Annotated in this window: 55 protein-coding genes (2 of these 55 cut by a window edge); 24 read left to right on the top strand and 31 right to left on the bottom strand. The window is 45.6% G+C overall.

Annotated elements, in window-relative coordinates; all coding sequences use genetic code 11:
* The 3 genes in view from H8K32_RS08225 to H8K32_RS08235 are tightly spaced (at most 22 nt apart) and all read right to left on the bottom strand, a layout consistent with a single transcriptional unit that may run on beyond the window.
* On the bottom strand, positions 1-559 hold the 5' portion of the coding sequence (locus tag H8K32_RS08225) for a GMC family oxidoreductase (RefSeq protein ID WP_186911997.1). It extends 1,067 nt beyond the left edge of the window; only the first 559 of its 1,626 coding nucleotides appear in the window; its start codon is at positions 557-559; its stop codon lies off the left edge, out of view.
* A 21-nt stretch (positions 560-580) separates the two neighbouring features.
* Positions 581-1,636, bottom strand: coding sequence for an NAD(P)H-dependent flavin oxidoreductase (locus tag H8K32_RS08230; protein WP_186911998.1), 1,056 nt, complete (start codon positions 1,634-1,636; stop codon positions 581-583).
* Positions 1,637-1,658: 22 nt separating this feature from the next.
* Positions 1,659-3,155 carry a CoA-acylating methylmalonate-semialdehyde dehydrogenase gene (locus tag H8K32_RS08235; RefSeq protein ID WP_186911999.1) on the bottom strand — a complete coding sequence of 499 codons (1,497 nt, stop codon included), beginning with the start codon at positions 3,153-3,155 and terminating at the stop codon, positions 1,659-1,661.
* A 140-nt stretch (positions 3,156-3,295) separates the two neighbouring features.
* Between H8K32_RS08235 and H8K32_RS08240 the strand changes: the two genes are divergently transcribed.
* The 4 genes from H8K32_RS08240 to H8K32_RS08255 all read left to right on the top strand — a co-directional run bounded on the left by H8K32_RS08240 (position 3,296) and on the right by H8K32_RS08255 (position 5,763).
* The gene (locus tag H8K32_RS08240; RefSeq protein WP_186912000.1) at positions 3,296-4,189 is read left to right on the top strand and encodes a LysR family transcriptional regulator; all 894 of its coding nucleotides are present in this window, start codon (positions 3,296-3,298) and stop codon (positions 4,187-4,189) included.
* 78 nt (positions 4,190-4,267) lie between these two features.
* A complete protein-coding gene (locus H8K32_RS08245; protein WP_186912001.1) occupies positions 4,268-5,011 on the top strand; it encodes a transporter substrate-binding domain-containing protein in 744 nt (247 codons plus the stop codon).
* Positions 5,011-5,283, top strand: a complete 273-nt coding sequence (locus tag H8K32_RS08250; RefSeq protein ID WP_186912002.1) for a hypothetical protein — start codon at positions 5,011-5,013, stop codon at positions 5,281-5,283. Before H8K32_RS08245 ends, H8K32_RS08250 begins: the two co-directional genes overlap by 1 nt.
* A 39-nt stretch (positions 5,284-5,322) precedes the next feature.
* Complete coding sequence (locus H8K32_RS08255) at positions 5,323-5,763, top strand: FKBP-type peptidyl-prolyl cis-trans isomerase (RefSeq protein ID WP_186912003.1); 441 nt, start codon at positions 5,323-5,325, stop codon at positions 5,761-5,763.
* A 66-nt stretch (positions 5,764-5,829) separates the two neighbouring features.
* Here the strand turns inward: H8K32_RS08255 and H8K32_RS08260 are convergent, their stop codons facing one another.
* Positions 5,830-6,297: a GNAT family N-acetyltransferase gene (locus H8K32_RS08260; RefSeq protein ID WP_186912004.1), complete on the bottom strand. Its 468-nt coding sequence runs from the start codon at positions 6,295-6,297 to the stop codon at positions 5,830-5,832.
* A complete protein-coding gene (locus tag H8K32_RS08265; protein ID WP_186912005.1) occupies positions 6,294-6,767 on the bottom strand; it encodes a carboxymuconolactone decarboxylase family protein in 474 nt (157 codons plus the stop codon). The genes H8K32_RS08260 and H8K32_RS08265 overlap by 4 nt, the downstream gene beginning before the upstream one ends.
* Before the next feature lie 81 nt (positions 6,768-6,848).
* Between H8K32_RS08265 and H8K32_RS08270 the strand changes: the two genes are divergently transcribed.
* Positions 6,849-7,310 carry a MarR family winged helix-turn-helix transcriptional regulator gene (locus H8K32_RS08270; protein ID WP_186912006.1) on the top strand — a complete coding sequence of 154 codons (462 nt, stop codon included), beginning with the start codon at positions 6,849-6,851 and terminating at the stop codon, positions 7,308-7,310.
* A gap of 39 nt (positions 7,311-7,349) precedes the next feature.
* Here the strand turns inward: H8K32_RS08270 and H8K32_RS08275 are convergent, their stop codons facing one another.
* Complete coding sequence (locus tag H8K32_RS08275) at positions 7,350-7,613, bottom strand: hypothetical protein (RefSeq protein ID WP_186912007.1); 264 nt, start codon at positions 7,611-7,613, stop codon at positions 7,350-7,352.
* Positions 7,614-7,973: 360 nt separating this feature from the next.
* On the opposite strand from H8K32_RS08275, the gene H8K32_RS08280 reads away from it, so the two are divergent.
* From H8K32_RS08280 to H8K32_RS08295, 4 genes are all read left to right on the top strand, one after another.
* A complete protein-coding gene (locus tag H8K32_RS08280; RefSeq protein WP_186912008.1) occupies positions 7,974-8,348 on the top strand; it encodes a hypothetical protein in 375 nt (124 codons plus the stop codon).
* 216 nt (positions 8,349-8,564) lie between these two features.
* Positions 8,565-9,779: a BtaA family protein gene (locus tag H8K32_RS08285; protein WP_186912009.1), complete on the top strand. Its 1,215-nt coding sequence runs from the start codon at positions 8,565-8,567 to the stop codon at positions 9,777-9,779.
* A gap of 29 nt (positions 9,780-9,808) precedes the next feature.
* Positions 9,809-10,933, top strand: coding sequence for a GNAT family N-acetyltransferase (locus H8K32_RS08290; RefSeq protein ID WP_186912010.1), 1,125 nt, complete (start codon positions 9,809-9,811; stop codon positions 10,931-10,933).
* Between the two features lie 1,643 nt (positions 10,934-12,576).
* Positions 12,577-13,035 carry a hypothetical protein gene (locus tag H8K32_RS08295; protein ID WP_222613048.1) on the top strand — a complete coding sequence of 153 codons (459 nt, stop codon included), beginning with the start codon at positions 12,577-12,579 and terminating at the stop codon, positions 13,033-13,035.
* A gap of 21 nt (positions 13,036-13,056) precedes the next feature.
* Here the strand turns inward: H8K32_RS08295 and H8K32_RS08300 are convergent, their stop codons facing one another.
* The 7 genes from H8K32_RS08300 to putA form a co-directional block, all read right to left on the bottom strand.
* On the bottom strand, positions 13,057-13,650 hold the full coding sequence (locus H8K32_RS08300; RefSeq protein ID WP_222613049.1) for a DUF4166 domain-containing protein: 594 nt from the start codon (positions 13,648-13,650) through the stop codon (positions 13,057-13,059).
* On the bottom strand, positions 13,647-14,123 hold the full coding sequence (locus H8K32_RS08305; RefSeq protein ID WP_186912013.1) for a DUF2269 family protein: 477 nt from the start codon (positions 14,121-14,123) through the stop codon (positions 13,647-13,649). Before H8K32_RS08305 ends, H8K32_RS08300 begins: the two co-directional genes overlap by 4 nt.
* Positions 14,120-14,986 carry a complex I NDUFA9 subunit family protein gene (locus tag H8K32_RS08310; RefSeq protein WP_186912014.1) on the bottom strand — a complete coding sequence of 289 codons (867 nt, stop codon included), beginning with the start codon at positions 14,984-14,986 and terminating at the stop codon, positions 14,120-14,122. The genes H8K32_RS08305 and H8K32_RS08310 overlap by 4 nt, the downstream gene beginning before the upstream one ends.
* Before the next feature lie 288 nt (positions 14,987-15,274).
* Positions 15,275-16,303, bottom strand: a complete 1,029-nt coding sequence (locus tag H8K32_RS08315; RefSeq protein WP_222613050.1) for a helix-turn-helix domain-containing protein — start codon at positions 16,301-16,303, stop codon at positions 15,275-15,277.
* A 185-nt stretch (positions 16,304-16,488) separates the two neighbouring features.
* Complete coding sequence (locus H8K32_RS08320; RefSeq protein ID WP_186912016.1) at positions 16,489-17,163, bottom strand: OmpW/AlkL family protein; 675 nt, start codon at positions 17,161-17,163, stop codon at positions 16,489-16,491.
* A 15-nt stretch (positions 17,164-17,178) separates the two neighbouring features.
* Entirely contained in the window at positions 17,179-18,756 is a 1,578-nt protein-coding gene (locus tag H8K32_RS08325) for an alpha/beta hydrolase family protein (RefSeq protein WP_186912017.1), read from the bottom strand.
* A gap of 372 nt (positions 18,757-19,128) precedes the next feature.
* Positions 19,129-22,788 (bottom strand): trifunctional transcriptional regulator/proline dehydrogenase/L-glutamate gamma-semialdehyde dehydrogenase, encoded by a 3,660-nt coding sequence (gene putA, locus H8K32_RS08330; protein WP_186912018.1) that lies wholly within the window; start codon positions 22,786-22,788, stop codon positions 19,129-19,131.
* Between the two features lie 150 nt (positions 22,789-22,938).
* On the opposite strand from putA, the gene H8K32_RS08335 reads away from it, so the two are divergent.
* Entirely contained in the window at positions 22,939-23,397 is a 459-nt protein-coding gene (locus tag H8K32_RS08335; RefSeq protein ID WP_110254407.1) for an Lrp/AsnC ligand binding domain-containing protein, read from the top strand.
* A gap of 88 nt (positions 23,398-23,485) precedes the next feature.
* Positions 23,486-25,459: a GAF domain-containing sensor histidine kinase gene (locus tag H8K32_RS08340; RefSeq protein ID WP_186912019.1), complete on the top strand. Its 1,974-nt coding sequence runs from the start codon at positions 23,486-23,488 to the stop codon at positions 25,457-25,459.
* 15 nt (positions 25,460-25,474) lie between these two features.
* Here the strand turns inward: H8K32_RS08340 and H8K32_RS08345 are convergent, their stop codons facing one another.
* Positions 25,475-26,986 (bottom strand): DUF3369 domain-containing protein, encoded by a 1,512-nt coding sequence (locus H8K32_RS08345; RefSeq protein ID WP_186912020.1) that lies wholly within the window; start codon positions 26,984-26,986, stop codon positions 25,475-25,477.
* A gap of 229 nt (positions 26,987-27,215) precedes the next feature.
* Between H8K32_RS08345 and H8K32_RS08350 the strand changes: the two genes are divergently transcribed.
* A complete protein-coding gene (locus tag H8K32_RS08350; protein WP_186912021.1) occupies positions 27,216-27,602 on the top strand; it encodes a carboxymuconolactone decarboxylase family protein in 387 nt (128 codons plus the stop codon).
* 105 nt (positions 27,603-27,707) lie between these two features.
* Here H8K32_RS08350 and H8K32_RS08355 read toward each other — a convergent pair whose 3' ends face one another.
* The 4 genes from H8K32_RS08355 to H8K32_RS08370 form a co-directional block, all read right to left on the bottom strand.
* On the bottom strand, positions 27,708-28,034 hold the full coding sequence (locus tag H8K32_RS08355) for a hypothetical protein (RefSeq protein ID WP_222613051.1): 327 nt from the start codon (positions 28,032-28,034) through the stop codon (positions 27,708-27,710).
* 206 nt (positions 28,035-28,240) lie between these two features.
* A complete protein-coding gene (locus H8K32_RS08360) occupies positions 28,241-28,951 on the bottom strand; it encodes a riboflavin synthase subunit alpha (protein ID WP_186912023.1) in 711 nt (236 codons plus the stop codon).
* A gap of 93 nt (positions 28,952-29,044) precedes the next feature.
* Positions 29,045-31,018, bottom strand: coding sequence for a sensor histidine kinase (locus tag H8K32_RS08365; protein ID WP_186912024.1), 1,974 nt, complete (start codon positions 31,016-31,018; stop codon positions 29,045-29,047).
* Positions 31,019-31,351: 333 nt separating this feature from the next.
* Complete coding sequence (locus tag H8K32_RS08370; RefSeq protein WP_186912025.1) at positions 31,352-32,326, bottom strand: LysR family transcriptional regulator; 975 nt, start codon at positions 32,324-32,326, stop codon at positions 31,352-31,354.
* A gap of 136 nt (positions 32,327-32,462) precedes the next feature.
* Between H8K32_RS08370 and H8K32_RS08375 the strand changes: the two genes are divergently transcribed.
* Both H8K32_RS08375 and H8K32_RS08380 read left to right on the top strand, forming a co-directional pair.
* On the top strand, positions 32,463-32,780 hold the full coding sequence (locus H8K32_RS08375) for a hypothetical protein (protein WP_186912026.1): 318 nt from the start codon (positions 32,463-32,465) through the stop codon (positions 32,778-32,780).
* A 71-nt stretch (positions 32,781-32,851) separates the two neighbouring features.
* Positions 32,852-33,241 (top strand): DUF2798 domain-containing protein, encoded by a 390-nt coding sequence (locus tag H8K32_RS08380; RefSeq protein WP_186912027.1) that lies wholly within the window; start codon positions 32,852-32,854, stop codon positions 33,239-33,241.
* Positions 33,242-33,350: 109 nt separating this feature from the next.
* Here the strand turns inward: H8K32_RS08380 and H8K32_RS08385 are convergent, their stop codons facing one another.
* The gene (locus H8K32_RS08385; RefSeq protein WP_186912028.1) at positions 33,351-34,016 is read right to left on the bottom strand and encodes a substrate-binding periplasmic protein; all 666 of its coding nucleotides are present in this window, start codon (positions 34,014-34,016) and stop codon (positions 33,351-33,353) included.
* 287 nt (positions 34,017-34,303) lie between these two features.
* Positions 34,304-36,154 (bottom strand): phosphoenolpyruvate carboxykinase (GTP), encoded by a 1,851-nt coding sequence (locus tag H8K32_RS08390; RefSeq protein WP_186912029.1) that lies wholly within the window; start codon positions 36,152-36,154, stop codon positions 34,304-34,306.
* 343 nt (positions 36,155-36,497) lie between these two features.
* Here H8K32_RS08390 and H8K32_RS08395 point away from each other — a divergent pair, with 343 nt between their 5' ends.
* Positions 36,498-37,472, top strand: a complete 975-nt coding sequence (locus tag H8K32_RS08395; protein ID WP_186912030.1) for a D-2-hydroxyacid dehydrogenase family protein — start codon at positions 36,498-36,500, stop codon at positions 37,470-37,472.
* An 82-nt stretch (positions 37,473-37,554) separates the two neighbouring features.
* Here the strand turns inward: H8K32_RS08395 and H8K32_RS08400 are convergent, their stop codons facing one another.
* The 3 genes from H8K32_RS08400 to H8K32_RS08410 are packed head-to-tail and all read right to left on the bottom strand — an operon-like array spanning position 37,555 to position 39,826.
* On the bottom strand, positions 37,555-38,166 hold the full coding sequence (locus H8K32_RS08400; protein WP_186912031.1) for an ABC transporter ATP-binding protein: 612 nt from the start codon (positions 38,164-38,166) through the stop codon (positions 37,555-37,557).
* Entirely contained in the window at positions 38,157-39,263 is a 1,107-nt protein-coding gene (locus H8K32_RS08405; protein WP_186912032.1) for a hypothetical protein, read from the bottom strand. The genes H8K32_RS08400 and H8K32_RS08405 overlap by 10 nt, the downstream gene beginning before the upstream one ends.
* A 5-nt stretch (positions 39,264-39,268) precedes the next feature.
* A complete protein-coding gene (locus tag H8K32_RS08410; RefSeq protein WP_186912033.1) occupies positions 39,269-39,826 on the bottom strand; it encodes a GNAT family N-acetyltransferase in 558 nt (185 codons plus the stop codon).
* 240 nt (positions 39,827-40,066) lie between these two features.
* Between H8K32_RS08410 and H8K32_RS08415 the strand changes: the two genes are divergently transcribed.
* Positions 40,067-40,639 carry a peroxiredoxin family protein gene (locus H8K32_RS08415; RefSeq protein ID WP_186912034.1) on the top strand — a complete coding sequence of 191 codons (573 nt, stop codon included), beginning with the start codon at positions 40,067-40,069 and terminating at the stop codon, positions 40,637-40,639.
* Between the two features lie 95 nt (positions 40,640-40,734).
* Here H8K32_RS08415 and H8K32_RS08420 read toward each other — a convergent pair whose 3' ends face one another.
* A complete protein-coding gene (locus H8K32_RS08420) occupies positions 40,735-41,511 on the bottom strand; it encodes an L-asparaginase (RefSeq protein ID WP_246447219.1) in 777 nt (258 codons plus the stop codon).
* Between the two features lie 134 nt (positions 41,512-41,645).
* Between H8K32_RS08420 and H8K32_RS08425 the strand changes: the two genes are divergently transcribed.
* The 3 genes from H8K32_RS08425 to H8K32_RS08435 all read left to right on the top strand — a co-directional run bounded on the left by H8K32_RS08425 (position 41,646) and on the right by H8K32_RS08435 (position 43,684).
* Positions 41,646-42,131 (top strand): asparaginase domain-containing protein, encoded by a 486-nt coding sequence (locus H8K32_RS08425; protein WP_186912035.1) that lies wholly within the window; start codon positions 41,646-41,648, stop codon positions 42,129-42,131.
* An 11-nt stretch (positions 42,132-42,142) separates the two neighbouring features.
* Entirely contained in the window at positions 42,143-42,637 is a 495-nt protein-coding gene (locus H8K32_RS08430) for a hypothetical protein (RefSeq protein WP_186912036.1), read from the top strand.
* Between the two features lie 198 nt (positions 42,638-42,835).
* Positions 42,836-43,684 (top strand): substrate-binding periplasmic protein, encoded by an 849-nt coding sequence (locus tag H8K32_RS08435; protein WP_222613052.1) that lies wholly within the window; start codon positions 42,836-42,838, stop codon positions 43,682-43,684.
* Positions 43,685-43,744: 60 nt separating this feature from the next.
* Here the strand turns inward: H8K32_RS08435 and alaC are convergent, their stop codons facing one another.
* A complete protein-coding gene (alaC, locus tag H8K32_RS08440) occupies positions 43,745-44,998 on the bottom strand; it encodes an alanine transaminase (RefSeq protein WP_246447221.1) in 1,254 nt (417 codons plus the stop codon).
* 272 nt (positions 44,999-45,270) lie between these two features.
* Between alaC and H8K32_RS08445 the strand changes: the two genes are divergently transcribed.
* Positions 45,271-47,421, top strand: coding sequence for a TonB-dependent receptor family protein (locus H8K32_RS08445; protein ID WP_343067954.1), 2,151 nt, complete (start codon positions 45,271-45,273; stop codon positions 47,419-47,421).
* A 170-nt stretch (positions 47,422-47,591) separates the two neighbouring features.
* A complete protein-coding gene (locus H8K32_RS08450; RefSeq protein WP_186912037.1) occupies positions 47,592-48,464 on the top strand; it encodes a Dyp-type peroxidase in 873 nt (290 codons plus the stop codon).
* A gap of 10 nt (positions 48,465-48,474) precedes the next feature.
* Here H8K32_RS08450 and H8K32_RS08455 read toward each other — a convergent pair whose 3' ends face one another.
* From H8K32_RS08455 to H8K32_RS08465, 3 genes are all read right to left on the bottom strand, one after another.
* Positions 48,475-49,632 (bottom strand): PepSY-associated TM helix domain-containing protein, encoded by a 1,158-nt coding sequence (locus H8K32_RS08455; protein ID WP_186912038.1) that lies wholly within the window; start codon positions 49,630-49,632, stop codon positions 48,475-48,477.
* Positions 49,633-49,723: 91 nt separating this feature from the next.
* Positions 49,724-50,947 carry an MFS transporter gene (locus H8K32_RS08460; RefSeq protein ID WP_281388474.1) on the bottom strand — a complete coding sequence of 408 codons (1,224 nt, stop codon included), beginning with the start codon at positions 50,945-50,947 and terminating at the stop codon, positions 49,724-49,726.
* 2 nt (positions 50,948-50,949) lie between these two features.
* On the bottom strand, positions 50,950-52,833 hold the full coding sequence (locus H8K32_RS08465) for an IucA/IucC family protein (RefSeq protein WP_186912040.1): 1,884 nt from the start codon (positions 52,831-52,833) through the stop codon (positions 50,950-50,952).
* 418 nt (positions 52,834-53,251) lie between these two features.
* On the opposite strand from H8K32_RS08465, the gene H8K32_RS08470 reads away from it, so the two are divergent.
* On the top strand, positions 53,252-53,566 hold the full coding sequence (locus H8K32_RS08470) for a metal-sensitive transcriptional regulator (RefSeq protein WP_186912041.1): 315 nt from the start codon (positions 53,252-53,254) through the stop codon (positions 53,564-53,566).
* Positions 53,567-53,594: 28 nt separating this feature from the next.
* A complete protein-coding gene (locus H8K32_RS08475; protein ID WP_222613055.1) occupies positions 53,595-54,464 on the top strand; it encodes a substrate-binding periplasmic protein in 870 nt (289 codons plus the stop codon).
* 11 nt (positions 54,465-54,475) lie between these two features.
* Here the strand turns inward: H8K32_RS08475 and H8K32_RS08480 are convergent, their stop codons facing one another.
* Together H8K32_RS08480 and H8K32_RS08485 are read right to left on the bottom strand one after the other, a co-directional pair.
* Positions 54,476-56,002, bottom strand: coding sequence for a B12-binding domain-containing radical SAM protein (locus H8K32_RS08480; protein ID WP_186912043.1), 1,527 nt, complete (start codon positions 56,000-56,002; stop codon positions 54,476-54,478).
* 198 nt (positions 56,003-56,200) lie between these two features.
* Positions 56,201-56,689: a chemotaxis protein CheW gene (locus H8K32_RS08485; protein ID WP_246447228.1), complete on the bottom strand. Its 489-nt coding sequence runs from the start codon at positions 56,687-56,689 to the stop codon at positions 56,201-56,203.
* Positions 56,690-57,108: 419 nt separating this feature from the next.
* Here H8K32_RS08485 and H8K32_RS08490 point away from each other — a divergent pair, with 419 nt between their 5' ends.
* Positions 57,109-57,420, top strand: coding sequence for a hypothetical protein (locus tag H8K32_RS08490; protein ID WP_186912045.1), 312 nt, complete (start codon positions 57,109-57,111; stop codon positions 57,418-57,420).
* Positions 57,421-57,587: 167 nt separating this feature from the next.
* Here H8K32_RS08490 and H8K32_RS08495 read toward each other — a convergent pair whose 3' ends face one another.
* On the bottom strand, positions 57,588-57,671 hold the final stretch of the coding sequence (locus tag H8K32_RS08495; RefSeq protein WP_186912046.1) for an HDOD domain-containing protein. Its footprint extends 936 nt past the window's final position; 84 of the gene's 1,020 nt are visible here — the last part of the coding sequence; the start codon falls outside the window, past its right edge — the gene reads right to left on this strand; the stop codon is at positions 57,588-57,590.

Here is a 57,671-nt window from a genome sequence, read left to right on the forward strand (position 1 = left end):
AGCCACAACCTTCGTTATCACCGCGATTAAAATCATCAGTTTTTGGAATGCCAACTTGTTCCGCCGCGTCACGAAATGCATCTAAGATTTCCCATGACAAACGCTGTTTTTCAACGCGCCATTCACCGCCTTGTGCATGAAATTGTTCATCTTTGCTGTAATGATCTTCGCTCTTTTTAAATAGGGGTAAGACCTGATCCCAACGCCAGCTATCATCGCCAGTCAGCGATGCCCACTCATTGTAATCGCGCTCCTGTCCACGCATGTAAATCATGCCATTGATCGATGAGCAACCGCCGAGCACTTTGCCTCTTGGATAGATCAGACTACGCCCATTTAAACCAGCCTCAGCCTCGGTGCGAAACATCCAATCAGTACGTGGATTATTGATGCAATACAAGTAGCCGACAGGGATATGAATCCACACATAGTCATCTTTACCACCCGCTTCAATCAACAGAACTTTATTTTCAGGGGCTGCTGATAAACGATTCGCTAAAACGCAACCAGCACTACCGCCACCGACGATGATGTAGTCATATTGTCCCGCTGCTTCCATGGAGGTTTTCCTTTTTTCTTTTTAGTTTTTTAAGGATTTATCTAAGGTCAGATGTTTGACTAAATCACGCATCAATTCGGTGGCACTCATCGCTTTTGCGCGGGCGATGCCCTGGCCGCACCACATGGACATCCACTCGGGATTATTGCTCTTTCCCGCCGCTGCTCTGATGGCCGCAGTCAACGCATTCTGTACCGGATATGCTGGCACCTGATCAGCCACTGTCGCCATGACTTGCATAAATTGATTATCTAATCCACGTGCAAAACGACCGGTAATTGCACGCGTTTGTCGGGTGGTATCGGCGGTGGCAGCTAATAGTTTTTCCTTGTAAGCAGGATGAATTCCAGACTCATGCGTAACCAAAAAAGCCGTCCCCATTTGCACGGCTTGCGCACCCTTAGCCAAAGCCGCGGTCACGTCTTCACCAGTAACAATATTGCCGGCAGCAATTACCGGTATGCGTAGCTGTGGAACTACCTGCGCCAGCAATTCCATGGTCGATAACTTCGCGTCTTCTTGTCGTCCAATAAATGTGCCTCGATGCCCACCAGCTTCGATGCCAGAGACGCACACAGCATCCGCACCTAACTCTTGCCAGGCCTGAGCTTCAGCCAGATGCGTAGCCGTACCAATGACCGACATACCGGCTTCATGCAAACGCTGTAATTGTTCGCGCTTCAAAATACCAAATGTAAAACTTGCCACGGCGGGCGCGGCACTGAGTAAAGCCTCAAATTGCTCGTCAAAATTTTCACACCACTTGCTTGGAACAGGCAATTGATCCCAGCCCAATGATGACCAGACTGGTTGCAATAAATCACATGCGTGTTGTACTTCCTCCGCCGATGGTGACGGCGTTTGTTGTACAAATAAATTCATTGCAAACGGTTTGTCCGTTGCCTGTCGGATCTGCCATGCCTGGTCCAGCATTGCCTCGGGAGACAACATCCCACACGCCAAAGAACCCAGCCCCCCTGCATTCGATACCGCCGCCACCAAAGCCGGTGTCGAAGCACCGCCAGCCATTGGTCCCTGAATAATTGGATGTGGAAATAAATCGCGCAAAGTCAGCATTGTTATTCCTTGAGATGGAAAGTTATTTCGCAACCGGCATCGTGAACTCTGCGCCTTTGCCTATGCTATCTGGCCAGCGCTGCATAATCGATTTGTAGCGTGTATAAAAACGGATACCTTCTTCGCCATACGCATGCATATCGCCAAACAAAGAGCGCTTCCAGCCACCAAAAGAATGCCATGCCATTGGCACAGGGATAGGCACATTAATACCCACCATACCGACTTGAATGCGACGTGAAAACTCACGTGCGGTATTTCCGTCCGACGTAAATAAAGAAACGCCATTACCAAATTCATGGCGATTAATCAGCTCAACAGCAGAAGCAAAATCAGGTACACGAACAATGCACAACACTGGCCCGAAAATTTCTTCGCGATGAATCTTCATGCCTTCTTTAACATGATCAAATAAAGTGCCGCCAAGGAAAAAACCACCCTCATGTCCGGCTACTTTCAATCCGCGCCCATCGACTAGCAACGTCGCTCCTTCGGCAACACCGTCAGCGATATAGCTTTCGATTTTTGCTTTGTGCATGGCAGTCACCACCGGGCCCATTTCGGCGTCGCTTTCCATACCATTTTTAATCGTCAATGCTTTCACGCGCGGCACTAATGTACTCACCAATTGATCGGCGATATCACCGACCGCTACCGCCACAGAAATCGCCATGCAACGTTCGCCTGCAGATCCATAAGCCGCACCCATTAATGCATCAACAGCTTGTTCCAGATTCGCATCCGGCATCACGACCAAATGATTTTTTGCACCGCCCAAAGCTTGCACACGCTTTCCTAAACGCGTGCCTTCGCTGTAAATGTATTCTGCGATAGGAGTTGAACCAACAAAAGAAATCGCCGCCACATCCGGATGCTGCAATAAAGCATCGACCGCTGTTTTGTCGCCTTGCACCACATTAAACACGCCATCCGGCAAACCCGCCTGACGGAATAAGTCTGCAATCATTAATGCACATGATGGATCGCGCTCCGACGGTTTCAATATAAACGTGTTCCCCGTCGCAATCGCCAGTGGTGCCATCCACATCGGTACCATGAAAGGAAAATTAAATGGGGTAATACCGGCAGTCACGCCCAATGGCTGACGCAGATTGTAGTTATCGATACCGCCACCGATGTTGTCCGAAAACTGTGATTTCAACAATTGCGGCATTCCACAGGCGAATTCAACTATTTCAATACCGCGGGTGACTTCTCCCATCGCATCGGACAAGACCTTGCCATGCTCGCGCGTGATCAACGCTGCTAACTCCTGGTGGTGCTGATCCAGCAATTCTTTGAACTTGAACATTACCCGCGCACGCTTGAGCGGCGCCGTTTCTGCCCACGCTGGCGCTGCCGCCCTGGCAGCAGCAACAACCGTATTGACTTCCTCCACGCTCGCCAAAACAACCTGGGAAATGACCTGACCCGTTGCAGGATTAAATACGTCTTGCTGACGACCACTGGCAGAAGGAAAAATCTGACCATTCATATAGTGCTGGAGTACCGATGTCATAAGAAAACCTTAATCAGAAAAAGATATTTGGCATGAGATTAATTCACTCGTCATGGCAAATCCAATGAGTTATTATCAACAGCAATATAAGGATTGCTTATAATAATCTGGTCGATTTTCTCCACATCGGAAAAAAACTGATGGACTTTACGCAACTACGCGCCTTTGTGACCATCGCCCGCGAAGGCAACCTGACGCGGGCCGCAGAACGTTTGCATGTAACGCAACCAGCGGTCAGCCTACAAATGAAAGCCCTGCAAGAACAACTTGGCTTACAGTTGTTCAACCGCAGCAGCAATGGCATGGTTCTGACCAATGACGGTGCCAAGCTTTTGCCGTATGCAGAGCGGGTATTAGCGAGTGGCGGTGACTTTATGCAAGCAGCCAATGCGCTTCATTCGACTTTATCCGGCGAACTGGCGATAGGCACCATTCTTGACCCGGAATTTACCCGCCTCGGCGTATTTTTGAAGCGCCTGGTCGAAACTTATCCACAGATCGCGACCCGCCTGCAACACGGCATGTCCGGCTGGGTTTTACAGCAAATTCGCGCAGGGCAGCTCGATATTGGCTTTTACCTGGGCGACTTGCCCAATGATGGCAAAACCCCATGCCACCGTCTGGTACTCACCGATTTTACCTATCGGGTTCTGGCACCAAGTGGCTGGAATAGCCGGGTACAAGGACAAAGTTGGGAAAAGCTGGCGCAGTTACCCTGGATATGGACACCGCCAGAATCAGCACATCATCGCTTGTTGAGTAAGATTTTTGCCCAACATGGAATTACACCCAACAAAGTAGCGCTGGTGGATCAAGAACAATCTATGCTTGATCTGGTGAAATCTGGTGTAGGACTCAGCTTAATTCGCGATGCGATTGCTATGCGTGAGGCCCATGCTCACGGATTGGTGATTGCCGACGCGGTAAGCATTACAACGCAGCTCAGCCTGATTTGTCAGGAAAAGCGAAAAAATGAAGCAATGATTGCGGAGAGTTTTCAACTAGTTAGCCAATCCTGGAAGTTAATCATCTAAAATCCCAAGTCTGATTAAATAACCTCTTTTGCCCGTTTTTTATAAAGCGGACAATGTTCGGATACCAGAAAGTAACAAGTGTTCAAAGTACGTGCGATTCAGCAGTCCCTGGTGACTTCTCTCGGTTTTTTTCTTATTCCGGCCTTGGCACAGGCGGAAAGTATTAAGCTGGTCATTCAAGAATTTGCTCCATTTACTTACACCGACCCAAAAACTGCTGAAATTAAAGGCTTTTTAGTCGACAAAGTAATTGAAATCATGAAGCGTGCGGGTGAAACGCCGAGTGTGACCAGTACCTCATTAGCGCGCGGACTCAACGCGACGATGAACGAAGAAAACACCTGCCTGTTTGGTTTTAGGCGCACTCCTGAACGCGAAAGTTTCTATAAGTGGGTCGGTCCTCTGACGACCGATAACTGGGTTCTCTATACGCGTAAAGATGACACCCGGGTGCTGAAACATGTCGAAGATGCCAAGCCATACGCCATCGGCTCTTACCGCAACGCAGCGACCGGCGTCCAATTAACAGAACAGGGATATCACATCGTTTTCGCTGGTGAAGATGAAGAAAACCCACGTCTCTTAATCAATAAACGTATCGATTATTGGATAGTGTCCGAATTACATGGCATGTACATCGCCGCGCAACAAGGTTTTGCCAAGGACATCGTGCCTGCCATTAAATACAAAAACATTGAACTCAATATGCTATGCAATGTTCATATGGATAAACAGAGAATTGAGCTATTTAATAAAATTAACAAAAACATAGACAACGATGGCACTATGGACAAAATTTTACGTAAGAACGGAATCAAATAATGGCGCGTACCACCAAAGCCAGTAATGCAGTTCAACGACTCAAGGACCGTACCAAACAAGGGGTATATTCCATGGTTACCATGGCTGATGGTCGTTTTTACCTGACACTCAGCGTCGCGGGTGCTGCTCCGGTCGCTGTTCACGAGCCAATGGAAATTGATGCATTTGTCAGTCTGGTCAATAGCCTCGAAAAACAAGCACCAAAAAAAGCGAGTAAATTAGATATCGCTTTTGAAAAAAAATTACACCATTCCAGAAATCAAGACCATTAATATAATTATCACTCCTTTCGTCACCAGGATCTCACCTTTATGAAATCACGTTTATTTGCCGCGTTGTTAGGGTTATTCACTATGTTATCCACAGGATTGAGCTCAGCGCAAACCCAGTCCGAAGCAACGACTTTCGGTGAAAATTTACAAAAAATTGACGTCAAAGTAGGCAATGGACGTGAAGCTAAATTAGGTGATGTTGCTGTCGTTCAATATACAGGCTGGATATACGATCCCCTAGAAAGCAAAGAACATGGCGCAAAGTTTGACTCATCCGTCGGTGGTGCGCCGTTCAGCTTTCCGATAGGCATAGGAAAAGTGATTAAGGGTTGGGACAAAGGTGTGGTTGGTATGAAAGTCGGCGGCAAACGAACCTTGATTATCCCTCCTGCTCTGGCCTATGGTTCACGCGGTGCGGGGAATGTCATCCCAGCCAATGCAACTCTGATTTTTGATGTTGAGTTAATCGACGTCAAATAATAGGTTCAGCTTCAAAAAGGAAAGCAGACCGGCGCACCAACAGCACCAGTCTGCTTTTTTATTTTTTTAAGTCGACAATACCTGATTAAATCGTAACGAACTGGCAAGCAGTCCCTGACGGTAATAAAACCGATGTGCAAGCGCATTGTTGAGTCCAGTGTCGAGAACAATCTTTCCACAGCCTTGTTCCAAGGCTTCCTGTTTCAACATTTCCATCATTATTTGTCCATAGCCAACGCCGCGCTCTGCCTGATCTGTAACGAGGTCTTCCACATACAAATAGTGCCCGTGAACCAGATTCTCAGCGATCCGGTAACTAGCCAGAGCAACGAACTGATCGGCTTTTTTCAAACTCCATAAGCGATATCCTGCTTGACTAGCGCGTTTCCAATACGCAATCCAACTGCTAACATCAGTTAAATGAGGCCGCAATTGCTGCATCAAGTTTAACACGGGCGGCAACTGGGTTTCTTCACAAACCCTTATCAATAATAGATCTTGCGGTAAGCAAGTGCTGGCTTCAATCGTATTCATACAGCCACCTGGCCGAGTCCTGGTGGATTGAAGCACAAAGCAACACCAATACGATTCCATTGATTGATGCTCGCGATAGCGACACTCAAAAATACTAATTCAGACTGAGTAAAGTGTTCTGACATCGCGGCATAAAGTGCATCATCTGGTATGCCATCCGATACGGAGGTCAGTGCTTCTGTCCAAGCAAGTGCCGCTTTTTCCCTGGCAGAGAAAATACCTGCTTCTTGCCATACTGCAACGAGGTCGATTTTTTCCGATGAAATTCCGAGTTTGCGGGCAATCTGGATATGGAATTGCAAACAGAAGGCGCAATGATTGATTTGAGACGCGCGAATTTTGATTAATTCAGTCAACTTCTTTTCCAGACCAGATGCATCAACCGCTTTGCCTAAGGACAATAAACTGGCATAAACATCCGGCGCGGTTTGGGTAAATTCTTCATAACTAAGAATAGGTATCGAGGACATCTTTTTCTCCGTAAATAAAAAACAATGAGATAATATCAGAACTCGAACATATTATCAGAACTCTGACATTATTCAAAAAACATGGCTAACAAAAAAATTCCGGGACCAGGAGAAGGCAAACGTGGAGAACAAGGTTATTTCGGCTACTTGTTGCGGCAGGCAACCACGGCATACCGCGCGCGTATGGAAAAAGCACTGGCAAAGTTAGAAATCACACCTCCGCAGTTTTCCGTTTTGACGATGATTGCCGCTTATGAAGGTGTCTCCAACGCAGATTTAGCAAGACTATCTTTGCTCACGCCACAAACTGTCAGCGTCATTGTGAATAACTTAGAGAAATCTGGCGCCATTACGCGGCGCGCCCACGCCGTTCATGGGCGAATCCAGCAATTGCAAATCACCACATTGGGCCTGGAAACCCTCGCGCAATGTAAAAGTTACGTAAAAGAGGTAGAGCAGGAACTCAGTATGTCATTGACTGAAGAAGAGGCCTGCATCGTCAAACGCTGGCTAGTCAGCATCGCAGTCAACGCGGAAAGCTAACTGTACGATTCACAAACTAATATTATTTTCAGGATTGTCCTAATCAAAATCTTCGTGTGGAATAAACTCAAACGTATAGACAGCATAAAAAAAACAGCAAATCGCCATCACCAATGCAAACGTACCAAAAAAGAAGAGTGGCTGTATTCCGGCGGGAAAAATATATTCGTACCAACCGACAAAACTAGATAACACTAAAGTCGCAAAAGCAAAATTCATTAACTTGCGCGAGTGTCGCAAGGTAGCAGCAGCAATTAATAGCATGACTAAAAGAGATAACGCGAAATTTACTATTCCAGACATTTCTCCTCCTTCATTTTTTAAAATAATAAATAACAAATTAGCATAAAAACACTTATATTTCATAGCTTTTTTACAATTTAACGCTTTTTTAATATATCTTACAAAGAAACATCCTTAGCGCAGCCAGAATAAAATGACAACATCTGTACATAGGAGCACAAACTACTTCCCTCAATAATCCAGTTATTTCAATCAATGTTCGATAAAATAGACGCGATGAGCAGCACACATTTGTTTTTGTGCGCACTCCGACACATACTGCCAATTCCTGTGATTTTCACTCTCCGCGAGTAAGCAAACTAGCTTCATACAAAGAATATTTCAGTTAATTTACTACTACCACAATCAAGATTCGACATAATGAAAATCAAGCTTGCCCTGATACTCGCATTGCAACTCATCGTATTTCCTACGTTCGCAGCAGATCAACTCCCACCTCCAGCAACAATCAATGTGCAAACGACGCAGTCGGTGATCGTGGTCAGCCCAGGCGACGATGCAACAAAAAGTCAGGGCGTGCAAATTGACCTGCCAAAAATGCCTGAAGAAAAGAAAAACCCTCACGCAAATGATCCCATTCGCACCTGGTCAGGCGATGTACCGGTAAAAGGAGTGATTTATATTTTGATTGCCTCTATGCCAGTGCTGGCTTCGCTGTATTTTGCTTATCAGTTATTTTTGTTCATTCAGGCACGTCGCCGTCGGTTGAGCATCCGACATCAAAGAGAAAACTAAAATCTGTGATCTTAAAAATGAAATCTGGTATTAAGGTTGTATCAGATTATGCATTTTTCATTAAATATTCATCTGCCTGTCACTTGCTTGTCACCTGCTCCTCCTAAAGTAATCTCCACAGATAACCTAAGAACATTTTTCAACTATCTAAGTTCGTCAAATTCATCATGCGACTAATGATAGTGAGAAAGTTCAAAACCATCGTCGGAGACCAGTATGTCAAGCAAAGCATTAATAGACAGCGCTGTATTTAATTCCACCACTTCAGGCCGCAAAGGTTTAGCGGACAAACTGTTCGCCCATTGGTTTAGCCGTCTCGTTTACGCGCAAATCTGGGAAGATCCGAAATCTGATCTGGATGCTTTGCAACTGCGTCCCGGGGCAAATATTCTGACTATCTCATCAGGAGGTTGTAACGCGCTGGCCTACTTGTCTGCTCAACCAGCCGCGGTGCACGCAGTTGACTTAAACGCAGCACACCTCGCCATGCTGAACATGAAACAACAGGCAATCAAGCACTTGCCAGATTACGAAGCGGTGCTCGCTTATCTCGGCGATGCAAACCACAACGATAATATCAAGCGCTATAAGCGCCATATCCGCCAACATTTGTCAGATGACGCTAATAATTTTTGGGAAAGCAGATCCATTTCTGGTCAGCCGCGTTATCACTATTTTGCTAAGCAAGCTTATCAACACGGTTTATTGGGGAATTTCATAGGCTTTGCACACACTTTCGTCAAAATGATGGGTGGCGACCTGAGCAAAGTATTAGAAGCAAAAAATCTCGCAGAACAAACTGAGCTATTCAATCGATACGTCGCGCCAGCATTTGAGAGCCACCTGTTTAAACTTATGGCCAAACAACCGATGGCTTTATATAGCCTCGGCATCCCACCATCCCAGTTTGAAGCGCTCAAACACGATGCGAAAGATGGCTTGCACTCTTTGTTTAAAGAAAGAATGCGTCATCTTTGCTGTGACTTTCCTTTAGATGAAAATTGCTTCGCACAACAAGCACTCGGTCGCCGCTACGACACAAAGAAACAAGCCGCCTTACCTATGTATCTGCAACAACAGCATTTTGATACCTTACGCAGCAACATTGATCGCCTGCATTCACATCACACCACTTTGACCAGCTTCTTGCAGCAACAACCGCGTGCCTCGATGGATGCCTACTTGTTCCTTGATGCACAGGATTGGATGGATCAACAGCAGTTGACTGAATTGTGGGAAGAAGTAACGAGAACTGCTGCGCCTAACGCCAAAGTTGTGTTCCGGACAGGCGGAGAAACATCACCGCTTGAACAAAAACTACCTGAGTCGATTTTGTCCGTCTGGCGTACCGATGCAGAAAAGAATCGCGCATTGTATGCAACCGACCGATCTGCCATTTACGGTGGCATGCATCTGTATACCAAAATTTGACCGAACTTTGACTTAAATTAAGATATCACTTGAATACTCCATTACCACCACGCATGGTGGCCGATGCCTTATGGTTACTCACAGCACGATCACGCGGTGGTAACCATTGGGTAAGCAACGTCCATTCAGAAATACAATCTGTCGACATTGCCGGTCATAGTTACCCGGTTACCTTACTCAATGACAGCGACTGGCAGGAAAGCTACGTCGCCAGCCCCCGCTCGACCTGGCTAAGATACGCACGCCAGGAAGCGATACGGCAAGTCGCACCTGGCCTTAGCAGTTTGCTCAAAGCAGCCTCATGTCTCATTTTTGGTCCCTTATCAGCCTTGATGCATGCGAGCAAAATCGACCAGGCGGCAATTATCGGCAATTATCTGATTTCGACCAATTTATATCCCAAATTAAGCACACAAGATATTGCAAGTTTAACCGAAGATATGCGTCAAAAGCACCCAGATCGTCCATTAATGATTCGCAACATCTGCCCTGAAGTTACGCCGGAATTAATGGAGAATCTGATTGCCCAAGGCTGGAAGATGCTTCCGTCACGCATGATTTACCTGTGCGACCCGCAACAAAAATCGGTCTGGAAACATAATCACGTCAAACAAGATGCCAAACTGCTTATTGATGGACAAGTAGAAATTGTCCACCAGGAACATCTTAAATTAAGCGACTTAGATGATTTAAGGAACATTTTTCGCCAGCTATTCATCGACAAGCACTCTCACCTCAATCCGGATTTCAGCCCTGCCTTTTTTGAATTATGTCTGGAAACCGGCTTTCTTGAATTAATTGGGTTGCGTTGGCAAGGACGTTGGGTTGGCATACTAGGCTTGTATGTACATCCAGAAAGTGGCTGGATCACCACGCCACTCATAGGCTACGACACGTCCTTGCCGCAAGAATTAGGTTTATACCGGCGTCTCATGGCTTTACTGTTACAGCAAGCCAAAGAACGTGAATGTCGCCTCCACTACAGCTCTGGGGCGAGTCAATTTAAAAGGTCACGTGGCGGTATTCCAGCACTGGAATTTACGGCAATTTACGATGAACACTTGCCCAAATCAAACAAAAAATATTCCAGCTTATTTATCAAACTCTTTCAACAATGCGCTCCAAGCATGTTGAAACGCGCTGACAAACTATAAAAATTTCTCCAGTTCTAATAAGGGGCAACAATAAAAGCGACTTATTGTTGCCCCTTTCTTCTGCAAAAATTATCCTTTTACACTTAAAACGCCTGTGGATAAGGCTGCTCATATCCCCAACACAAATTGGGGAAAACCCTCTTTATCTTTTCTTCACCAATTCTTATCCCAAAACTATCCGCAAAACATACAGAGCTTATCCGCGTACATATACAGAGCATAAGTCCTTGTTTCTGTGAATAATTAAAGACTTATCCACAAAAAAACGCGACGTTAACCATTACTACTATGTATATATAAACTAAGTTATATAAGTAAACCTGTTTTCGAAAAAATGCGGAAATCTGAACCAAAACAACAAACAACCCAAAAAGACCTTATGTTCTTTTTTAAAAGCAATGGATACGAATTTTTAGAATGTAGAACAAGCTTTGAATTTGGATGGCGATACTGATTTCAAAAAAGCCTGTGTATAAATCAACAAATGATCTCGTTCACTTTTGTAACCTCTTATCTTTTAAAAAATAATCAGCAAAATAAGATTTCATTCAGGCTTAAAAAATATTTTTTCGCGTGTTTAAATAAAGTTTCATTAGCAAAAAGCTTCGACATACTGCTCATCAATCGTAAAAATTCCACTTTTGCAGGTGATTTTTAAAGTTTTTTCTAAATTTTTCCATAAAAAACGACAAATTTAAAAATATTTCTGTGGATAAGTAGACTGATATCCACTGTATGCATTGTGGGTAAGCACAAGTTAACGAAAATAAAGTTTTTTTATACAGATTTTGTCCTGTGGATATACATGCTTTTTTCACTGGGTTATAAATCCTGTAAACAATTGATTCTGTGGATGTATACCGAGTTATCCACAGACAACCCCCACCGTTAACAATAACTACTATTTATATATAAAGTTATTAAACTAAGTGCTATCAACAGGCCAAATTTCAGATTCCCCCCTTATTGAAAAAATCCTTTAGAATCCATCACTTACAGAAATTCCTCCGTTAAAAAAAGGAACGGGGAATTAGGTTTGCCACATTTTTAGGCGATTTTTTCAGGGGTAACTACGGCATGCAAATATCTGCGTTCAGAGGGAAAAAACGGCTTTCTGTTGAAAATAGACATCTCAGAAAAAAGCGTTGATTTGAACATCGATATTGCACTGATTGGACAAGCGATAAACGGAGTTGAAAGTGTCTAACTGTCTGCTTGTAAAACATGCACTTTAAAAATGAGTAGGAAATACCAAATTCAAAAAATATGAACGGCAATATGAATTTTTATACGTTGAAGATCTTGATAACCGCGCTGTAGTCTGGATAAATCAGTATCCAAAAGCGAATATATTTTTTTAACTTTTTTATTGTATTATTTAAAAATAAACATGATGCGAAGAAAAAATACATCCCGTATTTTTCTTGTTCAAAAAAATAAGGTATAAAAATAGAACCTAATTAGTAAATTAATGGCAGAAGATGGAAGATTTTAAATAAAATTAAGAAAGAAAAGGATTAATCATTCATCTGCAACGCAAATCAAACCTGGTGATCGCTCTTAGCATTACGATTGCACTTCATGCATTTTTTTGGTTCGCGTTGAACGTTAAATTACCTTTTCATCACGATCAACAGCGAGTTTTGTCTACGCTGGTCATGGTAAATACGGCGAAACTTCCAGCATCCCCGCGACTGCAAACGTCGGTGTATAACAGTTCAAAGCCTTCGTATCACTCAAGACCTAATCCTGAGTTAAACAAGCATGTTGTTCACAGCGAGTCAGGCAACAATACGGAAAATAATATTTCTGTACAAGCAGACAACATAGAAAGCCAATCTAGTCCTCAGCAAAACGCACTGACACAGCAAGCACACGCAAATGCCGGCAAAATTTTTCTGGAGTTAAGTCAAAAAGAACGTCGCTCCCTGTATCAACTAAAACCGACTACATTTGAAGAAAAGTTGGCCAAAGACATACAAAAATCCGCAATGAAAGACTGCCAAAAAGACTATGCTGACAACCGTAGTACAGCGGTTATTATTTCCTTAACAGCCCTGGTCATCTATGACACGGTGACGAATAAATGCAAGTGGAGATAACACCCGCGCAATTAAACGCGTTTAATTTACAGGCAAATTACCATTATCGACTTTGAAAACACCGGAATACCGGAACAATTGCCCGAATAAAGGATGAACAAGTCGAAAATCCATCATGAAATGGTACTCATCAATAGCCCGCTCTTCTATGCTGGTATGACCGAGCACCAGCGATTCTGGAACAGGCAGCAGCCATTTGCCGATCTTAATTACATAACGTATACCAACATAGCGAATCGTGTCATCTGTGGCATAAACTGCCATTTGCAAACCCAAGAAAGAATTTACAAATTCGATCAATTGATTTCCGCCTGCTGACACCAGCATGCTCTGAAATCGAATAATTCTTTCATCAGGAAAGACAAAAGTTCTGTTCCAGTACTGCTGTTGATGAATGACGTACTTATCCACAGTCACTGGAATTTTCTTGCCACGACGGTTCAATAACGCTCCAAACAAGCGCAGCACATTCAGATAGACCTGCATCTGCCATGGATATTCGATGTCCATGTGTCCCGTCTCGTGTAATTCACCCCTACCGTAATGCGCCTTTAAAGCGACCGGTAATTTGTTCCAATCGTCGCCTAATGCATTTTCTACGAGGCTTTTCATCATGCCACCCCTGGTAAATGTTTGAATACCATTAAAGCGACAACCATCACCATAGAGGCAAAAGCAGGAACGCCTAACCAGAACCACATTTTCGCCAAATGCCAGTAGTCAGGGCTTAAATTTGTTGATTCTTTTAGTGCAAGTTCAGAGATTTTTCGCATACGAATTTGCAAGTAAACAACGGGTAACCAACAAAGACCAGCTAAGGTATATAGGCTCAGACTAGTGATAATCCACGGCCCTGTGATTGACCAGCCAGCGATATGCACCATCAACAAACCACTCACAGGTTGAAAAATCACACAAGGCGTCGTGAAGATCCAATCAGCTAACACCACATGTTTATTGGTGACAGCAATATGGGCAATGACGCGGCTACGATCAGCCATCCATTTGTAAAACGCGCTTCCTAAACCCGTGCCGAATAAAAGCACCATACTTAAAATATGCAAAGTTTTGATCAGGCTGTAGCTCATGATGTTTCTCCATTCATCAGTTTTTCTCTAAAAAATAGTTCAGTTGCAACAGGCGTTAGTGAACGGCCGAGTAGCTTTAATGTTGGAGCAACATCTGCGACATAACTCGCTTCTAACATCCGAAAATTGTCGGGATGAAGTAAAGGGTGCAGAAATCGCCCCAAAAATAAGCTAGCCATAGCGAAGTTGCGTGGAATAGGAATCAAACGGGCTGGTTTCAGATTTTGTGCTCTACGCATCATCTGTAAAAGCTCAGTAAAACCAATTGCTTGTGGTCCGACGATATCAATCGATTGCTTAATTTCACAATTTAGCAAGGCATTGACAACGACGGACGCGAGATCAGCGATGTAAATAGGTTGAAGAAGTTGATGTCCACGATTTATAACCGGAATTACATTTGAGCTCGCTAGTCGCATCAATAGTGAAGTGCTGCTTCCTCCATTGCCACAAACCAGTCCGGGCCGCAAAATCAGCCAGTCAAGATCCAGACTACGCAAAAATTGATCAGCTTTTAGCTTACTGCGATGATATTGCGAAAACGCACCCACCTCAGTTCCTATTGCTGAAATCTGGATTACACGTCGTATTCCTGCTTCCTGACAGGCTTTGAATAAAGCAGTGGGCGCGAGCGCATGAATCGCCTCAAAACGCTGCGTACGGGTCTCTCCAATGATTCCTACCGCATTGATAACGGCATCGATGCCATCCAAATGCCTGAACCAATCGCTCGGTACCAACATGTCACAAAAATTGCTACCGGTGCGGCGTGAAATAGGTTTGACGGTGTGTCCAGCAGAAAATAGTTCATCACAAATGTGACTTCCCAGAAAACCGCTGGCACCAGTGAGCAATATATTCATCTGGATGTCTCCAGAGAATAAACATTTTGGGCAATGTGTTTGGATGGTGAGCTATTTAATAAGCTATCTGCAGCTGTATTGATGAATGATTTAACGAAAGTAAAATTCGTAGCCAGATACGTATTCATTAAGGGCTCCAATATTGCAAGAAGAGCCTATAGTTTTATGGAATGCGCAGGATCAGACTTCCGGAAGGATAAAAATGGAATAGCTTTTGGTTCCAGAATGATCAGACAGGAACCAAAATAGCTTAAAAACGAACTTTTAGCTCTTCTTTTAGCTCTTCTTTTAGCTAGTTGAGGATGAAGAAATTAGCTTGCGGTATTGCCCTGGAGGCATACCTTCGATTTCCCTGAATGCTTCGTAAAATCCTGATTGCGAAGAGAATCCAACATTTAAACCTACCGAGAGTACTGATGCTGAGACTTCATTTTTCAACATGACTTTAGCTGCATTGATACGTTGCTCACGTAAATAACGCGAGAAGTTTTTGCCTAATTTCACGTTTATTAATTCGGAAGTTTGATGTGTACTGAGTTCAAGTTGGTGAGCTAATTCCGCCAGGCCAAGTTCAGGGTTGGTATAGATTTTGTTCATCTGCATCAGTTTATCTAGCTTTGATAATGCCGATGCACAATCGATGTTGTTTAAGGTTGACGAGGCATAACTGGCGCTTTCACGTACTTCAAGCGATAAATCAGGTCTGATACCGAGCGCAATTTGTACCAGAAAAAAAGCCAGACCTATCGCTATTGAATATAAATTAAAAAATAATTTATCTGGCAATGACGTGCGTAATAGCCCGAGAACCGCGACCGCAATGGCAATGATAAAAACGCCACCGAGTAACAGAATTTCATGTTTAAAATTTTCCTTCTCGCTGTGTAGTTGCAATACACTATTTGCCAACCAGGCCAGGTAAGTCGCTCCCAACAGAAATGCAATAGGAAGCGCTAACCATGAAGCCAATAACGGTGAGACGGCAATTGGTAGCAAATGTATTACATCGATCAGTTTAGGGTTTTGTCGAGTATTTTTGAGTAAAATTGGTTTGCTAAATAGAAAAAACGCTGGGGCAATAATAAACAGCAGAACGTTGTAGCCCTTCTCCGATACCCAATTCAGATCTGCATAAAGCCAGAAAAAATGCGTGACTTGCAAACCGCACAGGCCAGCAAGTAAAACCAATCCTATATAGCGCGAAAACACTAAATCCTGATAGTGCTTTTTATTAAAATGCGTGATGGCTAACAGCACAGAGCTACAAAGAGAAAAGCCGATCAACAAAATTGCAATTGCAGTAACTAGCGATATCAACTGAAGGTCCTTATTATGTTCATACTGCTCATAAAACATGGGCGCGTCGTTTCTTATACCCACGTGCCGCAAACCATAGTGCAGTTTACAAACTGGCATAACAATCATAAATCAAATGCATAAAAAAAAACGAGGTTCGAAGAACCCCGTTTTTTTTTGTTCAATACCGCTAATAATGCACGTTATCAGAAGCTATAAGCAATGCCTGCTGAATACAAAATAGGATTCAGCTTAACGTGTGTAGTACGTTGAATACTACCAGTCGTCGCGACCATATCAGTGCTAACGTCCGCAGCAGCGATATTGGCATTGATGTACCAATGGTCGGCGATTTTATAGTTCATACCAATAGTTGCCGCCAAGCCTGTATATGAAGAAAGCGTTACGCTAGTTGGGCCACCAGAAGCAAGATTTCCTGCTGGTTGAGACGTAATGTCATAAAACTTCGTATAGTTAATACCCAGGCCAACGAATGGACGGAACTTTGAACCGCTTTCATTGAAATGGTAATTAGCAAATACCGTTGGCGCAAACTGTTTTACAGTTGTAATCACACCAAATGGCGCTAAGTTGCCACGACCAAAAATATCGTGCTTTGGTGGGATTCCGCCAGCAAGCGCAACGGCCCAATGGTCACTGACCATGTGGGAAAAACCAAACAACAAGGTCGATGCGCTACCAACTGTCAAACCCGCTGGTTGTGGCGTCAAAAATGCCGGGCCGTTCGATGCAAAGTCTGGTGAACTGGAATTAACCGCAATATAACCAAAACCTGCAGCAACCAGATTTTTGTCTTCAGCTACTGCCGACAAAGAACTTAAACCCAAAATAGCACACAATGCGATATGTATTTTTTTCATGATTGCGTCTCCTAATTACTTCGCAAATTGTTGGAAGAAACCTGCAGCCGCAGCATTGCAGAACGGTGGAACCAATGCGCCGTGGTATTGGCTAAGCACTGTTGCTTGAACTTGTGCTGGTGTCTGACCGGCAGCAGTAGCAGCAGCAGCTACTTTAGCTTTGGCAGTTGCAAATCCGACTTTAGCCGCCGCAAATGGATCTGCAGCGCTGGTAGGAGATGAATCAACGTCAAGTACACTTAAGTAAGGAGCACCAAAACCATTCCCTGCCAAGAAAGCTTGTTCAGCTTGAGTACTTGCGAAGAATACTGTTGGATCATTCTTACCACCGCACAGCAGAACAGGAACGGTTGGTACTGGCAGGGTACGCAAATCATTTGCGATCGCTGCTTGTCTGACTGTATTTGCAGGTTTGCAGTTCAACGGAGTTGCTGGCGTTGTCATCGTTGTACAAGGATTAGCTTTGATATCTTGCAAAAATCCAAGAGCAAACGTGTCTGAAACCAAATTACCTGAACCATAGAATGGTGCTAACTGCGCTGGTAATTGGCCACCGTAAGTAACTTGACCAATAACTCCACCATAAGTAGACGAAAACATTGCTGTCGCAGGTAAAGCACCTGACGTATACAAATCAGTGATGCTTGCGTAGTTACCAGGAATCAAAGATTGTATTGTTGCCGCGTATGGTGCTGCATAGATATTGGAAGCATCGCCACCAGCGCCATAGATATTGCCATAGTGTGCTTGCCATGCATTGGTAATCAACGGCAAGAAAGCAGTTCCACCTAAGTTTGGCTGTTGAGCAAAAATTGCGTCAGCCAGTGCAGATGTCGCGTATGGACCAGAACCACCTGCCAACGCTGTTACTTTAAATTCGCTTGAATAGTTATTTTGCATCGATTGTTGCGTCGCCAAAGCAACGTAACCACCTTGGGAATAACCAGTCAGGAACAATTTACCAGAATCTTGAGCACCAATATTTGGGAAAGCCTGGCGTGCAGCGCGCAAACTATCGATGACGTCATTGGATTGCTGTGAGGCATCCAAATAACCAGTATATGGCAAGGAAGACAAATCGTAGCCGGCATAGTTTGGTGCAACAACGATGTAACCTTGCGCAGCAAAAGTAGCAGCAACCAGAACGGCTTCTTGATTTGATTGCAAGTTAGCCATATTGAATGATTTAGTTACTGTTGTTCCATGTGCGTAAACTACCACTGGGCGTGGACCTGCGCATTGTGCGGCAGAGCCAGAAGGAACAAAAATAGCACCAGTAGCTGTAGCTGGTTCGCCTTTGCTACCAACGGTGTTGTACTTCATGTAATACGTAGAAATGGAGCAAACTGGTGTACCCGTAATTTGAGTCAGACCAGGTTGTGCTGCATTTAACATCGCTGCAAATGTAACTGGATCCAGTTGTGGAACGGCTGTGCCATTTGCTTGTGGAATTGGTACCAGATTTGGTGGGTTTGCGACCAGCACACCGCGTGCTGTGCTGGTACTAACTGTTGGGCCGGCAGATCCACCGCCGCCACAGGCGCTCAACAGGGCGGCTGTGAGCAAGCCCAGGGTCAAATTGATTTGACGCATTTTTTTGTCTCCTTAGTAGAATTATTTGCAAGTAATGGAACGGTCGTCCTAAAACTCGTTAATTAGTATCTCACCCGACAATAGGAGTGAATAGCCAATAGAGCAATTCTAGAGGAAATCCTCTCAAAAAAAACAACGCCTCTTGAGCTTTTTGTCGTAGGGCGCAAAAAAAGAGATGATTATTTTTAAATTTTTATTAAAAAGAAAACTTTTTAATAAAAAATTGTATTTTTAATAAATAAAATCAATGAACCTTCTTTTTGCCGCTACATTGGTTCGTGACACAAAAAAGCCCGACAAAAATAACTTTGCCGGGCTTTTTGTTTGATTCCGCATCGTTACGAGCAACACAGAATCAGCATAGGAAGAAGTTTAACTTGCCATACTCATCAAACTCGCATTGCCACCAGCTGCGGTTGTATTGACGCATAAAGCGCGCTCAGCGACCAGGCGCCACAATGGTATCTCGACGTTGTCGTGGGTTTCGATCACGGAAACGATAGCGCCATCACGTTCTGCAAACATCGATTTATACGCATTGAGCAATGCGCCTTCAACCAGCGCGATTTGCGCATCACACTCTTTTGCTTCGGCAGTGTGAATCTGGCTACGTAACTCCGCCGGGAAATTCGCCGGCAGCAAAGCTGCTGATTGCAAAGTCATCACAGCCGTGTTGCCAGTCGCCAGTGTTGCAGCTAATTGATTTAACAAACAAGCTAAGCTAGTAGCAGCACAGAAAACCTGACCGCGCGGCGCAAAAGACAAAGTATTTCTTTCACCGGTAGGCCCTGGTAAAACCTGGGTTACCTTGTATGGACTGTGATGAATATATTGTTCGCCTAACACGGCAAGGTTGTTCAAGCCATTCGCTTTCGCCCATACCAACATTGCATCTAGTGGCGTTGGCGCCTGACGTTCATATACGGTATGTCCACCCAGGCCAATGTGTGGTGTACGTTGCAAACGTTTCAGGTACAGCGGACCACCAGCTTTAGGACCAGTACCGGATTTGCCTTCGCCACCAAATGGTTGCACCCCAACCACCGCACCAACGATATTGCGGTTCACATAGATATTGCCTACATGGGCGAGGCTAGTGATGAAGTTGATGGTTTCATCAATACGAGAATGAATGCCTAAAGTCAGACCAAAACCCGTGCCATTGATCTGATCAATCAGATTTGGCAACTGATCACGTTTGAAACGCAGGATGTGCAACACCGGACCGAAGACTTCTTTTTTCAACTCAGCCAGATTCGCGATCTCCATGACAGTTGGTGCCACAAACGTACCCTGGCGGCAAGATGCTGCTAAGTCCAAGGAGTAGAAGGCTTTTGCTTTGTCACGCATGTAGTCGATGTGCTTTTGCAAATTGCTTTGTGCTTCAGCATCAATCACCGGGCCGATATCAGTAACCAGACGGTCGGGCTGGCCCACGCGCAATTCTTGCATTGCGCCGTGCAACATTTCTATAGTCTTGTCGGCGATGTCTTCTTGCAGACACAAAATACGCAAAGCAGAACAACGCTGACCAGCACTATCAAATGCTGAAGATAAGACGTCATTGACAACTTGTTCTGGTAACGCGCTACTATCAACAATCATTGCGTTCTGACCGCCAGTTTCGGCGATCAATGGAATATCAATGCCTTCAGCGATCGCACGTTTTGTCAAAGTCCGATTGATGATCTGAGCAACTTCCGTAGAACCCGTAAAAATAACGCCCTTGACACGTGCATCAGCCACCAGCTGTGCGCCAACGACCTCACCTGTGCCAGGCAAAAACTGGACAGCAGCACGCGGTACGCCCCCTAGATGCAATAACTGTATCGCCTTGAATGCGATCAATGGCGTTTGTTCAGCAGGTTTGGCCAGTACCACATTACCTGCAGCCAAAGCGGCACTCACTTCACCAATAAAAATCGCCAGCGGGAAATTCCATGGGCTGATACACACGACAGGACCCAATGCCTGGATATTCACCTGTGCTTCTACTTGCGCGGCGTAATAGCGCAAAAAGTCGACCGCTTCTCTGACTTCCGCTAGCGCATTTGGTAAGGATTTTCCTGCCTCACGGATAGCCAGAGCCATGAAATCCATGGTTTGTGATTCCAGTAAATCGGCCGCTTTTTTCAGATAAGACGCACGAGTTACAGGTGCGGTTGCTTGCCACTCTAATGCAAAATGTTGTGCCGAATGAAGCGCATTTTGAACGTCCTGCGTATTAGCTTCCATTACTTCGCCAACTACATCGGATTGATTTGCTGGATTTAATACAGGGTGGCTCGCGCCGATACTAATCTCACCTGCTAACAATGAAGTTGCGGTAATTTTTTGCTGTGCAGATTGGGCGAAATGGGTAGAAATTTCTTGTAAAGTGATTTCATTGGAAAAATCCAGACCGGCAGAATTTTTACGTTCTTTCCCAAATAAATCTGCTGGCGCAGAAATACCAGCATGTGGTTTGCCGCCGAGTTCACGTGCCACTTTGATCGGATCAGCGATCAGGGTATCAATCGATACGCTTTCATCGACAATTTGATTGACGAAGGATGAGTTTGCACCGTTCTCTAATAAGCGACGAACCAGATAGGCAAGCAAAGTCTGATGAGAGCCCACGGGTGCATAAATACGGCAAGGCTTATTCAACTTGTCTTTTCCTACCACCTGATCGTATAAAGTTTCGCCCATACCATGCAGGCATTGGAATTCATAGTCGGTCACACCTGCTTGTTTAGCCCAGGTATAAATGGTCGACAAGGTCAGTGCATTATGGGTAGCGAACTGTGGATAAATCACATCGGTGGCGCCCAATAATTTTTGTGCACAGGTCAGATAGGACAAGTCGGTGTATACCTTGCGGGTATAGACGGGAAAATCACTCATGCCATCGACTTGAGCACGTTTGATTTCTGCATCCCAATAAGCACCTTTCACCAGACGCACCATAAACTTGCTACCGCTACGACGTGCCAGATCAATCAGATAATCGATTACGAATGGGCAACGCTTTTGATAGCCCTGCACCACAAAGCCCAGACCTTCAAAACCTTTCAGATCAGGATCAAATGCGAGTGCTTCCATCAGATCGAGCGAAAGTTCCAGACGGTCGGTTTCTTCTGCATCGATATTGAGACCGATATTGTATTGCTTGGCAAGTACCAGTAATTTTTTCAATAAAGGCAGTAACTCCGTCATTGTGCGGTCACGTTGTGCACGCGAATAACGCGGATGCAAAGCCGACAGTTTGACGGAAATACCTGGACCATCTTTAATGCCACGACCATTTGACGCCTTGCCGATAGCATGGATCGCGGTTTCATACGAGTTGTAATAAAACGCTGCATCTTTGGCGGTCAGTGCCGCCTCACCCAACATATCGTAAGAATAACGATAGCCGCGCTTTTCATTGTCCTGACTATTTTTGATTGCTTCTTCAATCGTTTGGCCGGTCACGAATTGATTGCCAAGCATACGCATCGCCAAATCCACGCCTTTACGGATCAGTGGTTCGCCACCTTTGGCTATCAGGCGGGTCAAGGCGGCACCAAGCCCGGTTTCGCTATTGGTGCTGACTAATTTACCCGTCACCAATAAGCCCCAGGTGGCAGCATTCACAAATAAAGACGGAGATTCTCCCAGATGCTTGGCCCAATCGCCCTTACTAATTTTATCGGCGATTAAACGATCAGCTGTTTGATGATCCGGAATGCGCAGCAAGGCTTCTGCCAGACACATTAACGCGACACCTTCTTCTGAAGAAAGCGAAAACTCGTGCATTAAGGCATCCACGCCGGAGGCGCGAGTACGCTGCTCACGTACCGCACTGACTAATTGGTGTGCGAGTTGTGCAACATCTTTCTGTAAATTGTCATGCGGGTCGACTTGCGAAAGTAACCATTGCACTGCGTCAACTTCATTTCGGCGGTAAACTTGCGTAATAGCTGCTCTCAATGGGCTCGCAGGTGGTAAAAGCTCAGATTGGAGCGCGGAAAATGGGATGGAAGTAGTAGGCACAGTGGTCGCAATCATATAAAAATAATCAAAACAAATATGATTTCATTGTATAGATGCTCTTTGAGGATTAATTCTGGTATTGAGAACATATATCGAAATTTTCTTTTTTGTGAGAAAATAATACCGAATATTATTAACCCCTCACTTGACGATTTTTGACTTCTTATGCTCGACAAAATCAGTAAAAGAATTCTGGCCGAATTACAAAATGATGGCCGTATCAGCAATGTAGAACTGGCGACCCGCGTTAACTTGTCGCCAGCCGCCTGTCTCGAACGCGTGCGTAAGCTGCAAGAGTCAGGTTACATTCTTGGTTATACAGCGCAACTTAATCCACATTTGCTTGATGTGGCTTTGTTAGTGTTTATCGAAGTAGTTTTAGATCGCACCACGCCAGACGTTTTCGATGCGTTCCGCCGCGGAGTGCAAGCCATTCCCGAGGTTCTGGAATGCCATATGGTTGCTGGTGGCTTTGATTATCTGGTCAAAGCACGTGTCAAAGACATGAATGCTTATCGCGATTTCTTGGGTAAGTCTTTATTGCAGCTTAATGGTGTGCGTGAAACACACACTTATGCTGTAATGGAAGAAGTCAAAAATACTAGTTGCCTGCCTATTAAGTAAAAAAATAGGCTAAAGTACACAAACATAGCATTAAATCGAGAACACGTAGAGCAGAAAATTTGTCAGCAAATTCAGATAGGAATCTCCTATGGAACGCCTGAAGAGATTAGAAGCTGTGCAAGATGTTGTGTTAGAAATCAGCCGGATATCTGCGTCCTGCAACGACATCGGTGATTTTCTGCAATCTGTTCATCAATCAATTAGCCGCCTCATGTATGCGGCTAATTTTTATGTTGCAATCTACGATGAGGCGCAAAACAGTTTGCGTTTTGTATATCGTGTTGACGAAGTTGACACCTTTCCTGACGCCTCGCAAAGCTTCACTTTAGCCAGTCCTGAAGAATCTCCTACTGCCTGGGTCATTTTAAATCGTCAGCCACAGTTTATGACCGCTGCTGACGATGAAGCCCGTGAACGAGAAAACCGGGAATGGGGAAATGGCACGCGCGCTCAATATTGGATGGGTCATCCCTTATTGGATCAACAGCGCAGGGCACTTGGCGCCATGGCGATTCAAATTTATGATAAACATCATATCTATACTGAAGAAGATCAGGATCTGTTTGGATTGATTGCCGGACACGTATCCACCGCTCTGCAAAACCTAATGAGTGTTGATCGCTTAGAGCAAGCGGTGAAGCAACGTACGGCTATGTTAGAGCATCAGGTTGAGGAACGTCGTAAAGCAGAATCTTTGCAAAGAGCACTGTATCAAATTGCTGAATTATCGGTCTTTGCTTCCGCTGAAGACAGAAAATTTTCGCGCCTACACCAAATTCTCCAGGAGCTGATGGCGGTTCCCAATTTCGTCGTCGCTCTTTTTCATGAAGATACGCAGGAATTTAGTGTTGAATATTTTGTCGATGAAATTGATGATGATGCGACAGGTAGCCGTTTTCCACTTGGTGCTGGAATGACCTCTTATGTCGTTCGTAAGAAACAAGCGCAGCTCATTAATCAAACTACGCTGAGTGAGTTAATTCAACGTGGCGAAATTCAAGTTTTAGGAAATGTATCAACCTACAGCTGGATCGGCGCCCCCCTGTTTGCTGATGACCGTTTATATGGTGTGATCATTATTCAAAGTTATCAACCTACTTTAACTTATACACAGGCTGATCTGGAGTTGATTGCCTTTGTTGCTAATCACGTTGCTGCCGCTTTTGCGCGTATTACGGCAGATGAAGAAGTGCGCCAGGCTAAATTAGAACTGGAACAAAAAAACAATAAACTTAATTTGGCGCTAGAGAACCTCAAAACCGCGCAAGCAGAATTAATTGGTCAGGAAAAACTAGCGTCGTTAGGACGTCTTGTCGCAGGGGTTGCGCATGAAATTAATACTCCTTTAGGTATATGTGTTACCGCCACTAGTCACATGGTGGAAGAATTGAGTTGCATCAAAAAAGATTTTGCGGAGGGTAATTTAAAGAAAGATGGACTGACCGACTTTTTAAGTGTTCTCGATCAGGCTTTACGTATCACCACCACCAACATTCAGCGTGGTGCGGATTTGGTGAAAAGTTTTAAGCAAGTCGCCGTAGATCAGTCTTCGGAAAGCATACGCGAGTTCGATATGCATCAATATCTGGAGGAAGTCTTATTTTCTCTTCAACCAAAATTAAAGGGGAAAAAATTCGAAGTCAGTTTGGAATGCCCGAAGGGCATCAAAATGAAAACCTATCCCGGTGCTATTTCTCAAATCGTCACCAATCTGATCACCAATTCTTTATTACATGGTTTTGAGGGCGCAGATAAAGGGAAAATGCAAATTCATGTTGAGCTCGACGACGAGAGTCAAGGACACGTCGTGTTGCATTATCGCGACGATGGAAAAGGGATGACGAGTGCTGAACTGGAAAAGCTTTTTGAGCCTTTTTATACGACCAAGCGGGGCAATGGGGGAAGTGGCTTAGGCGCACATATTGTTTATAATCTCGTAACCGGGCCACTTGCTGGTCAGGTCAAAGTAAAGAGTGAGCCAGGTCAAGGATTGCAGTATCACATGAAGTTTCCGCTACATCGAATTATTCACCCTAATATCGCTGCTATAAATTCTGACTGAATTGACACACGGTGTTTAACCTGGGTAACGTTCGTTAAAAATCAGTGCCTGATCAACATTGTTAATCAGCGTGTCGACAAACCTCGGATCCAGATGCGTTCCAGCGATTTGCCGCAAATGTGCCAGTACCTCCTCGACCGGCCATGCAGGTTTGTAGCAACGTTTTTGTATGAGCGCATCGAAGACATCTGCCACGGCGACGATCCGTGCAAACGGATGAATTTCTTCACCTTTTAAACCCTGTGGATAACCACTACCATCAAATTTTTCGTGATGCTGATGGGAGATAATGGCCGAGGCACGCAATATCGGTCTTTGTGAACCATCCAATATAGACATGCCCACACCAGGGTGTTGTCTCATTATTTCCCATTCATCACTATCGAGTTTTCCTGGTTTGAGTAATACGGAATCAGGCGTCGCAATTTTTCCTATGTCATGCATAGGCGCAGCTTGTTTAAGTATGTCGGCTTCAGCCTTATTCATCCCAGAAGCGATCGCAATTAAATAGCATATTTCAGACATCCGGCGCACATGGTTTCCTGCTTCATGGGAGCGAGATTCCACCACGTCACCCAGCCGCATAATCAATTCGCTTTGGGTATCGGTGATCTCCTGATTGAGCAATATATTGTCAAAAGCAATAGCAACACCTGAGGAAAAAACTTCCAATAATTTGATGTCAATATCAGAAACATTTTGGACGCCTTGCAGGATAAATAAGGAGGTTTTTCCGCTACTGTTTGGAAAATATCCTACGTAGGTATCCCCAAACAAATGGGAGATACGATTGGCGCAAGTCTGATTTAATTTCTCAAGTAATGCCGGAGTGAATATTTGATCTTCGTTGTTTAAATCACCGATCTTCGCCAGCACTTCATATTTGTTTTCGTCAGAAATACCTGACGCTCCGCGCAGACGCACTAACATGCTATTTTCTAACTGCAATAAAGCAACCACTTGTTGCAATAATCCATTGGCAAAGTCAGTTAAATTTCTTAGTTTAAAAATGTGGCTTGACGCATCAATGACGCGTTCGAGACCAGCGCGATAACTCGCCTGAAAGCGTCGTGCTTCTTCGACCTGCATAATGTCCCGGTATGCTCGTAGCGATGCAAATGTAGTGGTAAATAATTTTTTGCGATCGAGTTCCGTTTTTTCTTTGTAATCGTTAATATCGTATTCAACGATCACGCTTTCTTCGGGTGCTTGTCCGGGTTGACCTGTGCGTAAGACTATTCGGGTGAAATGATTGCCCGCATCTTGGCGCATCCAACGTGCTACTTCCAAACCCGCATCATCGGTCTCCATGACAACGTCAAGAAAGACCAAAGCAATATCACTTTCTGAACCAAGAATTTGTTTGGCCTCGGCGCCGCTATAGGCATGTAAAAATGCCAAAGAACGTTGGTCGAGTTTAAATCGGCTGAGCGTCAATTTGGTAACGGCATGGATATCAGGCTCATCGTCGACGATAAGCACCTTCCAAGATGGTAACTGTGTGTCGCTTGATTCAAGAAAAGACATTGTTGTTCCCTTTTCTAACGTAATCTAACTACCAGTTTGCTGAATTCAGTCTCGCCACATATAAAATAAAAAAACTAAAAGTACTAGAACCACCAGAACTACCAGAACTACTAAGAGTACGCAGAATTGAATATATCTTTATGTAACTTTATATGTCAATAGATATCTGGTATAAATTTTTTGCTCAGATTCTTTTTCATTCTATAAATCTCATTGAAAGCAGGAATAAATGGATCAACAGTTTCAAAATGGTTTGCAAATCCGCACCAAAGTCATGGGTGATGCTTTTGTTGAAAAGGCTTTCAGCAACGTCGATGCATTCACTGCGCCATTACAAGAATTTGTAACGCGTAATGCCTGGGGTACAGTATGGTGTCGCGGCGAACTGGAATTAAAAACACGCAGCCTGATTACAATTTCTATGCTCACTGCACTTGGCCGCGCCCATGAAATCAAAGGTCATGTTCGTGGCGCAATTAATAATGGCGCCAGTATGAAAGAGATACAAGAAGTTTTGTTGCATGCAAGCGTCTATTGCGGTATGCCGTTAGCAATTGATGCGTTTCGTTCAGCCCATGAAGTTTTAATTGAGCTTGGTCAGGTACCAGCGGAATAGCATTATTAATGAAGATTACTGCGAAGATCAATTCGCGCCATACCGGTTCGGTGATGTTGGCAATCAAGTCTTACCGCGAAATGCAGCAAGACTTGATTTATGCTCTTATTTTTTGGGTGGCGGGCCATCTTGCGGCTCGCCATCGCGACGCGGAGGTCGTTCAGGACGCGCAAATAAGCCTTTCGCAGATGTTGTGCAAGTTGCCGAAATTTTTCCTCCATGCGGCGTAGTGATCTGCACGATATCGCCTTCTTTTTTTCCTTTGCAATCCTCATAGGCTTGCGGCGGAGGTTCACGCCTTGGACCATGCTCACCCTCTTGCTGTGCAGGTGGTTTTTGGTCGGTGGATTGAGCACTGGCGCTATTGGTGATAGTGCCAGTGATTAAGCAACACGCCCACATCATTCTGATCAAAGATTTGCTGTTCATCATTATCCTCTTCATTCTATGGTTGAAAACGAGCAGACAAATTTTGCATGAGAATTATGGAGAAAAAATGAAGTTGACGTGATTGCCTGGGGCGGATGAAAACCGCAAAATTTCAGCAATCACAATCACAATCACAATCACAGCGAGGGAAGTATGATTTGGCGGGTTGCACCCACCATTTTTTTTACTTTATATACTTTACAAGTAGCTTATTTCTTTAAAACAGAATTTGCAGCTGACAACAAATTATCGCTGGATATACCCTGTTGTTTGAGTAGCGCATCAAGGGCTGGCAATAAAGGTCCTAAGGTTTCACTCAACATATTGCGCACCGTATCAACGATTACTTGTGTACTGCGTTCGATTTCAATATTCAGCGCAGAACCGACGGTCTTTTCTGCAAATACTGTCATGCGTAAAGTTTCAGGAATTAGCCAGACTTCAAACCAGTTTTCTTCCCGATTGACTTCCGCCACTGTCAGGCTCGCACCATTGATTGCAATGTAGCCTTTGGCAAAAATATAACGCAGCCATTCTGGCGGAACCTGAATGCGCAACACGTAATTGTTTTCGAGCTCACGTATTGCTCCCAGATGGGCAGTGAAGTCAACATGGCCGGATAAGGGGTGGCCGCCGATTTCTGCGCCATCTTTTGCGGCACGTTCGACGTTGATATTACTATCGACTTTGTACTTACCCAAAGTAGTGATATTGAGGCTTTGCTGCATGACATCGAAGTCAGCTGCATCGTCGCCATGCAACTGCGTCACTGTGAGACATACGCCGTCGACGGCAACACTGGCGCCGATTTCAAGGTCTTTACAGAAGCCTTCTGGAAACGCGATATTGAATGTGCGTAAGCCCGTTTTATCACTGATTTCAGCAATACGAGCCACACCTTGTACGATGCCTGTGAACATAATTAAATGAAGGTTTGTTTGGAATGAGGTGTGATTGTAAATCTAAATCGATATACCGATGTATGTGTTGAATTTTCTTAATCCTTATCTGCACTAAGCAGCCACAGCGATGGGCTGCTGTCTGGCGTGCATATCCAGAGGTAAATCGATGCTGAAACTTGCCCCTTCCCCCACTTCACTGACGCAATTGACTACACCATTTTGTGCTTCGATTAACTTTTTGACGATCGATAAACCAAGACCGCTGGAATGTTCACCCGCCGTTGGTACTGCAGATAGTTTTGAGAATTTGGTGAACAGCGACTGTTGATCCTTGACCGATAAACCTGGTCCTTGGTCGCGCACTTCAAATCGACCCGTTCCCTCATGTTGACTGACTGTAAGCCAGATAAATTTTCCTGCTGGGGAAAATTTGATCGCATTAGAAATTAAGTTATCCATAATACGCGTCATGGCATTGATATCAGCTGAAACGATCACTGATTCTTCAACATGAATAATTGCTGTCAGGTCCTTGGCTTTGAGCATTTCTTCGTACTGTAGCGCGATGTCGTTCAGTAATTTTCCCAGATCAAGTTCGGTTTTGTGTAAATGCAGATCGCCACTTTCCATCGCATTAACATCGAGTAAATTGGTGACAATATGCATCATGCGTTTGCCACTGGCATTAATTCGGCTCAGATAATTCTGCTGCTGCTCTTTGGGAATACGGTGATACATTTGCAGCAATAACTCACTCATGCCAATGATGCTGGTCAATGGGCTTTTTAAATCGTGCGCAGCGATGCTGAGAAAGTCGTTTTTCTCTTTATCGGTTTTCTTTAAACGTTGAACAACCTCATTTAATTCATTGGTGCGCAATCTGACTTTGGCCTCCAGTTCATATTCTGCTTGTTGCGAGACTTTGAGCAATTGCTTTTGAACGCGAACATTTTCAGCTCTGATCAGGCTGATTTTGTAGGCCTGCGCCAGGGCTAACAGAATCACTTCAATTGCAGCGCCGATCTGAAACCCAAAGTCGCTTAGCCAGCTCGATTCGATGAAGCCTAAATTGCGTAATGGGATTAGTATCGTGCCGGAGATCCATGCCGTGGAGGCTAATAGCACAATATATCCTGGTGTATATCCACGTAGGGCAACCACCAGAGAAGCTGGAAAAAACAGACAAATTTGAACCAATCCCAAATATTGACCGACACGCGCCAGCTCTGGCTGATGTCCAGCTAACGTCAACACCAGAAATAACACAATATTCAGTTGCACGAACCTGAACACTTTATTGGCAAGTGAGAACGTCGTTTTCAGCTTCAAAAAACTGCACATAAACATCGACGAACTCAGCACGATGAGTCTTGGCATCACGTTTGGCAAAATATCAACCAGCCATGGCCAATCCGGTGCGAAGTACAAACCTATGTGCCCATTGACGCTCATGCTCGCAATCAGCGTACTGATCGATAACATCAGATAATGGAACATAGAGATATCGCGATAGCTGACCATTAACAAGCTGTTGTAGATGATCATCGCCAACATAATGCCGTAAAAAATTCCAATCAGACTAGACAGAAAATTGGATGCTTCGCTGAAGGTTTTTTGATCGTATAAAGTTGCGCGAAAGAATACGGAGCTGGTACTTTGTATGCGAAAGTACAAGGTGTGAATTGCAGTATCGTCGATGTGAATTTGAAACAGTGGATAATGATGTTGGATTTCTAGTTGTGAAAACGGAAGGTGGTCACCGGCTTTGTGTACCTCAATTTCTCCATTCGCATGCAGTTGAAACATACGAATATCATCAAGCATGACCGGTATCATTTCAACCAGCCAGTCTTTTTGCGCGGTGCTATTCTCTCTCTGCAATTCTAACTTTAGCCAATACGCCGAAGGCGAGTATTCAGCACTGAGATTACCTGCTAATGGCGTAAATTGTTGTTTGATAGCTGGTTGCAGCAGGTCCGATAGTTCTAGCTTTCCAGACTTATCCTCGAATACCTCAAATCGTGATTGCAGCGCAAGCTTGCCTGTATCCTGACCAATCTGTAACGCAGCAGCTTGCGCTGTCATTCCTTTGAACAGGAAAAATGACAGACTTAATATGCAAATTAACCAATGCCGTGAAGAGGAAAAATGCATTTTTTTGTGTCAATCAAGGACGCTCGTCGCCCGCGATGGTGTTGAAATCACAAGAAACAAACTAGCGCAAAGATGCATTAAGGACCTTGTCGCTGGTCCTGAAGATTTCGCATTAGTCGTGAAAAAAGAAAATTGTAATAAATTGTTAAATTTACAGACAGATTATCAATTTTCTTTTTGTATAGCAACAATGCAAATATATATTCTTGTAACAAAACAGCTCTGGATTGACACAAAGCAATTTAGGCGATATCGGAAATAACCTTAATGACCGATTTCTACTTCCCGTTCAAGCTCCGGCACCAGGTCTGAATGTGTCATATTGGTCAAATTGTTACGCAACCATTGATGCGCGGGATTGCGGCTATCGCGTTCATGCCACAGCATATCTACATGCACTTCAGGTGTATCGAAAGGTAATTCTTTCCAAACCAGTGCGTCGGTCATGCCCGTGGCTGAAATAAGGTGGCGTGGTAGTACCGTCAACAAATCAGAATGTGCTACTACCCTACCGGCAGTAAAGAACTGATTAATCGTCAGCAGAATATGGCGTTCACGTCCCATTTTTTCCAAAACTTCGTCGATTAGCCCGTGTGCCCGGCCGGAAAAACTGACCAGCAAATGTTTGGCCGAGCAATAATCATCAAGACTGAGTTTGGAGCTGGCAAGAGGATGACCCTGCCGCATCACGCACACATAATGACCTGTATATAAGCGTTCATGCCGGATCGCACTGGTACCTGCTGCTTGTCCGCCAGACAATTGCGCCACCACCCCGGGGAAAAACCCCACGGCAATATCGATATCGCCGCGCAATAGCATAGGACGTGGTTCACGCGTCGTCAGGGGCACCATGCGTACATTGACGCCTGGTGCTTCATTTTGAATCGCACCAACCAGGGTCGGCATCCACAATGCTGCGGTCGCATCCGCCATGGCCATGCGGAAGGTTACTTGTGCTTTAGAAGCATCAAACGTGCCAGGCGCCATTGCTGCTTCGAGCTTGGCGAGTGCCTCCCGTATCGTTGGCCATAAAATTTCAGCACGTGGCGTCGGTTTAACTCCATACGCCGTACGTATTAATAATTCGTCATCGAGTGAATAACGCAAGCGTTTTAAAGCATTCGAGACCGCTGGCTGGGTCATGGCGAGTTTATCCGCAGCCCGTGTGAGATTTTGTTCAATCATCACGGCATCAAAGACCCGTAATAAATTCAAATCCAGAGTCAGAAAATTCATATTGCTTGTCTCCGTTGATATTGTTAAGAGCAATTATTCACAAACGATATATTAATTATAGGAAATGGAAATTAGAATTATATGTTGCAATGCAATATGATGCTCTCATCAACCAAAAATCATCGTAGAGATCATCATGAGTTTCCTCAATATTGCTTTTCCAGCTACCGCAGCTGTCCCTATGGCAGAAGTCGCGATCAGTTCTATCGTGGCCTCAGTTCGTCCATTACTCGGCCTTGGCCTGTTTGCCTCCATGTTTGTTGTGTTTAAACCGTTGCTGACCGGTATTGCACAAGCATTGAAGCTGATCGTCGCACCAAAGAAAACACGCGAAGAAAAAACTGCCATCCGTAACTTGCGTAATGCGCTGACCATTCGCCGTATCGCAAACGATTTTGACCGTAGTTCGCCAAATATGGCTGCTGAACTGCGCGCTTTAGCTGCTCGCGGTTAAGCCCCCACGAAGCCAACACGAAGCAAAAATTAAGTAACAACATTTATCAGTCCAAAAAAGAGGATTTTGCAATGCAGCATTTATCAGTGTACAGCGATAAAACGCCCTCTGCGTATTCCGCGCGTCAATTTGACAAAACTCCACGTTTGATCGCCGGTTCCCGCAGCCTGGCGTCGATGATGCCGAGTTTGTTGAGTACCGGTCTGATTACTTTGTTTGTGACGGCCTTTTTGCGCTTAGTGTGGATAGGCTTTGACAATGAATTCTTTGCCACTTGGATGGAAGCGTGGCTGACGACATGGCCAATCGCGTTTCCTCTCGCTTATTTAAGCAAGCCAGCGTTTAAGTTATTCAGTAAGCGAAGCGTTAAAGTAGATGCTAAATCAGGAGATATAGCTGTCGTCACCCTCAATAGTAGTCTGGCGAAACGTGCGCCACCGCATGCACCGTATTTCCGCTGATTTGTTTGTCACTCATAAAAAAACCGCGCCCTGCTCAGGTTCGCGGTTTTTTTATATCTGTATTCGTTGAAAACAAGTCAGTAGCGATTTGATTCAACCAGATCACTTACTAAGCAGGACATTTTTGGCGATATTCAGTAATTGCCTCGTCTTGAAGCTTTTTGATGCTACCGTCGTCTTCCATTGCTTTTAAAGTACTTTCCAATTCTGGAATCAAATCTTTATGTCGCACGTGCAGATAGGTGTAAATGGGGCGACGTTCTAGCGCAGGTTCTAAGATAACAACATCCTGAATCCCTAATTTTTTCAGGACGCAAGCACTAAAACGTGACTCGACTACGATGTCTGAACGACCTACTTCGAGTTTTTTAAATAAGGATTCAATCGATGGTGCTGACTCGCGCTCCGGTGTATTTTTAAGACGCTCTTCAAAGTAGGCCGTGCCAGCGATATAACCGACACGATACGGTCGCAAGCTATCATAACCATTTGGCGTGAATTTTTTGTTGATGGTATATACCACCGCTTCTTCGTAGGCGACAGGAAAATCGACTTTGACGCCGTTAACGAGATCCGTCGATAGTGCCCGGACTGCATTTCCATCCAGTTTCCCTTCTCTCCACATCACTTGCATACGCAGGCCGGGAAGCGGGACGAAACTGACATTGACATGCATGGTATTAAAAGCCTGCGTCAATATTTTTTCTGCCATTAATCTCGATGGCCGCTCCACATCAGGTACATAAATTTGTAAGATCTCAGTAGCGTGGGACATCCCGAACTGAAATCCGAAAACAAGCAAAAGAAGTGGTCGTCGCAAGTTGTTGAACAATGCCGGCATACGTTCTTTCGAAGTTATCTGATGTCGTATTTGCATCATATACCAACAACAAGAGTTACGCAAAAATGACGGATAGCAGGGCGAGTGCAACCCCATAAGCGCCGTGATTTTTGTTGCAAGGATTTAAAGGTCTGCACCCGCCTTGCAAAAAATGACTGAAGTTTTCATTCGGGCATAAAAAAAGCGCGATTGAATCGCGCTTTTTTGAGGGAATAAGGAAATTAAGCCAGCAGGCGTTTTTCCAAGGCGACGCGGGTCGCTTCCAGTTCTTGTGGCAAGTGATACGCGAGTTTTTCAAACAACTCGGTATGCAAGCCCAATTCGGTTTGCCAAGCGGCTTTATCGATGGATGTGATGGTGTGGAATTGTTCTTCGGTGAAGTTCAGTCCTTCCCAATTCAAATCCGCAAATGTCGGTGTCACACCAAAGACGTTTTCAACGCCGTTGGCTGAACCTTCAATGCGCTCCAGCATCCATTTCAACACGCGCATATTGTCGCCAAAACCTGGCCAGACAAATTTGCCATTGTCATCGGTACGGAACCAGTTCACGCAGTAGATGGCGGGCAATTTCGCGCCCATGGATTCAATCTTCTTACCCATGTTTAACCAATGCTGGAAGTAGTCGCTCATGTTGTAACCCATGAACGGCAACATCGCGAATGGATCGCGGCGAACAACGCCCTGTTGACCGACCGCCGCCGCAGTGGTTTCAGAACCCATGGTCGCTGCCATGTACACGCCTTCGACCCAGTTCCGCGCTTCGGTAACCAATGGCACAGTGGTTGAACGACGACCGCCGAAAATGAACGCAGAAATAGGCACGCCAGCAGGATCATCCCATGCCGCGTCGATGACCGGATTTTGTGTCGCTGCAACGGTGAAACGCGCGTTTGGATGGGCAGCTTTGCGGCCAGTTTCTTTAGCGATTTCTGGCGTCCAGTTTTTACCTTGCCAGTCGATCAGATGTGCTGGCGCTTCTTTGCTCATGCCTTCCCACCACACATCACCATCATCAGTCAGACCGACGTTAGTGAAAATGGTGTTGGAGGTCAATGATGCCATGCAGTTGGAATTGGTTGCGGTATTGGTACCTGGTGCGACACCAAAATAACCCGCTTCTGGGTTGATCGCATACAAACGACCGTCAGCACCTGGTTTGATCCAGGCAATATCGTCACCAATGGTGGTGACTTTCCAGCCTTTGATCGCCGGAATCAACATGGCAAAGTTAGTTTTGCCGCACGCCGATGGGAAGGCCGCTGCGACATAGTGTTTTTTGCCTTCTGGCGACTCAACGCCCAGAATCAGCATGTGTTCAGCCAACCAGCCTTGGTCGCGACCCATCGTGGACGCGATACGCAATGCAAAGCATTTTTTACCGAGCAAAGCGTTGCCGCCGTAGCCGGAACCAAACGACCAGATTTCGCGGCTTTCTGGGTAGTGAACAATGTATTTGGTGCTGTTGCATGGCCATGCAACGTCAGCCTGACCGGCTGCCAGCGGTGCGCCAACAGTGTGTACGCAAGGAACGAAGTCACCGTCTGTGCCCAATACGTCATACACAGCTTTGCCCATACGCGTCATGATGCGCATATTGACAGCCACGTATGGTGAGTCAGACAATTCAACGCCAATGTGCGCGATAGGTGAACCCAGTGGACCCATGGAGAATGGGACAACGTACATGGTACGGCCTTGCATGCAGCCGTCGAACAATGGGTTTAATGTCGCGCGCATTTCTGCAGGCGCCATCCAGTTGTTGGTTGGACCAGCATCTTCTTTCTTTTCAGAACAGATGTAAGTACGGTCTTCAACACGCGCCACGTCGCTAGGATCGGAACATGCCAGATAGCTGTTCGGACGCTTCGCTTCGTTGAGTTTTTTCATGGTGCCAGCGGCGACCATTTGTGCGCATAAACGATCGTATTCTTCTTGCGAACCGTCGCACCAGACGATATTTGCAGGTTTGGTCAGGGCCGCAATTTCCGCGATCCAGTTGATCAGTTTCTGATGCTTCACGTAAGCGGGTGCATTTAATGCTGCCACGCCCTGCATGATGGGTTGATTCATACTGCCTCCAATGCCATTTCAATAAAAAAACCGGTGTAGCGGCACGGCAGGATCGTCGTTAGCATGCTGTAGATTTGCGAGCACAGTGGAAAATTTCCCAGCTCTAGCAAGGCTTACACCATCGCGGCGGTTCTGTCGGATAATAGGACATCAGGACGGTGATCCCGATACCAACTAGCGCCTGTCAGATAAACAAGCGGAAGAATCAAAAAGCTACTTAACAGATAATTGTACACGCGAGTGATGATTCGAGCTAATTTTGCGTCAAAATGATTAACATAGTATTACGATTTGTGAAAGTGAATCTGTTTCACCTATTCGTCCCGGATCAAGGAAAAATTTCATGAAGATTGCCATTTTGGATGATTACCAGGATGTCGTGCGGCAACTGGACTGTTTCCAGCTGTTGAAGGACCATGAGGTCAAAGTATTTAATAACCGTGCAGTGGGTGCCGGACAATTGGCAATTCGTCTCGCCCAATTTGACGCACTGGTATTGATACGGGAAAGAACGCGTCTGACGCGCCAATTGTTGCAAAAACTGCCTAACTTAAAACTGATTTCGCAAACAGGTAAAGTCTCTGGCAATATTGATGTAGAAACGACCAAAGAATTGGGGATAGTGATTGCCGAAGGCATTGGTGATCCGACGGCGCCAGCAGAGTTGACTTGGGCGCTCATTATGGCTGCATCGAGACGTCTGAATAACTACGCCAGTCTGTTGCAGCAAGGAACCTGGCAGGCAACGTCGATACGCCCGGAACACAATCAATTAGGTCGGGTGCTTAAAAAGCGTACCTTGGGTATCTGGGGCTACGGCAAAATTGGTAAGCTGATCGCAGGCTACGGCAAAGCGTTTGGCATGCAAGTGGTTATATGGGGGCGTCCAGCCAGTCTTGCGCAGGCAGTGGCGGATGGCTATCAGGCGGCAAGCTCAAAAGAAGCCTTTTTCGCCGAATCCGACATCATTTCCATGCATCTACGTCTAAACGATGCAACCCGCGGCATAGTGAAACAGGCTGATCTGGAAGCCATGAAGACTGACGCCTTGTTCGTCAATACCAGTCGCGCTGAGCTGGTTGAGCCAGATGCGTTGCTCAAGGCTTTAGATCAGGGCCGTCCGGGCTTTGCCGCTATCGACGTATTTGAGTCCGAACCCGTAGCGCCCGATCATCCGCTGCTACGCCGTGAAAACGTCTTAGCAACGCCGCATCTGGGTTATGTTGAAAAAGACAGTTATGAATTGTATTTTTCGGCCGCTTTTCAAAATATTGTCGATTTCGCCAACGGAACGCCGAAAAATATCTTAGCGGTTTAAATCACAACACCTACGAAGCGCACAAAGCGCCGCTGGCAACCACGCGATTGTATGGCGGCAATTTGCAGCACAACAATTCGCCTTAGTTGCCGATGTGGATTTCACCCACCAACGGCAAATCAGGATCAAGGTGGCTGGTCATCAAAATGCATTGTTGATCAAGTCGTTTGGAATCACTTAATTGCGTTCGCAAATAATGAACTGCATCGAGGTCAAGCGCATTAAAGGGTTCATCGATTAACAATAGCTTTACCGGTAAGGATAACGCCAGAGCTAAATACATTTTTTTGTGTTGCCCCAGCGACAGCGTGTCTATCGTTTGATTGAGCATGGGTAGCAAACCAAATGCATTTAATTGCGTATTTAAGTCTGTTGCTTTGGCGGCGGGGTACAGATTTAAGTGGAGATCAAAGAATTCCTGCAGAGTAAGCCAGTTAAATTCAGGTGTTTCGCTACTGCACCAAAAACATTGTTGACGCCAGATAAAGCCCTGCTGGCGCAAATTGATGCCGTTGAAATGAATATCCCCCTTGGAAACCGCCAGTGATCCCGCCAGCAGTTTCAACAAGGTCGTCTTACCCGCCCCGTTGTTGCCGCGTACCCAGGTGATGCCTTTGGTCGCAGTGAAAGAAAAATCCCAGAATATACTGCGATGCGGGTAGGCGAAGCTGAGCTTGTTAATACTTAAATCCATAATTCACTTCCGATGGCAGTGAGAATCGCCAAAAATAAAATCAGGATACGAGCGCGGGTGGCAGCAGCGCTGTGGCTGCAAGCGACAATGCACAAATGTGCAATGCCAAGTGCGCCGATATACCAATGTGCAACGCCGGTATGAATGTTGACATGATTAGTCAGTAAGATCACAAATAAGCTCACCAAAGCAAGACCTGGGATCAGACACATGAGTTGACTCATAATTTCAAGCCTGATGAGATGCAAAGGCAACGCACGCAAATGAGGTCGCAAACGTAGCATATGTTCTTGTACCGCTTTGCTGCCGCGATCAGTCAATAATAAGCACAAACTGCTGGCGCCAATGCAAAACAAAAATCGGATAAACGGAGAATTTTGCTCTAACCATAGCCATTGAGCCAAACCGGCTGCACCGAATAAGAAGCATTGTTGAACACCGATGCCATTTTCAAGACGCCAGAACGGCAAGAAAAATAATGTGTACCATTGCCACAGCAAAGAGGTATGACGATGTTGTTGTAGAAAAGGCTGGGCAGGTGGCGAGTGGTATTCGGTCAGAGTATTTCTTTTTAACTGCGATTCGTAATGCTGATACCGTATCTGAAGTATCAAGCATCCAAACAGTAAAATCAGCGCCAGCGATAGCAATAGCAGCACGCTGCCTATCGCCATCACGCGGTAGTTGATGGCTATCTGTGTCCAATAGCAAATACTAGAGAGTACAAATCCGGCAGTAAGCGGCAACAGAAATAGCTTTACGACGGCGATATGCGCTAAGACGTGGGCATGCGGTGGCAATGGTAAGGTTCGAGCCCAGGCCATCAATTCCGTCGGAAGCAGGCGCTGCCGCAACAAGAAGACGGGGCTGCTCAACAGCGCGGAATAGCCAATGAAGAGTGCTATCGCGTTGAACCAAGATTGTTGCTCGTACATCCAGGTCGCGCTTTGCCACACTGGCCAGGATAGCAAAGCAATTGCCATCAGGACAATCTGTCCGGCAGCAAGCAAGAGCACCTCTATGGAGCTTTTCAGGCTAGCCGCGAATTGATACAAATTATGGCGGGCTTGTTTGGCGTGAAATTGACTGAAGTTCACAAGCGCTATTTTCTTTGAGCGTCAACGACGAGAATTGGAGAGCCAAGCATCACATAATTTTCATGCCGCTGGCCACCTAATACGAAATCAATGCTACCCGTTTTGCTGTAGCTGTGGCTTTCATAAAAGCCGATTGCCCGGTGATTTTGTGCATTGACTTTGAGCCATAGCGGGCATTGGTGCTGATCGTACGCCCAGTGTTGCGCCGCCTGTATCAATGCGGTACCAAGACCTGTGCCGATAAAGTGCTCTTGTACGTAAAGAGTCGCCAATTCTATCGCTTTGGTGTCACCGTAAGGACATGGTGCCGCAGAATTGATCACCGCGAAGCCCAGTAAATTCTCATCCCGCTGAGCAACGAACACGTGTTGTCGTGGATCTTCCAATATAGTGGCAAATTTGGCGGGTGTCAGTTCTGCCAGAACGTAATCGGCAATGATTCCCGAAATGCCGTTCCAGGCATAAGTGTGCAACCAGACTTGTAACGCCAGCACGCTAAGTTGGGTTGCGTCTTCAGGTCGCGAAACACGCAAGTGATACCCATGTTGAGGCTTTATAGTCATTGTTGGTGAGTCGAAATAAGTAATGATTGACTGGTTAAAAAACGGCTAAGTAGGAATGGCGCATTATTTCATCGAATTTTGAATGTAATCATTTAAATAAAAAAATCTGACCAAATTGTCGTAAGTTTTCCTCACATCTGTCGACATATCAATAATTTAACGTATTATCGTCAGGACTGATGCACCATTGCTTTAGTGTCGTCCTGGAATAAGTCTTACCATTTTTTAAAGGAAAGTAGTATGGTCAAAACTCCGCTTTTGTGTCGCTTGCTTGCCTTGGTTGCCATAGTAACGGTGTCCAGTTTGAGTTTGCCAGCCATGGCGCAGCAAAGCAAAGAAGCCAAAGAAAGCAAGGAAGTAAAAGAGACGAAAGAAGCCACTACGCCGCAACAAATGAGCTTTGTCGGTGTTGACCCTAACGGTAAAAAAGTTGCTTTGAGCGATTATGCTGGCAAAACTTTGTTAGTCAGTTTCTTTACCGCAGGCTGCAACCTTTGTGCCCACGATTTGAAATTGATGCGTGAGTTTTACGTCGGCAATGCCAAGCGCAACTTTGTTTTGCTCGCCATCAACATCGACCAGAACAAACAAGATTTTGATACTTATCTGCAACTGATTAACCTTGCGGTACCGAAAGAACAGCGTTTCCCTATCATTTGGCGCAACGCTAATGGGCATAAAGACAATTTTGGCACAATTGTGAATCAACCTACCCACTTTGTAATTAATCCCAAAGGGCAATTGGTATTGAAGCGTGAAGGCACGTTCCAGCCGAATGATTGGGACAACTTGTGGGAATCATTGGGTACTTGATCACTTAGATATACTCCCCTGCAGTACTTTAAAACGCCATTGCAGTTCCTTGTGGACAAGTCAATTTTTTTAAAATAACGGGGGAGTATATTTTTCTACCATTCCAGCGGCAAACTCCAGGCATTCGGAATCACATCGTGTCGTACTACAGCACGCTGTTGATAATATTGAGCGCGGCTTTCCGGGCTCCAGGTGTGTTCCCAACCCGGTGGATAACTCAATTGTAATTCAGCCGGAACAACCATACGCTGACGCACACTGATGAGTGGCAAATGTAAAGGTAGCGGGCTGTTCGGTGTATCTGCTCCCAGACTGTAGGCAAAGTTGGGTAAAAGTTTGTCGCAGATATCTGCAAACCACGCCGTATGGTCTTCGTCTTTTCCGATCGCTTGCGCCAGACCCGCAGGATCAAATTGCGCTAAAGCGTGTACCAATTCCTCGGTACTGGCACCGGGTGCATCCCCCCAGCCCATCACAGGATTGAAGTTGTATTCAGCGCCGGAACCATACCATCCTTCGCGACAAGGTCGCTGCATCCAATTGCGTGTGCCTGTGAATAACTGCCAGCGCCAATGTAAGCCAGATGGTTTTGGCCAGCTATACATATACAATTTTTGGTAACCAGCCGCATGCAAAGCACGTACCATTGCCATCAGGCGTGCATGTGGCATGCGCTCAGGTGGATGGCGGCGGAATAAAATCGCCTCGCCGTCTGCATGCTGAATCTCATCTGTGGATAAGTTCAGATCCAACACCCGTTTTTCATCACCAAAACGCGCAGATACCCACCCCGTCAATAAATTGACCGAGGTCAGCACGCCATAACCACGATGGCGGTGAAAAATAACGGTACCGGGTGCGATGACTTTCATGTTGTTGTTCCTGCGCCTACCTTGATATTGCTAATGCGCTAGTGTTTATACGTAGCCTGGTAGTGTAGCAGTTTTCAGCAATGGCATAGCCGCGCTACAATGTGCCTATTCCATCACCAACTTATAACCAGATCATGACACTGCGCATCCTCGCCACTGGCGGCACTTTTGATAAACACTATGATGAAATCGCTGGCAAACTGAGTTTTTCTGAGAGCCACTTACCAGAAGTGATACAACGTGCGCGTTTGACTGTGCCAGTCGAATTAGAAATTTGCATGTTGATGGACTCTTTGGATATGGACGATAGTCATCGCCAGACGATCTTGCAAGCCTGCCAGCAATCCGCAGAGAAAGCCGTCGTCATTATTCATGGCACTGATACCATGCGTGAAACCGCCGAGGTCTTAGGTGCCGCCAATCTCGGTAAAACTATCGTGTTTACTGGTGCCATGATTCCTTACGACATCGCCAATTCAGATGCTTTTTTTAACCTTGGATTTGCTTGTGCCGCTGCGCAGTTGTTGCCTGCTGGCGTGCATGTGGCGATGAATGGCAAAATCTTCCCGTGGAACGACGTACAGAAAAATCGTAGTGCCGGCGTATTTGTGAACAAATAAGGACAATCACAATGAGACTGCTGCTTGCCACCCTGTTGTTTTGTTTTTCTACGCTGGTTTCCGCAGCAGAAACCCGGTTTGATTCGCTGTATTTTTTTCAGTCAGAAGAAACCATGCAGGCCAAAGGCATAACGATAGAGAATCTCGGTCGTTATTCACGTAAATTACAATCCGCGATATATCGTTCACTTAAAGCTGCAAAGTTGCCGCCGAGCTCTGGCTATCTGATCGTTGCTATACGTTCTGACGGCGCGGTCACGTCATGGCTGGATATGAAGCCAGCCGTGCATGAATTTTACGATAATCAGATCTACGATGTCGTCCAGAAATTACCAGTAATGGACGTTAAAACTGGCATCTTTGTATTCGCTATCAAGATGTCGCTAGAAACACCTGTATTCACCAAAAAGCCTGTACCGGAACCCGCCGATTGGGTTGATGCAAAGAAGAAGCTGAACAATCCGAACGACATAGAGCAGCTGGTTTTTTCCGTTTGGCCTGAGTAAGCGTTCATGATGTGGGGACGGTGCAACCGGCCAAATCTAACGACCGCCTCGCAAACTGCATAGCGTTACAATCTTTTCCAATTTTTTCTCATTTGCGGATTAATATACAAAGTCAGCATTAGTATTTTTTCCAAATAGTGCCAAAAAGAAATTTTTCGTTTGATTTGTTGATAAACACAAGTCGCAAGGAAGAGGTGAATGATGCAAGCTCATCACGCATACGCAATTCCGGAACACGATCAGGCACTACGTCCGTGGACGTTCAAATTACACCAATGGATTTTTTATCTGTTTTTTGCTCTCCTGGTGATTGGCATGCATTCCGCCTATGCGGTGGAATTGACGATATATACCGAAGACTGGCCTCCCGTGAGTTTTAAAAACGGTGATAAAACCGACGGCATGGCGGTGGATGTGGTCGAGGCACTGAAGAAGCGGGTAGGTAGCAATGCGCAGATACAGCTAGTTCCCTGGAATCGTGGTTACAAGGCCTTGCTCGAAGAGCCAAACGTCATGCTATTCACCGTAGGACGTTCTGAGGAAAGAGAAAAACTCATGACGCTCGTTGGACCCGTGGCGGTTTCTCGCACGGTGCTGTACACCCGTAAAGGTAATGCCGCCAAATTATTGTCACTCGGTGACGATATTCACGAGGTGGCCGTTGGCGCTTATCGCGGGAGTATATTCGCAGATACGGCAGTCAAAAAAGGTTTTAAGACCTTGGATTTGGCTTCCACGCCTCAAGTCGTGGCAAAGATGTTGATGATGGGGCGCTTTGATCTGTGGTCTGAAGGCAGCATCGTGGTGCCTTCCGTCTTGAAAGAAATCGGTCACTCGGTGGATGAAGTCGAAAAAGTCATGGTGCTCGATAGTCTGGAATTGTATCTGGCATTTTCTTCGAGAACACCGTTGGCAACCATCAAGCAGTGGGAAGACGCATTACGACAAATGAAAAAAGACGGCAGCTTCCAAAAAATTTACCAAAAATGGCAACCCAATGAAGCGCCACCGCTAGAAGTGGTCAGGCTGGGATTGACCGCTAATTGAGATAAAAAAAGCGCCGACAAATTAATATTAGTTGGCGCTTTTTTTGACAGCTTATTGTTCCTAAGTGATCAAACCATCATTCTTAAACATGGTCTTTAAACCGCGTAAGGCCTGTCGGATACGCGCTTCATTTTCGATCAACGCAAAACGCACATACTCATCGCCGTATTCACCAAAACCGATGCCCGGCGAGATACACAGTCTGGCTTTTTCTAATACTTGTTTTGCAAATTCTAAAGAACCAAGATGACGATATTGTTCTGGGATATGCGCCCAGATGTACATCGATGCCTTCGGTTTTTCAACCATCCAGCCTAGCTCGTGTAAGCCTTTGACCAGCACGTCACGACGCGCTTGATAAGTATCGCGGATCTGATGGACGCAGCTTTGATCACCTTCCAGTGCTGCAATCGCTGCGACTTGCACAGGCGTAAAACTGCCATAATCGTGATAGCTTTTAATCCGCGCTAAAGCTGCGACCAATTCTTTATTGCCGACCATAAAACCAATGCGCCAGCCCGCCATGTTGTAGCTCTTAGACATGGTAAAAAATTCGACTGCCACATCGCGCGCGCCAGGCACTTGCATGATCGATGGTGCTTTCCAGCCGTCGTACACAATATCGGCATAGGCCAGATCATGTACCACTAAAATTTTGTGTTCTTTCGCCAGTTTGATGACGCGTTCGAAAAATTCCAGTTCTACACATTGCGCAGTCGGGTTCGATGGAAAACCAAAAATCATCATCTTTGGCTTTGGATAAGTTTCGCGTATCGCTCGTTCTAACTCCGCAAAAAAATCCACGCCAGGACTCATGCGTATCGAACGTATATCGGCACCAGCGATCACGGCGCCGTAGATATGAATCGGGTAACTGGGATTGGGCACTAATACCGTATCACCTTTATCCAGTGTCGCCAGCATCAGATGCGCGAGGCCTTCTTTCGAACCAATGGTGACGATCGCTTCATTGTCGGGATTAATCTCGACTTCATAGCGATCTTTGTACCAACGCGATATCGCACGGCGCAAACGCGGTATGCCTTTGGAAGCGGAATAACCATGCGTATCGGGACGTTGTGCGACTTCGACTAACTTATCCACAATGTGTTTTGGTGTCGCCCCGTCAGGGTTGCCCATGGACATGTCGATGATGTCTTCACCACGACGACGCGCCGCCATTTTAAGCTCGGCAGTAATATTGAAAACGTAAGGAGGAAGGCGATTGATGCGAGCGAAGGAAAAGTCAGGTGTGGACGTAGCGCTGCCCTCACCGACTGAACCCCGACCCGGCGGAGTTAATGTATTGGTCATGATTAAATTGTCCTGTTATGACGTAACGCCCGGAACCGTCCGAGCGACGCATCCTTACCAAGTATGGTGAGGACATATTGATTCTAAGCGGCAAAGCGCAGGATAGACAAGTGATTATTTATAGAATCACAATGCCAACAACACGGCAGTATTTTGGTGCACCGAATGACGCCACCAGAATCTTAAAAACGGGGATAATCAAAATATAACTTGTTAATGATAATGATTCGTATTTATAATTATGACTTGTATCATTTTATTTCAGGAATATTGTGCGCCACACCCCTTACCCGACCACGTCCTTTAAAAATTCCATCGTTCGTATTTCCTCACCGCGTCGTTTATGCGCATTAGCTGTGAGCGCGGCATGCGCATTTCCTCTCATAGGCTATGCGCAAGCAATTGACGCAGACAGTTCCAAGTCTGGTGAAAAGCAGCCAGAAATAGAAACGGTGAGCGTCTCTGGAAGTTGGTTAGGTACGGGATTACAAAACAATGTGCAAAAATTTGCCGGAAGCCGCACTCAGATGTCGATGGCGGCAATCCAGGACAGTGGTGCGGCGAGTATCGAAGAAGTCATGCGCCGCATTCCGGGCATACAGGTCACCGATAATTCTTCCAGCGGTGGCAGCAATATGTCGCTCAACATCGGCGTACGTGGATTGGATGGACGATTCTCTCCACGTTCAACGATCTTGCTGGATGGGATACCCTTAGCAGTCGCTCCTTACGGTCAGCCGCAACTCTCGTTTGCACCAGTTTCCCTCAACAGTATCGAATCCGTAGATGTGGTGCGCGGTGGTGGCGCGGTACGCTATGGCCCTCAAAATGTCGGTGGCATCATTAATTTTAATACCCGTGCAATCCCAGATGTGCCATTTACCGGAGACGCCAGCGTTCGCTATAACAGCTACAGCCAGGGTGGAAATAGCAAACAATACAGCGCCTTTCTCGGTGGTCAGCGCGACAATGGTTTGGGCATGGCTTTGCTCTATTCCGGCGCAGACGGAAGTGGTTGGCGTCGACACAGCGAAGAGCATAGCAGCGACCTGTCATTGAAGACGCGCCATGAAATTAACTCGCACTCAGAATTCAACGCTAAAGTCGGTTACTACGAGGCGACGTCGAATGTGCCGGGTGGTTTGACCAGCGCGCAGTATGCTGCTGACCCCTATCAATCACAACGCAATCGTGATTATTGGCAGGGACGTCGCAGCAGCATCGCATTGGATTATCTCAATACCATATCCACAAATCAGGAAGTGGAAGTAAAAACCTATTTCAATAGCAGTTTCCGCACTAGTGCAATGGCGAATAATTTTGACAGTAAAGCGACCAAAATCAATTTACAGCCGCGAAATTATAATGTCTTTGGCATAGAACCACGTTTTACTCAACGATTGCAAAGTGGGGATTGGCGTCATGACATTACCGTTGGTTACCGCTACTTGCACGAAGGCTCAAGTGAAAATAGCTACGACCAAAATCTGAATAATGCGCAGAGTGTTATCAAGCGATCTTCGCAGAATAGTAGTGACGTCAACGCGGTGTATATCGACGACCAGATTGCATGGCAACAATGGCGTATTACACCGGGCTTGCGCTACGAATCGGTCAATGTCAGCCGATACAATAATCTGAACGGTTATAGCGACACTGAAAACTACCGCCAGCCCTTACCTGCTTTGGGTATTGCATATATCGCCTCGCCTGCATTGACGCTGTTTGCCAACTACAACACCTCGTTTGGCAGCGTGCAATTTTTGCAGTTAAATTTGCAAAACTACGGCAACCAATTGCAGGCAGAAGTGGCCAAGACCGCAGAACTTGGCGCGCGTTGGAATCGTGATGGCCTAAAATTAGATGCCACGGTCTTTGACCTGCGTTTCAATAATCAAATCGAATACGTCAACACCTATTTCCTCAACCAAGGCAAAACTCACCATCGTGGTGTAGAAACCAGTGTTGAATATGCATTCGAAAAAATCAATCCCTTGTTATCGGGATTATCTGCCTATGCGACCTACGCTTACACCAATGCCACTTTGGAATCAGCGGAGTCCGGTGCTAAGATTGGTAATGACTTACCCTTTTTTGCACGTCATGTCGATACTCAGGGTGTGCGCTATCAGCGTCAAAACTGGACGCTCAATTTCAATAGCACGCATCAATCCGGTCAGTTTGCCGACAATGCTAATACGGTGAAAGAGAGCGCCGATGGTACCAATGGTTGGACGCCTGCGTATCGCCTCTGGAATGCACAGATCGATTGGAAAGCTTCGTCAAAATCCCAATGGGAAGTTTCTTTGGGGATCAATAACCTGACAAATGTGCGATATTTCACTCGTACTACGGATACCAATGCAGGCAAACTTATCGGTGCGCCTCGCATGACCTATGTGCAATTCCGCAGCAAATTCTGATTTGTTCTACATTTGATCGCTGCGTCTATACAATTGACGCAGCGGTGTTCTGTTTAGCGCGAAAAAACTCTCACCAACAATATTCTTACGCAATCCGGTAAACTCACGCATGTAGTGCCATATCCGCGCAGCATGACCCGTTTTCATCTTTTGCAACCCAGGAGAGTTTTATGTCACAAAGCCAAGTCGGTATTTTGCAGCCTTTGCCTGCCCATGCAACTTATTTGCATTTTGATCTGAACAACAACGTTGACAAAGATGCTGTACACCAAGCTTTGAAAAACGTACAGCGTCTGGTCGATGGTGAACGCATCGTGCTGGGCGTTGGCGCTAGTCTGGCGACATTATTGAAATTAAATATCATTGGTTTGCGTGATTTTACTGGAATCCCGGAAAGCAAAGTAGAGCTACCCGCGACACCCACCGCACTATGGTTGTGGTTGCGCGAATCTGATCGCGGACAACTGGTACATCAACAACTTCGCATTCAACAAGCATTAGCGCCAGCCTTCGTATTGCAGCAACAAATAGACGGGTTTAAATTCGACAATGGTCGTGACTTAAGCGGTTATGAAGATGGAACAGAAAATCCGCAGGATGAACACGCCATCGCCGTGGCCATTGATGTCGATGGTGGAAGTTATGTAGCGACGCAAAAATGGCTACATCATTTTGACCGCCTCGCACACATGTCACGTGGCGAACAAGACGACATGATAGGTCGCCGCCAATCGGATAACGAAGAATTAGACGATGCGCCAGAATCGGCCCATGTGAAACGCACTGCGCAGGAAAATTTTGAACCTGAAGCGTTTGTGTTGCGCCGCTCTATGCCGTGGTCCGCTGGCACGGACGCTGGATTTTACTTCGTCGCTTTTGCTACTTCATTTCAGGCATTTGAAGCGCAACTGCGTCGTATGTCTGGTGCCGAAGATGGGATTACCGATGCGTTATTTAAATTCACACAACCACTCACCACATCATATTTCTGGTGCCCACCAATGAAGGACAAACAGTTGTCACTTGATTGGTTGCTTGTCTGATATTCACATGTCAGCGGCGTCTTAACCAGATCAAGGTGCCGCTGATGGCGAATAGCAAGGGTAACAATCCAACGAAGCTGATGATTATCTTGCCGATGGTGCCGAAAATCTCACCGCTATGCAGCGGGAAAAAATAGCTAAAGAATAGCGCCTCTTTACTTGCCTTTAAAGGATCGCGGATTTTAATGATCTTGCCATGAAGAGCATCCACAGTCACACGCGTGGCACCGCTTCCTTCTCGTAACTCTCCTGGCTGATGCAGCCTTACTTCAAACCTGCCATCTGTTTTTTCCGGAAAGCTGATGCGCGTGACTCTCGCCATTGGAAATTCTTTTTGTGCCAGATCGATGATCTGATCGGGGTTGAGGTTTTTGATTTCGCTGTCAGTGAGATTATTTTCAGTTGAGGTTTTCGCTTCCTTTGAATCTGCTGTAACCGCAACAACTTGTTTGACTATCGGTGTGATCCAATCAGGCTGATTAAAATAAATTCCAGTGATCGCCAACATGAGCAATATGGGGGCTGAGTAAAAACCTGTTGCTCTGTGTAATCGAAAATTAAAGCGTTTCCACGAACCTTGATGGGATATTGTTATTGCCTGCCACCACGCTTTTAATCGCCACACTGGCCACCACAAATAGATACCGCTCAAGGCGATTATTGCCAATACGATGCCGTTGATGCTGACCAGCAATTTACCATGATCGCTGCCCAAAAAATTTCTATGCCACGACATCAGGCTCGGGACAAATTGCGATCGTGAAAAACTGATTTCATCTGGCACTCTTTCACCAATCATTGTTCCCGTATAGGGATTTATCATCATCTGTTTAGTGCCAGGCTTTTTATTCGGATCGCTGGCTTCTTTAAACCATGCAACAAGTGCTTCATTTTCTTTTTCTGGCAGTTCCAGCATTGTCAGTTTACCGGTCGGATGATGTTGTTTTGCCTGTTCGACGAGTATTGATAATGTTAATCGTTCTCTGGCGACGGCATTTCCGTTTTCTGGTGCGGTAACCCGTAACAATCCGGGATTAAGAAAAGCATCGATTTCATGTTTCCAGGTAATGACTGTTCCAGTCAGTCCTTGCAAAATGAGAAGCAAAGCGAATGGCAATGCGAGCCAACAATGGAGGAGACGTAAAAATTGGTGTCTGAACGATGGCATAGAAGAATAAAAGAAATGTACCTGTTATTGTGGGAGTCAATACAGGTACAAAGAAAAATGGCAATGAATTATTATTGTGCGTTTTAGTTCGTCAAATAGATTTACTCATCAGCGTGAGGGAGATACGCTGCTGGCGCTGGTATCGCAGCACGAATGCCGTCAGCACGTAAATAAAACCGATCGGCCAAAACAGCTGTGCCACAGGCAAATAAGCCATACCCAACGAGCCAATTGCAATACCAGCGAGTGCTCCGGCTTTTGCCGCACTGTTGCCCAAACCCAGCACCCATCCTTGTTGTGCATCACTGCTCTCCTTTGATAGCAAGCTGTAAAACACCGGAAGCAATGCTGCCAGAAAAACACCCCAAAGAATACGGCTGACCACGATTTGCCACCATTGATGACTGAGTGCCTGAAAACCTAAGATGACGGCACAAGCCCAACAGCAGTATTCTATCTCACGCAACACCGCTGACCTTGACTTGTGCGCAAAGCGTTTTGCCCAAAATGGCGCGGCGACGCAAAGTCCCACTGCTAACGCGCCGTAACAGGCACCGGTGAGCCACGGTGGCGCATGTAAAACCTGATCTGCATAAATAGCAAAAAAAACCTGGGGCATCATTTTGGCACTTTGAATCAAAACGATAGCGAATAGCATTCCAAGTAAAGGAGAAAGAGAATGTGCGCTATTGCTGTGAATTTGATTTTCTTTAGCGTCGACAATGACGGATTTTTTTGTGCCATTCACAGGTTGCAGACAAAACAGGGTAGCGAGAGTGCAAGTACCGCAGATGAGTGCTGCGATCAAATTAATTTGATTGAAACCAAGTGACCCATAAATATATCCCCCCACCATAGGTCCCGACACCGATCCGATAGCCGTTGCCATCTGCAAATGTGCCATCAGTGTTCCTCGCTGGTCGCGCTGAATCAGACTACTGCCATACGCTTGTGCCGTCGCAATAAAGCCAGCAAGTGCGCCTTGTAATAATCGGGCTATCAGTATGCTAAAGACATCGTCACTAAATGCGATCCAGAATTGTGTCACTGTCAAAGCCAGCAAGGCACGTACCAACATCATTTTATGGCCGGTACGATCTCCAATTTTTCCCCATAGTGGGCTGCATAACATCGTCATGATCATTGGACCAGCATAGGCCATTCCGCTGGCCCATGCTAAAGCCATTGTTGACATGGACGTCATCTGATGCAGATGTTGTGCCCAAAACGGGGCACTCATTTCCATTGATCCCATTGCTAAAAATTGAATCAAAAATAGACAGTGCAGCGATTTTTTTGTTTGATCGATGAACATTGTCAATTGACCGAAAATAGTGCTAAAGGATTTGGCATCGTCAAGCAAATATCGTCGACCGTATCATTGAGGCGCATACGTAATAAAGACTTGACTGGCCAATCTTCAAACATCACTGCCTGACGTTCTTTTTCCCATCGTTGGGGATCACAACGATGACGAACGTGTTCAAAAATTTTCGCGCTGTTGTCGTACAAAATCTGCCAATAAGCATCTTCATGTTGGCTATAACTGCGCGCCAATAGCACTGCCAATTCCGCGAGATGGCAAAGCATGGTTGTATGCAAAAATTTTTCGCGGACGATGTTGGGGTCATCAAACAAAATGTGATCGGCTTGGTGATTCTCTAGCTGCAGGCCTTGCGAATGCAGCATTGGCGTATAGATGCGTATGTCGCCAAAATCCCGCAGTAGCAATTGCGCGACTGTTCCGTTTTTGTTTAAGAGAACCAGACTGTTTTGCTGATGAGCCTCGAAGGCAATGCCATAAATGAGATATGCACTCAGGCTCGCTTGTAGCACGATATTGCTATAGTCATGGAAGTAGCTTAACGCACCGTTCCCATCATCACCAAATGCAGACGCCACTAGTTCAGTGACGAATGCTTTGCCGTTGATCGGGGAATCCGCAAACAAAGCTGCAACGGGGACAGACAGATGACCTGGCTGAATTCGTGTCATTGGATTTTCCCGAAAGAGTATGGATAAATGACGTGCACGGTCTGCGTCGTCGTTAGGATCGATAAAATGCAATCCGACCTCTTCGGCTAAAATGTCGAGGGTCTCATCAAATCCGTTTTCCCGGCGGATCAGTTCACGTAATAAACGACTGACGCGCGGCCCCATGATGGTAGCTTTGGGCGAAACTGTTCTTTGTGCACTAGTGAGTTGCAAAGACAAGGGAAGCTTCAAATGCGGCGCGAGATGGTTGTTACTACTTGCGACAGTTCTGAATGACATGGTTGGTGAGGTTCGCAGGCGCGGAAAATCCGTCTCGATCAACAGCAAACCAGCGCGGATTTCAGCGGCAAATTTTTCAGGCAAAACGTGTTCTGCCTGATAAGGATGTATAGGTAAAGGCAACCATGCATCAGTTGGCAGACCACGCTTTATTAAGCTTTCAAACCAAATGGACATTTCCGTTGGATATTGTATTGCCATCCATTGCGTATACGAGAAGTCTGGATGTACGCTGCTGATTCTGGCAACGCTGGCTTTGATCGCACCGATCACTAAATCAAGCTGTGGTTGGAATTCTGGCGAATAGGCCAAAACCTGTTCCGCATTTAAACCCGTTTTGCTTTTGTGGCCTGGATGAAACGGATGCCCTATACAGCCCCATTGTTCAAAGAAAAGCGCTGAATGGTTGGTAATGGCATTGCTGTCATTGACTATCGTGGTCCATAAGCTGGTTTGTCCAGCTTGTAAAATCTGCTTGAGCAGACTTGCCGACCACTCTTGTCGGTATTGGTGGCACAAAATATCATTTTCAACGCTATTTTCCAGCTCGGTCTGCAATCGTTGTTGAGCTTGCGCACTATACTCAGTGTTTTCGGTATTGAGAACGCTGAGCAATTCTGATGAGGTATCGATGATATGTGGAATTTTTCCGCTTTGATGCAGGGCAATCGCACCACCGATATGGCAATGTCCGGCGCGACCAAGCTGCAGCCCTTCCATTCGTAACATTCGCTTCTTAGACCATAAAGGGAGCCAACTGGTGTCGCCAGCTGTAACTAAATCCTGGCGGTTCAAGAAACCCTCGCGTAATAAGGCCTGTAATAATCTGTGCAGGCTTTTTTTGCGTGCCTTTTCATGTATAGATCCGTTGCTTATGTCGCCTGCCAAACCATTGCTTTTAACCGGTAAATTCAGAATTGCGTTCATAGTCGTCTTTCTCAAAGATATTCTTATATTAATGCAAATGATAATGATTCGCAATAACGATTTAATTTGTTCTTATGTCTTCAGTGAGTCGATGAGAGTGCAGTAAAAAAGTAACTCAGTGAGCGTCTCGCATCCGTCCTCGCGCTGTTGGACGACCTACGGATAGTAGAAAAATCTCTTTATGGGGTAACTTATTTCTTGCAAAGAAAAAAGTTTGATTTTGTTTACTCATTGGAGTGATATCTGTAATCAAATCGTGTAGTTCATCATCTACAAGTAAAGTTTGCGATATTGTTGTTTAGTGCTTACGAACTTCCAGGCATTTACAACGTAACGCTTGTATGCTTTGAGCATACTCAGTAGAGTATCAATTTGCATGCTGATTTTGTCCTTATAAATAAAGCACAGGAGATGAAAAATGGCAGATACTCCCCCCCTTAAAATTGTTCAAGGGAACGCCTTAAGTGATACACAGAAAAAAGATTTGCTCCATCGATTGGCTCGAATCGAAGGGCAATTGCGCGGGGTGCAAAAGCTGATCGCGAAGGCAGAAAATCCAGAAGATTGCGAGGGTATTGCACAACAAATGTCAGCAGCGCGTAAAGCCCTCGATCGTTCGTTTGTCACTTTGTTGACCAATTCTCTTGTCAGCCATACTGATAAAGCAACGACCATAGAAGAAGCGCGCGAAGCGAGTCAACGTGCCGCCGCTTTACTCGATAAGTTTATTTAATATAACGCGACAAAGTGCATCATAATTTATGAATATTCTCCGCACAGGACAAAATGATCACCTTATGTTCTGTCGTAAGAGTCGGTCCGGTATCTGGAAATGCGCTAGTTTTTTGTCGCTTAGTCTTGCCTATTTAATTCTTATTTCAGGGATGTTTTTTGTCTCGGAAGCCCCCGCAGCTGAGCCGCAAAAAGTGGTGTTGTTCGTAAGTGAATTGAGGAGCGAATCGGGCGAAATTTTACCGCTGCGCGACAACGTCCGAGCCGTACTGACTTACTTCGAACGACAATTGCATATCCAGTTTGAGATTCATCGCTATCCTTTGCCGCGTATTTTGGCTTACGCAAAAAATGGCGAAGGCATCGTGTTTGGTCTTTCAAAGAACCGTGAACGTTTATCTCAATTGGTGTTTTCTGAGGCTGTTTACGCCAATACAGTCTGGATGATCGCGCGTAGTGATAACACGTTCAAATTCGACAGTATTGCAGATCTGAAAGGCAAAACGATAGGGATTGTTCGCGGCGCTAGTTATGGTGATGATTTCGATAAACAGAGCAATGTATTGTTCAAAGTCGAAGATGATGTCAGTTCGAATTCATCACGGCTGAAAAAATTATTGAATAAGCGCATGGATGTCATGTTACTGAGTACATCTTTTACACAAGCCGTAGATGTTGAAAATTATCTGCGGCAGGGCTTACGTGTAGAAGGGCAAACAGATGAGCAGAACATACAATCCGGATTTGTAGTGTTGAATAAACCTTTGATGAGTGACGACTTGCATTTCGCGACCGCTCCCGGTGCGGGTGAAGTTTGGATCAACAAGTTAAATCAAGCGATTGTCAGTGGAAAAAAATCTGGTGAAATCGCCCGTTTGATAAATACAGTGAACAAATAACGGACACCATATCAGGCCGCCAGATGGCGGCTTTGTCTTTGAGGGGTAGCCTTTGCCACGGCAGGCGCCTTTTGTTCGCCAGTGCTGGAGTTACCCTGCTTATGTTTCGCATTGCCAGCGTAATCGCTGGAAACCAGCCCCATCACGGTTTCTTTATTCATGCCACGTTGTTCTACCAACCAGGTCGTTACCAGACCAGCCAGACGATCTAAAGCAATCCTGTGCGTCGCATCGGTATTGGCATACACCCAATCAGAAAATGCCATAAAGTTTTCAAAGGGCGATTCGCTGAGAATGACCGGCAAGGTATTCGCAAAACGTCCTGAGTTGGCGACCATATCCCAATAGCGGGCAAAGCGCACCAGTCTTTGCATCGCGGCAAAGGGGACGTCTTTATTGGCAAGGATGGTGTACGGTGGCATAGGATCAAAAGCCAGCTGAAAAGCTTCGGTGTGGCGGATAATAGGCGTGCCACGCAAGCGTTTCAGAATACCAAATTGAATCTCATGTGGGCCTAAAGCGACCAATTTGTTGAAACCTTCAGCAAAGCTTTCCATGGTCTCGCCTGGCAGTCCTGCAATCAGATCCACATGCAAATGGGCGTGCGAGTGTTCGCATAACCAGCGGATGTTTTCAGCGGCTTTATCATTGTTTTGCTTGCGGCTGATCAGGCTTTGCACTTCCGGGTTAAAACTCTGAATGCCGATTTCAAATTGCAGCGTGCCGTCAGGGAATTTTTGTATTCCTTCTTTCAGCGCATCAGGCAAATGGTCGGGTACCACTTCAAAGTGGGCAAACACCGGATCATGCGGTGCTGCTGCGAGTTTATCCAGGAAGAACTGCATGATCTTCAGGCTGGTTTTGACATTCAGGTTAAAGGTGCGATCAACAAACTTAAACAAACGTGCACCGCGCTGATACAGGCTTTCCATCTCTGCCAGAAAGGCGTCAATATCGAACGGCCATGCAGTTTTATCCAGTGCAGACAAACAGAATTCGCATTTGAATGGACAGCCGCGTGAGGCTTCCACATACAGCGTGCGGTGGCGGATATCCTGATCTGTGTATAACGCGTACGGTAGTTTGATTTCGTTCATTGGTGGCTGCAAACCGGCATGCACCTTCATTAAAGGTTGTGGGCCTTTGATGATTTGCTGACATAAATCAGGGAAGCTGACGTCACCCCAGCCAGTAATGACGTAATCTGCCAGCCGGATAATTTCCTGATCGTTGGTTTCATGCGATACCTCAGGACCACCCAGCACGATCACAATCTCTGGTGCAACTCGTTTTAGAACAGCAACGACCTGAGTAATTTCGACAATGTTCCAGATATAGACGCCAAATCCGACAATAAATTTTTGATCAGGCTGGCGATAGGCGAGAATTTTTTCCACAATATCCGTACTACGCGCACCGATCACAAATTCGTGAATCTGGGTTTGCGATTGCAATTCTCCCATGTTCGCGAGCAAATAGCGTAAACCCAGTGAAGCATGGGCATAGCGGGCGTTGAGAGTGGTGAGCAGGATAGTCATGGAGCAGAAAATACAAGGAATAAGCCGCTATTGTACAGCCCGCGCGAACCCTGCCTCGAAATTCACAGCCTGATGGCCGTAAAAAAAGCCCTGTTTGATAACAACCAGGGCTAAAAATCTTAAAAAATGTCTTTAATGTCGTTTAAATGGTTTTAAATGCATTAATTTTTGAATTCGGGTTTCTTTGTGCAGATTTAATTACATGGTAACTGCGAACTGTAAGCCCATATCGTCAGAGGACATCAGTTTCTGAATATCCATCAATATCAGCATGCGCTCTTCGAGTGGCGCTAGTCCGATTAGAAAATCTGCTTCTATTGTTGAGCCTATTTCCGGTGTTGGCTTAATCTGATCTTGGGTGAGGGTGATAACGTCGGAAACACTATCGACCACGATGCCTATGGTTTGACCCGAAATATTGAGGATGACCACGACCGTAAATTGATCATAGTCTGCTACGCCAAGCGCAAATTTCATGCGTAAATCGATGATAGGTACGATAACACCGCGTAAATTCATCACACCTTTCATGAAATCCGGGGCATTCGCAATACGGGTAACCGCCTCATAGCCACGTAATTCCTGCACGCGCTGGATATCAATCCCATATTCTTCATTACCTAGGGTAAATGAAAGAAATTCCAGCGGTGCATGATGGCCGGAACCATCAATTTGCTGTCCGCCCATCGTACTAGCTTGAGAACCGCTGTCGTTCGACATAATTAGTTTCCTCGTTGGGGCGCAATCCTTGTAGGTTTACGCATTGGTCGTATTTATCTGATTGACGCTGTTTTCTCATATTTGCCTGTGAGCAGACAGGATTGTACCGCGCAAAATGCTCCGCATTTCATAGTAGTGCAATGCGGTTTCATTTTCCAGCAATAACTTTTTCATCTAATAAAGCCGAATTATTTTTGTACCACGAACATCAAAAATCCAACAAATTGAAGGTGTTCTATGGCAAATTCTATCTGAAGACAGCGTACTTTATTCCTTACTTTTAATGTTTCACCCCCTGAATTTTGCAGTTCGTCACATCCTGCTGGTGGCTTGACGAGCATCCGCCTAAAGTGGAGACATCAACCAACCACCTCAGGAGAAATAAAATGAAAACATCAATCAAAACCAGCGCCGTATTAGCAACCGCATTGTTTGCTAGCGTACTCGCTGTCGGTAATGCTTTTACTGCTCAAACCAACCCAATGCTGAGCCAAAAAGCAGAGATTCCTACTGTTGTTATCACTGCTCAACGCATGACTGAAGATCAAAAAATCGCGTTTGATACTAAACAATCAGACGTGCAAACCGTAATCATCAGTGCTAAACGTTTAACTGACGAACAAAAATTAGCAATGGATCAGGACCCACAATATGCGTCTCAAATTGCGACCAGAAATAGCCGCCGTGCTGCAATCTGATGAGTGAATATCAAATGCTTAAAAATAGAATCCACTACTTGCAAACCCTTATTCAAACGGTAATTCGTGCTTATCGCCAAGCCTCAGTTTAAATCACGAATTATCAAAGCAAAATGATTTGCCCGTTCCAGCCAAATTCATACAAATTCTTTTGCTTTGATAATTCTTTAAGCCTGGGCCTGATTCAGTTGTTGAAAGCACTCAAGCAAACCGGAGCTATCTGACAATAAGGCTGCCGCATCCGATTCTGT

The sequence above is a fragment of the Cognatundibacterium jejuense genome (assembly GCF_014284255.1).
GTDB lineage: Bacteria > Pseudomonadota > Gammaproteobacteria > Burkholderiales > Burkholderiaceae_D > Undibacterium > Undibacterium jejuense.

Excerpts from the sequence above, each read along its gene's own strand:
- H8K32_RS08320 (WP_186912016.1), bottom strand. The coding sequence starts at position 17,163 with ATGAAAAAAATACATATCGCATTGTGTGCTATTTTGGGTTTAAGTTCT.
- H8K32_RS08285 (WP_186912009.1), top strand. The coding sequence starts at position 8,565 with ATGTCAAGCAAAGCATTAATAGACAGCGCTGTATTTAATTCCACCACT.
- H8K32_RS08465 (WP_186912040.1), bottom strand. The coding sequence starts at position 52,833 with ATGAACGCAATTCTGAATTTACCGGTTAAAAGCAATGGTTTGGCAGGC.
- H8K32_RS08360 (WP_186912023.1), bottom strand. The coding sequence starts at position 28,951 with ATGTTCACAGGCATCGTACAAGGTGTGGCTCGTATTGCTGAAATCAGT.
- H8K32_RS08265 (WP_186912005.1), bottom strand. The coding sequence starts at position 6,767 with ATGTCCTCGATACCTATTCTTAGTTATGAAGAATTTACCCAAACCGCG.
- H8K32_RS08480 (WP_186912043.1), bottom strand. The coding sequence starts at position 56,002 with ATGACTATCCTGCTCACCACTCTCAACGCCCGCTATGCCCATGCTTCA.
- H8K32_RS08415 (WP_186912034.1), top strand. The coding sequence starts at position 40,067 with ATGGTCAAAACTCCGCTTTTGTGTCGCTTGCTTGCCTTGGTTGCCATA.
- H8K32_RS08460 (WP_281388474.1), bottom strand. The coding sequence starts at position 50,947 with ATGTTCATCGATCAAACAAAAAAATCGCTGCACTGTCTATTTTTGATT.
- H8K32_RS08325 (WP_186912017.1), bottom strand. The coding sequence starts at position 18,756 with ATGCGTCAAATCAATTTGACCCTGGGCTTGCTCACAGCCGCCCTGTTG.
- H8K32_RS08355 (WP_222613051.1), bottom strand. The coding sequence starts at position 28,034 with ATGATGAACAGCAAATCTTTGATCAGAATGATGTGGGCGTGTTGCTTA.
- H8K32_RS08385 (WP_186912028.1), bottom strand. The coding sequence starts at position 34,016 with ATGTCCCACGCTACTGAGATCTTACAAATTTATGTACCTGATGTGGAG.
- H8K32_RS08470 (WP_186912041.1), top strand. The coding sequence starts at position 53,252 with ATGGCAGATACTCCCCCCCTTAAAATTGTTCAAGGGAACGCCTTAAGT.
- H8K32_RS08240 (WP_186912000.1), top strand. The coding sequence starts at position 3,296 with ATGGACTTTACGCAACTACGCGCCTTTGTGACCATCGCCCGCGAAGGC.
- H8K32_RS08335 (WP_110254407.1), top strand. The coding sequence starts at position 22,939 with ATGCTCGACAAAATCAGTAAAAGAATTCTGGCCGAATTACAAAATGAT.
- H8K32_RS08475 (WP_222613055.1), top strand. The coding sequence starts at position 53,595 with ATGAATATTCTCCGCACAGGACAAAATGATCACCTTATGTTCTGTCGT.
- H8K32_RS08365 (WP_186912024.1), bottom strand. The coding sequence starts at position 31,018 with ATGACAGCGCAAGCTGCTGCGTTACAGATTGGTCAGGATACAGGCAAG.
- H8K32_RS08450 (WP_186912037.1), top strand. The coding sequence starts at position 47,592 with ATGTCACAAAGCCAAGTCGGTATTTTGCAGCCTTTGCCTGCCCATGCA.
- putA (WP_186912018.1), bottom strand. The coding sequence starts at position 22,788 with ATGATTGCGACCACTGTGCCTACTACTTCCATCCCATTTTCCGCGCTC.
- H8K32_RS08370 (WP_186912025.1), bottom strand. The coding sequence starts at position 32,326 with ATGAATTTTCTGACTCTGGATTTGAATTTATTACGGGTCTTTGATGCC.
- H8K32_RS08345 (WP_186912020.1), bottom strand. The coding sequence starts at position 26,986 with ATGTCTTTTCTTGAATCAAGCGACACACAGTTACCATCTTGGAAGGTG.
- alaC (WP_246447221.1), bottom strand. The coding sequence starts at position 44,998 with ATGACCAATACATTAACTCCGCCGGGTCGGGGTTCAGTCGGTGAGGGC.
- H8K32_RS08455 (WP_186912038.1), bottom strand. The coding sequence starts at position 49,632 with ATGCCATCGTTCAGACACCAATTTTTACGTCTCCTCCATTGTTGGCTC.
- H8K32_RS08420 (WP_246447219.1), bottom strand. The coding sequence starts at position 41,511 with ATGAAAGTCATCGCACCCGGTACCGTTATTTTTCACCGCCATCGTGGT.
- H8K32_RS08410 (WP_186912033.1), bottom strand. The coding sequence starts at position 39,826 with ATGACTATAAAGCCTCAACATGGGTATCACTTGCGTGTTTCGCGACCT.
- H8K32_RS08235 (WP_186911999.1), bottom strand. The coding sequence starts at position 3,155 with ATGACATCGGTACTCCAGCACTATATGAATGGTCAGATTTTTCCTTCT.
- H8K32_RS08300 (WP_222613049.1), bottom strand. The coding sequence starts at position 13,650 with ATGATGAAAAGCCTCGTAGAAAATGCATTAGGCGACGATTGGAACAAA.
- H8K32_RS08380 (WP_186912027.1), top strand. The coding sequence starts at position 32,852 with ATGCAGCATTTATCAGTGTACAGCGATAAAACGCCCTCTGCGTATTCC.
- H8K32_RS08305 (WP_186912013.1), bottom strand. The coding sequence starts at position 14,123 with ATGAGCTACAGCCTGATCAAAACTTTGCATATTTTAAGTATGGTGCTT.
- H8K32_RS08400 (WP_186912031.1), bottom strand. The coding sequence starts at position 38,166 with ATGGATTTAAGTATTAACAAGCTCAGCTTCGCCTACCCGCATCGCAGT.
- H8K32_RS08270 (WP_186912006.1), top strand. The coding sequence starts at position 6,849 with ATGGCTAACAAAAAAATTCCGGGACCAGGAGAAGGCAAACGTGGAGAA.
- H8K32_RS08340 (WP_186912019.1), top strand. The coding sequence starts at position 23,486 with ATGGAACGCCTGAAGAGATTAGAAGCTGTGCAAGATGTTGTGTTAGAA.
- H8K32_RS08425 (WP_186912035.1), top strand. The coding sequence starts at position 41,646 with ATGACACTGCGCATCCTCGCCACTGGCGGCACTTTTGATAAACACTAT.
- H8K32_RS08260 (WP_186912004.1), bottom strand. The coding sequence starts at position 6,297 with ATGAATACGATTGAAGCCAGCACTTGCTTACCGCAAGATCTATTATTG.
- H8K32_RS08250 (WP_186912002.1), top strand. The coding sequence starts at position 5,011 with ATGGCGCGTACCACCAAAGCCAGTAATGCAGTTCAACGACTCAAGGAC.
- H8K32_RS08275 (WP_186912007.1), bottom strand. The coding sequence starts at position 7,613 with ATGTCTGGAATAGTAAATTTCGCGTTATCTCTTTTAGTCATGCTATTA.
- H8K32_RS08390 (WP_186912029.1), bottom strand. The coding sequence starts at position 36,154 with ATGAATCAACCCATCATGCAGGGCGTGGCAGCATTAAATGCACCCGCT.
- H8K32_RS08375 (WP_186912026.1), top strand. The coding sequence starts at position 32,463 with ATGAGTTTCCTCAATATTGCTTTTCCAGCTACCGCAGCTGTCCCTATG.
- H8K32_RS08255 (WP_186912003.1), top strand. The coding sequence starts at position 5,323 with ATGAAATCACGTTTATTTGCCGCGTTGTTAGGGTTATTCACTATGTTA.
- H8K32_RS08310 (WP_186912014.1), bottom strand. The coding sequence starts at position 14,986 with ATGAATATATTGCTCACTGGTGCCAGCGGTTTTCTGGGAAGTCACATT.
- H8K32_RS08280 (WP_186912008.1), top strand. The coding sequence starts at position 7,974 with ATGAAAATCAAGCTTGCCCTGATACTCGCATTGCAACTCATCGTATTT.
- H8K32_RS08395 (WP_186912030.1), top strand. The coding sequence starts at position 36,498 with ATGAAGATTGCCATTTTGGATGATTACCAGGATGTCGTGCGGCAACTG.
- H8K32_RS08230 (WP_186911998.1), bottom strand. The coding sequence starts at position 1,636 with ATGCTGACTTTGCGCGATTTATTTCCACATCCAATTATTCAGGGACCA.
- H8K32_RS08490 (WP_186912045.1), top strand. The coding sequence starts at position 57,109 with ATGAAAACATCAATCAAAACCAGCGCCGTATTAGCAACCGCATTGTTT.
- H8K32_RS08435 (WP_222613052.1), top strand. The coding sequence starts at position 42,836 with ATGATGCAAGCTCATCACGCATACGCAATTCCGGAACACGATCAGGCA.
- H8K32_RS08350 (WP_186912021.1), top strand. The coding sequence starts at position 27,216 with ATGGATCAACAGTTTCAAAATGGTTTGCAAATCCGCACCAAAGTCATG.
- H8K32_RS08485 (WP_246447228.1), bottom strand. The coding sequence starts at position 56,689 with ATGGGCGGACAGCAAATTGATGGTTCCGGCCATCATGCACCGCTGGAA.
- H8K32_RS08430 (WP_186912036.1), top strand. The coding sequence starts at position 42,143 with ATGAGACTGCTGCTTGCCACCCTGTTGTTTTGTTTTTCTACGCTGGTT.